Below are 57,671 nucleotides of genomic sequence, written 5' to 3' on the forward strand. Positions count from 1 at the left end.
GCCGAAGCGCGCAGACTCAGGCGGATCAGGGCCGCGTGTGTCTGAGCGCAGCGAGTTTCACGCGGACCCCGCCTGAGTCGAGCACTGCAGGGAAGCCCGAAGGGCCGGCGCAGCGGGGTCGCACAGCCCGCACCGCATACCGGGCGGCCCCAACAAAAGGGCAAACCCCCAATCCGCTACTTCAAAGCCACGATCCCCGGCGGCTTCCAGCTTCCACCGCCCGGTGGCAACACAGACGGCGGCGTTTCCTTGGGCCAATACAGCCGCATCACCAGATAGATCGGACCGTCCGGAGCAGGCAGCCAGTTGGATTCCAGCGCCTTGCCCGGCGAGTCCTTCTGCACATGGAGGGTCACCGAACCGTCTGGGTTGCGCTTCATGCCAGGCAGCATCGGCGAGTTGATGAGATACCGGTTGATCGGATTCTTGATCAGCAATTGAGTGTTGGCGTCATACATCGTCACTGACCAGAACGCATCGACCGGCGGCAACTGTCCGGCCGGGAACGTGATCGCGTAGCGGTGCTTGCTACCGTCGAGCGGCTCGCCCTTCTCATCGACGCGGGTGAATGGATAGACAGCTTCCACCGCATCGTTTCCATAGATGCCCCCCTTGGCAGCCGCAGCACGCTTCAGCCAATCGCCCTTGTAGAAGTTGCGATCGCCGAAGAGCGATCCGATGTTCCACCCGTTCACATCCTTTTGTCCGCTCGCCAGGAATTTGTCGATTTTCGCGTCGCCTTCCTTCATGCCGAGGCCGACAGCGGCCTTGTGCTCCAGCGACAGGTCCTTGAACTGGAAAGTCTTGCCCGGGCCGATGCCGATGCGCGCGATGCGTGCTCGCACGTCCTTGTCTTCCGCCGTGGTGGGAACGTATTGGAGCGCCGCGTCCAGGTACTCGAAGTAGTTCGCCTTGATGCCCTTCGTCGTCGCGGGAAGGAAGTTGATGGCCGCTGCAGGTGGAGGCGCGGTTTGCCCAAGGAAGGCGGACAGCGGCTGCACCTTGTAGCCCGCTTGGACCTTCACAACATTCGGCATGTCCTTCTGATCGAAAAGCTGCGTCCTGTATGCAGCCAGCGTGAAGGGTGTGGTCGAAGTAAATACCTTCTTGATGCCCGGCGGCGTGGCGCCCTTCCAGTCGGGTCCGACCACCATGTAGCTGCCGGGCCCAGAGCCGGTGGCCCGGCTGCCGATGTAGCCGTAGTTGTAGGTGTTGCCATCGTTGAGCATCACCGAGTAGTAGCGCCTCTTGTCAACCGCAGGCACGGTGAGAACCATCGGCTCGGCCCGCAGGTCCAGCCAGACCGTGGAGTAGGGTGTGTCGCTGTTCGGCGTGATGACCGCCGTGTCTTGATAGGTGAAGACGCGGGGTTCGTTCTTGATCTGGTTGAAGGGGGCCTTGAACTGCGGGCCGCCCTTGTCCACGGCGTACTCGTTCATCACCGCGTAGTTCATCACGATTGGCAGCCCGTAGATGAAGGCCTCCTCGGCAATGGCCTTGGTCTCAGCGAGGCTGGGGGCCGGGATGCCGGCGGCTGCATCGGCCTTTGCGCCTTGCGACACCGGATCGTTCTTGCTGGCGCAGCCCGCCAGCAAAAAGGCCGTCGCGACGGCACAAGTGAGAATTGACTCGAAACCGCTCTTCGCCATCACTGTCCTCCAAATTGTGTTGAGCCGTGCGCCACCGGTCAGGGACGGACGATCAGCTCATGATGAAGGGAAAGTCGGCGGCCAACAACTTCCCTAAAGGGCAGTAGACGACCGGGGAGGTCAATGCGGCTCAAGCCAAAGCCAAACCGCTACGCCCACGGCCAGCCACAGGACGACGACGAGGAGCGCGCCGGCCCGGCTGCTTGGTTTGGCGCCCTTCGTTTGCATCCACTCTTCTGCCTGGGTGCGACATTCCGCCAGGACTTCAGACGGTAGCAGTTTGATGGTCAGCCAGATCAGAACAGGGAGCAGCAGGACATCGTCGACATAGCCCAGCACAGGGATAAAGTCTGGAATCAGGTCGATGGGACTCAGCGCGTAGGCCACGACGAACATGCCCAATGCCTTCGCATACCAAGGCGTGCGAGGATTTTTGGCTGCGAACCAAAGCGTCACTGCGTCGCGTTTGATTCGCTTGGCCCAGCTCTTCAAGTTGCTGCCGATGCTCATGAGCGCAAGCATGCCAGCCCGTTGGCTACCATCCCGCGGCAAGTCAAGGAAACCACATGCCAACCATCCTGCAAGCACCAACCTGCATCTGGCCCGCCGCCGCGACATTAGGCGAAGGCACCCTCTGGTCCCAGAAAGAGCAAGCGCTCTATTGGGTAGACATTCTCGGACACCGCCTCTTTCGCTTGGACCCCGTCACGAATGCCCGCGCCATCTGGCAGTTCGACGAAGAGATCTCCGCCATCGCCGAACGCGCGACAGCACCCGGCTTGATCGTCACCTTGCGCAGAGGCTTCGCCTTCTTCGACCCCGCTGCGCCGGACGCAAAGCCCGAGTACCTCCATCAGCCCGAGCCCGAACTCGAGAACAACCGATTCAACGACGGCAAATGCGATTCGCAAGGCAGGTTCTGGGGTGGCACGATGGACTTCGCCTGCAAGGCGCCGACAGGCTCGCTCTACCGCTTCGATCCCGACGGAAATTGCACCAGGCATGACGAAGGCTTCGCCGTCACCAATGGTCCTACGTGGTCGGCCGACGGGAAAACGATGTACTTCAACGACACCGTCACCGCCCGCATCTACGCCTACGACTTCGAGCCGGCCAGCGGCACCCTCTCCAACAAACGCGAATGGCATCGCTTTGCTCGAGGTGACGGCTATCCGGACGGCATGACCACCGATGCCGCCGGCAGACTTTGGATCGCGCATTGGGGCGGTGCCTGTGTCACCTGCCATGACCCCTCAAATGCCGAGGAACTCTGCCGCATCGCACTGCCGACGAGCCACATCACCAACTGCGCATTCGGCGGACCTGATCTGGACATTCTCTTCATCACCAGCGCCACCAGCGAACTCACTCCTGCCCAGCGAGAAGCCGAGCCCGAGGCGGGCGGCCTCTTCTCCGTTCGCCTGGACGTCGCCGGATCGCCGACATTCGCGTTTCGGGGCTGAAGAAAAAACCCTCCATTCTTAAAACAAAGGCGTTAATTTTCAAGCCCCTTACACCAAAGGGCAGGTTGCCATGCACTTGGGCTGCGTGTTCAATGCACCTCGGTTCCAGCCGAATCACCCAAAACCTTAATAGCCACCGGCAGACAGTGGCCCTGGAGATGTGGAATGAGTGATCTGACCGACCTGAATCCGAACCCCGTGGACGAAACACCGATCGTCCGCTTGATTGATGACGACGCGTCCTTCCGGCGCGCCGTCCAGCGCCTCTTTCGCGCAGCCGGACACCGCGTCGCGGAATACAACTCGGTCGGCGCGATGCTGCTCGAAGGCATTGGCTCCGCGCCAGGGTGCCTGGTGCTCGACATCCACATGCCCGGCCCCACTGGCCTGGACCTCCAGGAAATGATCGCCACGCAGCCGGAGCCGCTGCCCGTGATTTTTGCGACGGCCGAGGCCACCGTGCACGAAACCCTGCGCGCCATGAAAGCCGGCGCGTCTGATTTTCTTTTCAAGCCGGTTGACGGCGAAGCGCTGCTGGCGGCAGTGAACAAGGCCATCGCCGAAGATGCCACCCGCCGCCGGGCCCGGCGTCGCCTCAACGATCTGCAGAATCGCTACTCCCGACTCAGCCCCCGTGAACGGCAAGTGCTCGACATGGTGGTCAATGGCGCCCTCAACAAGCAGATCGGCGCTGAACTCGGTGCGGCGGAGCGCACGGTCAAGGCCCACCGCGCGCACGTCATGGAAAAAATGGAAGTGACTTCGCTGGCCGATCTCGTGCGCGCCGCTGGTCAACTGGGCGCAACGGCCGGCGAGCTTGGCCGTGTCGGCGCCTGATACCGCGCCACACATCGCCGAACAGCCATCAGCCATCAGCCATCACCCACTACCCATCACAGCCATCGTGAACAAACCCTCTCGCGCAGGCATGGCCTGGATTCCCGATGGGGCCTTCCTCATGGGGTCGGACCACCACTACCCGGAAGAGGCTCCTGCGCACAAGGTCTCAGTCAAGGGCTTCTGGATCGACACCCACACCGTCACCAACGCCGAGTTCAAGCGCTTTGTCGAGGCCACGGGCCACGTCACGCTCGCCGAGCGCCCGGCGAACCCGGACGACTACCCCGGCGCCGACCCGGCGATGCTCGTACCCTCCTCCGTCGTCTTCCGCAAGACACCAGGGCCGGTCGACCTCCGCAATCCGCACAACTGGTGGACCTATCAGGCGGGCGCCAACTGGCGACATCCACGCGGACCCGGCAGTTCGCTGCAAGGCTTGTGGGCGCATCCGGTCGTGCACGTAGGGTTCGAGGACGCCGAGGCCTATGCCAAGTGGGCTGGCAAGGAGCTCCCCACCGAAGCCGAATGGGAGTACGCCGCCCGCGGCGGCCTCGAAGGCAAGGAATATTGCTGGGGCGACGAGCTCACGCCCGACGGCAAATCCATGGCCAACACCTGGCAAGGCGAATTCCCCTGGCAGAACCTGCTCGAAGACGGGTTCGAGGGCACGGCACCCGTCGGCTCGTTCCCGCCCAATGGCTATGGGCTCTACGAGATGGCCGGCAACGTCTGGGAATGGACCACCGATTGGTACCAGGAACACGGAAAGATCACGCATGCCTGCTGCACGCTGGAGAACCCGCGCGGCGGCAACAAGGACGACAGCTTCGATCCACGCACGCCGCAGGTGCGCATCCCTCGACGCGTGATGAAGGGAGGCTCGCACCTGTGCGCGCCGAACTACTGCCGCCGCTATCGGCCGGCCGCGCGCATGCCCCAGCCGATCGACACCTCGACAAGTCACCTCGGGTTTCGGTGCATCGTGCGCGGGGCGTAGATCTTGACGGCCGGCGTGGCTGCGTTCAGGGGATCAGCCGAACGGCCCCACATGAAAGATCATGCTCACGATCACGAAGCATCCCAGCGCCAGCAGCAGGACGGCCACCAGGAGCGTGAACGAATGCGGGAAGCCGCTTTCTCCATGAATAAGGCCCTGCGCCTTCAAGGCCGCACGCTCCCTGCGCAGTTGAAGCATGAAGCTGGAGTGATAGGTGATCCCGGAAATCAGCATCGCGATGCCGATGAGCACGAGCGCCTCGCCGAATTGCCGAGGAAACTCGCCGCTCTTCAACAGCTGCGACTCGTTGAGCTTCTGGAACACCTGGAAGACGGTGAATCCGAAGCCGATCAGGGACAGCGCGGTTCGAATGACCGACATCAGCGTTCGGTCCGCACTCATCCGGGTTCGCTGGAAGGACATCCCCGTGCGGCGCGAAGACAACTCGACGGAGATCTCCTCGGCAGTCATTCCCTTCTTGCGCTCGATGGAGTCTCCGGTCATTCGCAAAGGAGCACAAGATGCTCGTTGTTGGAGAGTCGAGAATCCTAAAGGCGCGTAGTCACAGCGTCAAATCCGCCCGCTCCGGCATTTGACATCGCAAACAAGATCAGGGCAGCCTCAATCACATGGACGAAGTGCTACACACTCTGGCGCGCGCGCTGTCGCAGTTCTTCGAAGCCGCGACGCTCGTTCTGCTCGCGCTCGGCGCGCTGCTGGCGCTGAAGAACCTGATTGCAGGTCTTCTCGCGCGCCGTCCGCCCGCCGATGTCGCGCTGGATGTGTGGCAGGGCCTCTCGCGCTGGATCATGGTGGGCCTGGAGTTTCTCCTCGCGGCGGACCTCGCTGCGACCGTGGTGTCGCCCAGTTGGGACGAACTCGGTCGCCTGGGCGCCATCGCAGCCATCCGGACCTTGCTCGGCTTTTTCCTGGGACGCGATCTCGAGTCAGCTCGAAGGATCGCCCGCGAGAACGCCGAATTGAACAAGACGCGATGACGTCCGCCAAGCCAACGCAGCACGCCCCATGATCAAAAACGGATTGCACACTTTCATTCGCTGCACCGCCATCGCAGGTGCTTGCCTTGTGCTGCCTCTGACGGCCCTCGCCGCGTCCGCCGCCGGCGGAAGCTACGCGCTCGATACCGCTCAACTCTTCACCGTGTTCTTCATTACGCTCGGGCCGCTCAAGCTGCTGGGGCCATTCGCGCGGTCCACGCGCAATCTGGGTACAAAGGCTTTGCGCGCACTGGCATTGAAGGCCGCGCTCATCGGCATCGTCGCGCTGACCGGGGGAGGCTTTGTCGGTCGCTGGCTCGCCGCGAACTGGATGGTGCCGCCCGGTGCGCTCCAACTTACCGGGGGCCTGATATTTTTTGTGGTCGCGCTCCAGGGCGTATTGGCACAGTATGAGGTGCAGGTTCACCCACCCGCCGATGCAGTGCCGGTCCAGCCCGACGCGATGAAGATCGCATTCCCGATGCTGGTGACGCCCTATGGCGTTGCCGCCGTGATCCTGCTGCTTTCGATGAGCGGTGATGCCGAGCGCACAGAGCTGACGATGGCGATGCTGGTGCTCGTGATGCTGCTGAACCTGCTCGGGATGATCTTCGTGCGCGAGATCATGCGGCCCGCGGTGGTGGGTGTTTTGCAGGTGCTTGCCGCGGTCCTCGGCGTCATGCAGGTGGCGCTTTCGATCACGATCATGCTGGGCGCCTTGCGCGTGCTCGGCCTGGTGGGAGCCGCTTCGTGAATGCGGCCGCCACAGGGCCGCAGCGCGGCGATCGGGCGCCTGGAACTCAGCGCGGCAATACGCGAGCGTTCTCGCCGCTGCCTTCAATGTAGACCTGCTGGCCCACGCGCAAGGACGGATTGATCGGCTGGCTCACGGACACCAGAACGCCGTTCCTGATCCGCACGACGATCTGCTGGCCTGGCTGCGGCCGGTCGTAGCGCTTCGCGACCTCCGAGCCCGCGAATGCGCCGCCGATGGCACCGGCGACCATCGCCACATCCCGACCTGTTCCTCCGCCGATGAGGCTGCCGAGGCCCACACCCGTGAGACCGCCAACCACCGCGCCCACGCCCGTGTGCTGCGGACTCTGCAGGTCCGTCGGCGTGATCTGTTCGATCACCCCCTGGCGCACCTCCATGGACCCCGGGGCCTGGGATCCGGGCGCCGCGCAGGCGGCCATCAACAGCGTCAGCACGACGGCGCCGATACGAGAGAAGAGTTTGGTCATCAGATTGCTCCTTGAGTGGATAGAGGCTTCGCACGAATACCGGCGACAAGGTAAGTCACACCCAGCGCCAGCGTCAACACCGCCACGAGCGAACGTCGGCCGTCGTCCGTGGAAAAACCAAGCACCAGCGCGATCCCGAAAAGCAAGGTGCATGCACTTGCAATGATCGCCGGCAGTGCGCCGATGCGAAGGCCGCCGGTCAGCCTCCGCCTGTTCATCGACACATAGATCAGCCCGACGATCCCGAGCGCGATGCATGCGACGACGATCGCGCCAAGGTAGACGACGGCGCCAAGCACTCGCGACTGGATGTTCGGAGCGAGGAAGGTCACCACGCCGATGGCGAGCCGCAAGGCACCGTCCGCCAACGCGAGCCCGGACAGCCATCGCGCCGCCGGATGCTTCGACAGCGCGAACCAGAGCACGAGGCCCAGCACGCCGTCGAGCAACGCGAAGTAGCCGTTGTGGCCGTACTGGCCGCCTGCCTGAGGGCCGGCCGGGGACATCGACATCAGGTACGCGGCGAAGAGCACGCTCACAGCGCCCCGCAGCAGCAAGACTGTTCGCAGGCTCATGAGTGGCTTTCTCGAAAGGTGTGCAAGGTATTCAGGCTAAAGGTATTCGTCATGGCGCGCTCGCCGGCTGCACGACCAGCGCTTCGCCCTGGAGCAGCGTCGCTTCCACCTGGTCGCCCACCTTGAGAGAGGCGAGAAGCTTCGGGTCGTTGACGTCGAACTTGCGGATTTCCCTCACGCCACGGAGCGTGAGCTTCCCGGCCTTTCGGTCGATGGCGGTCACGTTCGCAACGGCCTGGATCCTGTGCTTCACCACGACACCGGGCCGGTCGCCGGGTTGTGCCACGTGCACCTGGAGCCAATCGGTACGCTCGCGGATCCCACCGGTCGTCTTTCGAAGGCCGAGCAAGAGTGCCTCGCCTTGCTTCAGGGTCACGCGATCGCCGACTTTGAGTTGATCGAAGTTCTTCACGGCTTCGCTGGCGTGGATGACGGTGTCCGGGCCATCGGGGCGCGACAGCGTGATGTCGCGCGTTGCCGGATCGATGGCGAGGATGGTGGCCGTGCGAGCGCGCACACGCCCCGCAACCGCCTGCGCCTCGCCGGGCTCCCTTCCAATCACGACCTCTTCCTGGCCGGACGCCGGCACCGCCGGCTTGTCCTGCGACCATGCCGGAAGCGCCAGGGTCGTCGCCAACACAGTCACCACCGTCGTCGCTATCGCCATGCCGGAAATGCGCTTGTTCATGAAGAGGAGTCCGGGTGCATCGGAAAGAACCTAGCTGGGCGACCACGGGCTGACCAACTGCCAAGGCACCGCCTTGTCGCCCTTGTTCTTGTTCCTGCAAAAGATGTAGTCCCCGGCGTTCTGCAGCGATCCGGCCTTGTTTTCGATGCGTGCCATCCTGCACCCCGGGCGCCCCTTGGGGTCTTCCGCAGGCGTAACGCTGCCGCTGTTTTGCGTGCCGGGGCTCGCCCATGTCACGGTGGCGCCGTCCTTTCCGCTCTCGAGCGCGCCGTCGATGGTTTTCGTCATCAGGTCGATGTCGGCCTGCTTGAATCTCGTGATCGGTGTGTCACGGATGGCGTTGTAGCGCTGCAGCGGCTGCGCTCCGGCGACGGTCGTCGCCAGCAGGACCGCGGCAATCGCCAGAAGCCTCAATGTGTGGATACCTTGCATGGTGGTCCTCCTTGTCCTTATTTGAGAAAACGAATTTCACCCGGGTGAACCTCACCCGGCAGCGCGCGAACCCCTTCGAGGCATTGCAGGCTGGATGACGTTGTAGCTCGGCCCGGCAACAAAATCCATTGGGGCATAGCTCCGTCCGGCGGCCGTCGTGCTTCGCCGCAGCCACGCGCCTCATCTTGACGGGCGCCCGCGGAAGCTGGAAATAGACCGAAGGGGCAAGAGTCATTGCCCCTTGGGGCAATGCGCAGAGCGTCACGCATTCACAACAGACGCACGCACATCTCGCAATAGTTCGCTTGGGGGATGGCGTCTCCCGCAAGCCCCGCATTAGGATGAAGCGAGCATCGACACACATCACAGGCAATCAGGGAGGCCCGGGTGAAAACGCGTTTCGACATCGAGTCCATCGTCGCGGCGACGGCGGTCGCCATCATCGTTCCGATGACGGTGCACGCCCAGCCGATTTCCGCGCCCGTACCGGCAGAACAACAAGAAGCTGACTATCGAGTGATTGCCGCACGCTGCGGCACCCCGGCGTTCGAGAAAACCTTCTACAACCAGTCGAGGGCCGCGGTTGCTGCGGGGCTGGTCAACAGGAACCGCCCGCCAGCCGACGTGGAAAAGACAGTCACCGCCCTGCGGCGCAGCCCGTTCGTGCTGGTCGCGGTACAAGCGGACTGCCCGGCCCAGTTGAAGCAGCTGGCCGATCTTCAGAAAAGCCGCAGCGAAGTCATCAGGACTTCAAGAGCACGCAAGGCCGTGGGTAAGTAGATCGTGGATCGGTTCGGCCGCTACAGCTCGCCGTAGACGCTCGCGTCAGGCTCTGCCCGGTCATGCCGCTTGGATGCGCTGCGCAAGCTCAGCACCCAGAGCCGCGCGTGGCGTTGTTCGCGGCTTTCAAATCGCTCTGCAAAGCGCCGGATGGCGGGACGTTCGATCGCAGCGATGGTCATCCAGTCCGTACCGCCGAAAGACGGAGCTTCCCCGCTTCGATCGACGAGCGCCGGCCGCAACGCCATGACCCAGTCGGTGGGGAAGCGCGGATCGCGATCCAACGTTCGCAAGGCAATCTTCGCCGCCATGGGGCTGAGCGCCGAAATCTTCTGGAGATGGAATTCGAGGTCCATGACAACACCCTGCTTTTTTCAGACACAAGACGATACATGTGTATCTGAATCTTACGCAAGGGTGTTAGTCGGGGTTTTCACGCGCTATTGCGAACTCATTCGTTTGTATTCATTGCGCTTCATGGCGAGGTAATCGTCCCGTTCGACTTCGTGAAGCTGCCGGGCATAGCGCTCGGTGCTGTCGAACCAGAGGGCGAGCCGATCCTGCAATTGCGCCCGGGTCGGATGTTCCATGAAGGCATCGATCGCGAGGTAGTAGCGCATGGTGTTGCGCTCCACCACGCCGAGCACGCCGCCCACGTAGGCGTCCTTGCCGGTGGAGGTGAAGCCGACCTTGTCGCTGCCGATCGTCTTGAGATAGCCCTGCATGGCGATGCGCGCCGCGGTGCCGTAGCCATACGAGTAGCCGAGATGCATGAATGTCTTGCCGTCCGGCGTCGGCGTGGCCTCGAGCTCGATCCGGTAGTCGCGGGTCGACAGCGGCCCCTTGTCTGCGCCGAGGCCGACACTGAGATAGTCCGCTCCGACCGTGGCGGGTTGCCAGACGAAATCGATGCGCTGGGCCTCGGACAGGGGTTGGTCGAACTTGCGGCCGGCAAAGACCGTCACAGTTTTTATGTCGCTCTTCGAACTCACCGTGCAGCCCTTGGTGTTCAGGTGGAGCATGAGCACTTCGCACCAGACGCCCGGCTGGCTCAACTGAGTGCTCACCTCGCTGAAGGGGTGGTTCAGTACCGCAAAGATGTTGCCGCTCAACTGGCCTGAGGACTCTGCGGATTCGAGCACCAATGGCCGTCCGAAGACGTTCTGCGTGAGCTGGGATTGGACCGCGCCGTATTTCGCCTGGAGGGCTTCGGCGCTGCCGAGCTGTCTTTGGGCCAGCGCGACGGCCGGCAGGAAAAGAATGAAAAGCCAGAGCGCCAATCGGCGGAACATCGAGTGCTTCATGATGAATCGCATTCTTTCCGCGCGGCGGGAGCTCGGCTTGCAGGTGACCCTGCTGACGGAGCGGCAAGCTGCGCGCCGCGCAAAGCGCAGCTTGCCCGTCCCGTCGGGTTATACCGCCATGATCGACACGGCCTTGGTCACCAGGTAGCCTTCCATGGCTTCGGGTCCACCTTCCGAACCATAGCCCGAATCCTTCACGCCGCCAAAAGGCATTTCAGGCGTGGGCGCCGCCGGCTGGTTGATCCACAGCATGCCGAGTTCGAGCCGCTGCGACAACAGGTGCGCGTTCTTGATCGACCTTGTGAAGGCGTAGCCGGCCAGGCCGTAAGGCAGGCGGTTGGCTTCGGTGATCGCCTCTTCGATCGTGTCGAAGCCGCGGATGGCCGCGATGGGGCCGAAAGGCTCGTTGTTGAACACGTCCGACGTCAGCGAAACATCGGTCAGCACCGTGGGCGCGAAGAAGTTGCCCTCCGAGCCGACGCGCTCGCCGCCGGTTGCGACCTTGGCGCCGGTCGCGCGTGCGTCGTCGATCACCTTGGCCATCGCGGTCAGGCGACGGGCGTTGGCCAGCGGGCCGAGCGTGGTGCCTTCGGCGAGGCCGTCGCCCAGCTTCAGGCCCTCGGCGTGCTTGACCATCGCTTGAGCGAATTCATCGCGGATGCTGTTGTGCACCAGGAAGCGGGTCGGCGAGATGCAGACCTGCCCGGCGTTGCGGAACTTCGCGGCACCCGCGGACTTGACCGCCAGCACCACATCGGCGTCTTCGGCCACGATCACCGGCGCATGTCCGCCCAGTTCCATCGTGGCGCGCTTCATGTGCGCGCCAGCCAGCGCTGCAAGCTGCTTGCCCACCGGGGTCGAACCCGTGAAGGTCACCTTGCGGATGATCGGATGCGGAATGAGATAGCTCGAAATCTCCGCCGGATCGCCGAACACCAGCCCGACGGTGCCCTTGGGCACGCCGGCATCGACGAAAGCCTGCAGCAGCGCAGCGGGTGACGCAGGCGTTTCTTCAGGCGCCTTGACCAGGAACGAACAGCCACTGGCCAGTGCCGCGCCCAGCTTGCGAACGATCTGGTTGATCGGGAAATTCCAGGGCGTGAAGGCGGCGACCGGGCCGATCGGCTCCTTGATCACCAGCTGCTGTGCGGCGAGGTTGCGCGAGGGCACGATGCGGCCATAGACACGCCGGCCTTCGTCCGCGAACCACTCGATGATGTCGGCGCCGGCGAGCACTTCACCGCGGGCTTCGACGAAGGGCTTGCCCTGCTCTTGCGTGAGCACGCGGGCGATGTCGGCGGCGCGTTCGCGCACCAGCGCGGCTGCCTTGCGCATGGTGGCCGCCCGCTCGTTCGCCGGGATCTTGCGCCAGGCTTCGAAGCCGCGCTGCGCCGAGTCGAGCGCACGATCCAGGTCGGCGATGCCCGCATGGGCGACCTTGCCGATGGTCTTGCCGGTTGCAGGATTGACGACGTTCAGAGTCTTGCCGCTGGCGGCGTCGCACCACTCGTTGTCGATGAGCAGGCGCGTGTCGGGATAGCTGGAAGTGGTCATGCTGGGTCCTTGAATCCGTGAAAGAGGAAAGAGGGGTGTGTCGATTCGTGCAGGACGAATGCGACGAAGGCCGTGTGCCGGATGGGCATGGGCGCAGCACCGATCCTAGCGCCCTTTGAAGCCAGTCCGTGCGGCATGGGCACTGGGGGCGGCATCCTTCAAGGCTGCTTCTTGTCCTTGGCCTCGACCATCCCGACCGGCCGCGGCGTCATCGAATCCGCGATGTCGACCCAGCCGCCGCCCATCGCCTGGTAGACGTTCACCACCTGCGTGTAGCGGTCGGTCGTCAACGATGCGAGCGTGAGTTCGGCCGCAAAGAGTTCGGTGTCGGCAACGAGCACTTCAAGGTAGCCGATGAGGCCGCTTTCGAATTTGAGTCTCGAGAGCCGGGCGAACTCACGCAGTTGAACCACGCGCTCGCGCTGGAAGCCTACGCCTTCGATCGTCTTCTGCGTGCCGATGAGCGCGTCATTGGTGTCGCGGAAGGCATTGAGGATGGCGGACTGATAAACCAACTCAGCCTGCGTCTTCTGCGCTTCGGCCGATTGCACCTGCCCCTGGATGGCGCCGAAAGTGAAGATCGGACCGGCCACCCCCGCCGCCGCTTGCCACGCGGTCGCAGGGCCTGTGAGGAAGCTGCCGGCGGCGGTGCTGGTCGAGCCGAACGCGCCCGTCAGCGAAATGGTCGGGTAATAAAGCGCCCGCGCCGCGCCGATGCTGGCGTTCGCGGCCACGAGGTTTTGCTCGGCCGCAAGGATGTCCGGCCGGCGTTCGAGCAATGCCGATGGGAGGTCGGCCGGGATGAGCGGCGCCGCGAGTTCGTCGATGGTCTTGCCGCGCGGAATCGGACCCGGATCACGCCCGAGCAAGATCGAGATGCGGCCCTCGACCGCCGCGATCTGCTGTTCGATGACGGGGATCGACGCCAGCGCCTGCTGGTACTGCGAGCGCACCTGCGAGACTTCGGTCTTCGACACGATGCCGGACTTGAAGCGAAGATCGAAGATGCGCGCCGTTTCGCCAAAATTGCCGGCCGTCGCCATGGCGATCTCGCGCTGGCGGTCGAGGCCGCGCAGCGCGAAGTAGCTGGTCGCGACACCCGTCACGAGCGTGAGGACAACGCCGCGCTGTGCCTGCTCGCTGGCATAGACCTGCGCCTGGGCGGCTTCGCTCAGGCGCCGCACCCGCCCGAAGAGATCGACCTGCCAGGTGGCACCGAGCGCTGCCTGGTAGAGCGAGAAATAGGGATCGGCGGGCTCCGGTATCGGCGGCTGGCCCACGCGGCTTGCACGCGATCGGCTGGCGCCGCCACTGTAGGCAAGCTGCGGATAGGCTTGCGACTTGGCCGAACCAAGGGTGCCGATGAACTGGTCCACGCGCGCGGCGGCGACACGAACGTCGAGATTGCCCCGCAGCGCGGATTCGATCAACTCGTTGAGCACCGGATCGCCGAACTGCTCCCACCATTTGGTGTTGGCAACATCGGCGGCCTTCGGGTAGTCGATCCGCCATGCCGCGGGTGCCTGCACTTCAGGGCGAACGTAGTTGGGTCCGACGGTGCAGCCGGCGACGACAACGGAGAGGGCAGCCAGCGCTGCCAGCGCAAACGTCTTCATGGGGCTTTCCTCGCTCGAATGTTCAGCAGGGAGATCGATATCGTTTGAAGCATCAGGAGAGCATCCAGATGAAGAGCAGCGTGACCACGAGCAACGCGATGCACGCGATGGGCCAGCGCCGCAGGAAGCTGTCTGCGCGCTCGAAGCCCGCGCCGGTTGCGAAGCTCGCGCCCTTCAGGCCGCCCAGCGCAATGCCGATGTCGCCAGCAGGAATGCGCGGAAGAAGCTGCCTCGATCGGTCCAGCACGACAGCAAGCGCAGCGCCCACGAGCACCGGCCACAGCGCTGACCACAACGCAACGGGCGCGAGGGCCTTGGGCAGTTCGTCGACCGGAAACTGGAGGTACAGCACCCACGGCACCACGAGAGAAGCCAATGCCATCGCGAGCCATGCGCCAGTCAGCACCCATGGGGCGCGTGCGTCCGCGTCCGGCGCCGTGTTGCCGCTCAAGCAACGCAGGAAGTGGATCATGAGCAGCGTCGACGCAATCGACGACACCACCGCCACGCTGCCGGCCAGGCCATCGCCAAGCAGATCCTTGGCCGCGTGCTTGGCGAGCGAACCGCCCGTCAGCGGCAGACCACCCAGACCCAGCGCGATCACCGCGGCTGGAACCAACATGGGCCACAAGTGCCGCCGTCCCGTGAGACCGATCACGCCCACCGCGAGGAACAAGCCGCCCTTCACCAGCAGATGGTGCGCAGCGTAGAAGGCAGCGGCCATCGCCGTGCTGCCATCGCCCGCAGCCAGGCCCATGCCGATGACGGCCACGACAAAGCCCATCTGGCTGACGCTCGAATAGGCAAGCACTGTCTTGGGCCGCGACTGCGTGACGCCGATGAGCACGCCATACAGGGCGCCGATCAATCCGACCGTGGCGAGCGGATAGCCGAAGTCGGGCAGCGCGACATCCAGCGGCAGGAAACGCACCATCGCGATGACGCTCGCCTTGACCACCGCGCCGCTCATCACCGCGGCGGCCGGGATCGGCGCCACACCGTAAGCCAGCGGCATCCAGAAATGAATCGGCACGAGGCCCGCCTTCATGCCAAGCCCGATGAGCAGCAATGTCAGCGTGAGGTCGCGCGTGGGTGAAGTGGGCAGCGCCGCAACGGCATCGCTGATCAGCAGGCTGTCGCCGGGTGTCGAATTCGCCATCAGGATGAGGCCGGCCAGCAGGAAGGCTTCGGCCAGGAGTGCCAGCCCCAGGTAGAGCGCTCCCGCGCGCAACGCATCGGGTCCTTTGCCCTGAAGCACGAGTCCGCTGGCCCCAACGCTCAGCACCGCGAGCAGGAAATAGAAACTGATGAGATCCGCCGCCAGGAACACACCGACGCAGCCGGTCAGTGCCATCAGCCAGCAGACGATGAATCCGTCGGGCTCGGCCTTGCCGCGCAGAAAGCGCGCGGCATAAGCACCGGCCACGATCCACAGCAGCGCCGCGACCCCGAGCAACATGGCGCCGGGTGAATCGACAGCGAAGCTGAGCGAGAACGCCGCGTTGCCCATGACGAAGCTCGTTCCGTCGTTGTCGAACAGCGCGGCCAGCAGCGCCGGCACCGGCGCAAACACGAACAGGAGCGGCAGGCGGCGCCGCAGCGGCTTCCAGGCGCTCGCGATCAACAGCAGGAGCGGCACGCCCATCGCGAGCGGCACCATCACCTGCACGCCCAGCAGGATCGCGAGGAAGGTGACCGAGCCGATGATCATCGCGCCCCCACGGCGCCGATCGCGCCAATCGGCGACAGCCCGGGCCGGCCGATCTGCGCCACGTCGACCGGACACATCGCCGAGAGACCCAGCAGGAACGAGCAAAGGGCCACCACCAGCACGGCGACTTGCTGGTAGCGCGGCACCAGCTTCTTCGGCATCCAACCGGCGTCCGCGGGCGCCATCGCACGAACGACCACCATGAACACATACGCGCTTGTCAGAAGCCCGCCGACGAGCATGACAAGCACCCACCACCATTGCGCCGTCGCGATGGCCGCGGAAAGGAGCAGCCACTTGGCAAGGAAGCCACCGGACGGCGGAAGCCCGATCAACGATGCGCCACCGAGTGCGAAAGCGGTCAGCGTCATTGGCAATGCACGTCCGATGCCGCGGAGGTCCGCCACGCGGTCGTGGCCGAGAGTGGAATAGATCAACCCCGCCGCCAGGAACATCGCGGCCTTCGCCGTCGCATGGGAGATGGCCTGGAGCATGCCGCCGGACACGGCCGAAGCGCTGTCGATCTGCGCAGCCTCCAGCCCGGCGACGAGGGGAAACATCAGGAACAAGTAGCCGATCTGCGCGACTGTCGAATAGGCGATCAGCAGCTTCAGCCGGGCCTGGCGCAGCGCCACGACATTGCCGACCAGGATCGCCGCGGCACCCAGTGTCGCGAGCAGTTGCGTCGACGGCAGCGTCACGACACCGGCAAAGACGTCGAGCCACAGGCGAACCACCAGAAACCACGCGCCCTTGATCACCAGCGCGGAAAGCACGGCGCTGGCCGCGGCGGGCGCGCCGGCATGCGCGGGCGGCAACCACAGGTGCAGCGGGAAGAGCGCGGTCTTGGCGATCAGCCCGACTGTCATCAACGCGGCCGCGGCCCACGCGATGGGCTCGGGCTGGATGCGCGATGCCAGGAGCGCAATGTCCAGCGTGCCGTAGGCGCCGTAGAGCAGAAACGCGCCCAGCAGATAGAACATTGAACCCAGGAGTGCAAACAGCAAATAGCGCAGCGCCGCTTGCAAGGTCTCGCCGCGTCCGTCGAGGCTGACCAGCGGAACGCCCGCAAAGGTCAGCAGTTCAAGCGCGACATAGAGGGTGAACACATCGCCGCTGACGAAGACGAGATTGAGCGAGCCCCAGACGGCGAGCAGCAGCAACCAGAACATGAACGGCGCGCGTGCCTCCTTCGCGCCGGACGGCGTGCCGAAATCGCCGCGCGCGTAGATGCCGATGACGCCGATGACCACCGCCACAGCAACCAGCATCACCACCGAGAGGCCGTCGGCGCGCAGAGCGACGCCGAGCGGCGGGCTCCACCCGCCCAGCGGATACACCAGCGCACCGCCCGATTCCACCAGCGCATCGGCGATGGCGATCGCAATGCCCAGTCCGATGAGGAGCGTCGCCATCGTCACCCGTTGCGCATTGCGCCCGCCGAGCACGAGTCCGAGCAGCACGCCGACAAAGGGCACGAGCACTGCCAGCACGAGCAACAGGCCGGCGGGTGTGGTCGGGTCGATCGCGAGGGAAACCGGCACCTAGTGCGCTCCGGGTGCGTCCGGCCCGCCGGGCTCGGGAGTCTCGACGGTCAGCGTTGCCGAACCGGTCTCCTCGAACAGGCGCAGCAGCAAGGCCACGGCCAGCGCCGAAGCCGCGAAGGCCACGACGATCGCCGTGATGAGCAGGGCCTGCGGCACCGGATCGCCACCCATCCCCGCGCCTGCACCGCGGCGCGCGATCACCGCGCACACCAGGAAGATGCCATTGCCGATGAGGTTGAAGGACAGGATCTTGCGCAACGGCTGCGGACTCACGATCAATCCGTAGAGCCCGAGCCCGACGAGCACCGCGGCGCAAAGTCCGAAGAGCGTCGCCGCGCTCATTTCGGCTCCGCCCGTTGCGGTGCGCCCGCCAACAGCAAGCCCAGCGTGAGCGCGAGTGACGGCAGCAGCGCGAACTCGATCACGAGGATCCATGGCTTGGCATGGCCTTCTGGATAGCCGAGGAACGCACCGGCAGCGCCAACGCCCGCCAAGCCGATGAGGATGAACACCACCGGCCCCACGGACAGCCCGATCCGCAGCAATCTGCTACCCACCGGTGGCGCGTCGACCAGGCCGGCCATCATCACCAGCAACCACATTGCGGCGAGGATGGTCGCACCTTGGAACTTGCCGCCCGGGTTGTCTGCGCCGACCCACAGGATGTAGACCGCGATGACGATGCCGATCGGCGGCAGCACGCGCGCGAAGTACGCCAGGATGCCGTTCGGATCGGAGGCAGGCATCGGCCCGGGCCGGCCGCCCCATGCGCGGTCGGGCGCGAGCGACCACACGCCGACCAGCGCGAACAGCAGCACGACAGCTTCCAGCAGTGTGTCCATCGCGCGAAACGACAGCAGGACGGCAGTGATCGGGTTGCCCACACCAGTCGATGCGATGTTGTCCGCGACTTCCTGCGCGAGCGTGGGCGCCGGCTCGGGCAGCAGCAGCACGCAGGCGGCGATCGCGGCGGCTACTGCAATCGACACGATCGCGGCCACGACACGCGTCAGCACCCCAGGCTGTCGTGCGGCGGACTGTGCTTCGCTCGCGCGCAGACGTGCCGCGGCACCGACCAGTAGCGCGCCGGTCAGGCCCGCGCCGATCGCTGCCTCGGTCATCGCGACGTCGACCGCCGACAGCCGCAGCCACACCGAGGTCAGCAGCAATCCGTACGGAATGAAACCGGCGACCGCTGAAAACGTGTCGCGCACAAAGACGGTCCACGTCGCGAGTCCGAGAAAGAGCAGCACCAGCGCGATGTTCAATGTCAGGCTCATGGCGGCACCTGTCGCGATTTGGCCGTCCGCGGAGCGCCGCTTTGTTCGCTGCGTTGAATCGCTCGCGCGATCAGCTGCGACGAAACCGCCGACGCCAACAACACGAGGAACCAGATGAGGATCAGCTTGAATCCGAGCAGCGCACTGCCCACTTGCGGAAGCAAGCCCAGCACCACAAGGCCCAAGCCCAGGTTGTCGGCCTTGGTCAGCGCATGCAGGCGCGTGTATGAATCTGGAAAGCGCACCAGTCCGACCGTGCCGGCAAAGAAGAAGAAAGCGCCGACCGAAATGGCAACGACGGTGAAGATGTCGGCGACGATGCTCAAGGCTTGTCCCCCGCAGCGGCCCTTGCATCTGCGTGCGACTGCGCATCCGCATCCGCATCCGCATCCGCATCCGCGTCCACAAGCACGGACCCGGCCTTCACGAACGCGATCGCACTGAAGGCAGCCAGGATCGACAGCGTCAGCACCACGTTGACGACGTCCTCGATGTCGTGCAGCGCACCCAGCAACAGCAGCGCCGCGATGCCGCCTGTGCCGAAGAGTTGCGCCGCCATCATGCGGTCGGCATTGCCCGGGCCGCGAAGGACGCACACCAGCCCGGCCGCCACCATCAGGAAGACGAAGGTGCAAGCGCCGAGAAGGAAGTCATCCATGGCTCTCCCCCGTCACAAGGGCATCCGTGAGAAGTTCTTCTTCCTCGGCCATCTGCTGTGCGAGGGGCTGCGTGATGTCCAGGCAATGGAAGACGATCGCGAAATCCGATTCGCCGACAGGAACGGACCCCGGCATGAGGCTCATGATGGAAGCGAATTCGTTGCGCGCCAGACCGGGCGGGAAGCTTACCGGGCAATCCACGAAGCCGGGCTTCAGCGGCATGCGTGGGTGGAGTGCGCGGCGCGCCACGTCCACGCCCGCGACCACCGATTGCCAGAGAAAGTGCGGGATGAAGACAAGCAGCGAGCCAAAGCGCACGTGCCCCGCCTCGCGTGGCAGAAGCCGCACGCTCGTCCAGGTTGCTGCAATGGTGGCGACCAGTCCGATGGCGAGATCGCCCGGCTTCGCGCTTGGCATCAGCACCACCCACATCGCGAGGAACATCGCGCCGCGCTCCAATGCCGTACGCGCCAGTGTCGGCGTGCCGGCCTCAATGCGATCAGGTGAATCGGGCGTCACAGAACGGCTCCGGTGATCAGGCGGTCTCGACGATGGGGTCCGCGGGCTCGGCGGGCTCGTCCAGTGGCGTCGGCTTTTCCTTGCCGAATACAGCCACGTACACCGTCGGCAGGAACACCAGCGTCAGCAGCGTCGCCACCAGCAGGCCGCCCATGATGGCAAAGGCCATCGAGCCCCAGAACACAGTCGGCGCGATCGGGATGAGTCCCAGCACGGTCGAGATCGAAGTCAGCATCATCGGCCGCAATCGCGAGGTACCCGCGGCGACCACGGCGTCGTAGACGCTTTGCCCTTCGGAGCGGTAGGTCTCGATCTGCACGATGAGAATCACAGCGTTCTTCGCGATCATGCCGATCAGCGCCAGGATGCCGAGGATCGCGACGAAGCCCAGCGGGCGGTTGAAGATCAGCAGTGTGATGACCACCCCGATGAGCCCCAGCGGCATGATGCAGACCACCATCGCCAAGCGCCGGAAGCTCACCAGCAAGAGCATCATGCTCACGAGCATGAGCACGATCATCAAGGGCACCACGGCAAACACCGATGCGCTCGACGCGGCGCTTTCCTCGAAGAGCCCGCCGGTCTCCACCCTGTAGCCCCTCGGCAGCTTCGCATTGAATTCCTTGATCCGCGGCGCCAGCGCTTCGACCACAGTGTCGGGCAGCACGCCGTGCAGGACGTCCGCGCGCACGGTGAGCGTCGGCATACGGTCGCGCCGCCAGATAAGCGGCAGTTCCTGCTCTTCGGTGAAGGTGGCGAACTGGCTCAGGGGCACCATCCGGCCCGTGGGCGTCGGCACCTGCAGCGAACTCAAGGTTTGAAAGGACACCCGCTGTTCGTCCGTCGCGCGGGCCACCACGTTGACCAGGTAGATGTCGTCGCGCACCTGCGTCACGGCCGATCCGGTGATCGCTGCGTTAAGGATGCCCGACAACGTCGCGGTGCTGACACCGAGCTGCCGCGCCTCGTCCTGGTTGATGCGCACCTTGACTTGCCGCGCCGGCTCCATCCAGTCGAAGTTGACGTGCCGAACGCGCGAGTCGGACCCGAGGATCTCGGCGAATTCGAGCGCGTGCTTGCGCACCTCGTTCTGGTCGGGGCCGCTCACCCGGTATTGCAGGGGCCATCCCACCGGCGGACCGAGTTCGAGCGGCGACACGCGAGCGACCACGTCGGGAAACTGCTCCGCCAGCGCCTTCTCCAGCTTGTTCTGGAGCCTGTCGCGTGCGTCGATGTCCTTGGCGACCACCACGAACTGCGCGAAGAAGGGGTTGGCCAACTGGACGTTGAGCGTGAGGATGAAGCGGACGGCACCACGCCCGACGTAGGTGCTGAAGTGGTCGACGTCCGGATCGTCCTTGAGCAGCGCCTCGAAGCGTTCGGCTTGCGCCTCGGTCGCATGAATCGACGCGTTCTGCCGCAAGGTCATGTCGATGGTCAGCTCGGGGCGGTCCGATGCCGGAAAGAACTGCTGCGGCACCAGGCGAAGCAGAAAGATAGTGGCCACGAAAGCTGCCAGCGTGACGGCGATGGTGATCCACCTCGCGCGAATCGCGGCCTCCAGGAAGCGCCCGTAGAGCACCAGCACCTTGCCCGGCTTGGCCGGCGCAGTGTCCCGCTTGGGTGCCTTGAGGATCGCCTTGCCCACCAGCGGCGAGAAGATGACGGCGCCGAGCCACGACACCAGAAGCGCAATGGCGACCACCGCGAAGATCGAGAACGTGTATTCGCCCGCCGAACTCCGCGCAAAGCCGATCGGCACGAAGCTCGATATGGAGACCAGGGTGCCGACCAGCATCGGCGCGGCGAGAGTCTTGTACGCGAAGGTCGCGGCCTGGTCCTTGCTGTCGCCCGCGGCGAGCCGGTTGATCATCGCGTCCACCGTGGTCATGGCATCGTCCACCAGCAATGTCAGCGCAATGATCAGTGCCCCCAGCGAGACCCGGTGCAGGTCGATGTGCAGGAGATCCATGATTGCGAACACGACAGCCAGCGTCAGCGGAATCGACAGCGCGACCACCGCGCCGGGCCGCACGCCAAGGCTCACGAAGCTGCACACCAGGATGATGATGATCGCCTGCCACAACGACGCCATGAAATCGTTGATCGCGACGTCGACCGTCACGGCCTGGTCCGCAACCAGCGTCGGCTGGATGCCGTGCGGCAGGTTGGCCGTGATGTCGTCCATCTCGTGCTTGATGTTGCGTCCGAGGGCCAGGATGTCGCCGGCGTCTCGCATCGCGATGGCAAGGCCGATCGCGGGCTTGCCATCGACCCTGAACATCGGCTGCGGCGGATCGACGAAGCCGCGCCGCACGGTGGCGATGTCTCCCAGCCGGATCATGCGATTGCCGAGCACGAGATTGACGGCCTCGATGTCGCGCTCGGAGTCAAAGGAGCCGGTCACGCGCACGAAGACGCGCTCCTGCTCGGTCTGGATGGTGCCGGCCGGCCGGATGACGTTCTGCGCCTGCAGCGCGTTGACGATCGTCGGATAGTCGAGCCGCAGCCCGGCGAGCCGTTCGGTCGAGAACTCGATGTAGATCTGCTCGTCCTGCGCACCGAGCACTTCGATCTTGGAGACGTCCGGAACCTGGAGCAAACGCGATCGCGCCGCTTCGACGTAGTCGCGCAGTTCGCGGAACGTAAAGCCATCGGCCGTGAACGCATAGATGATCCCGAAGGTGCTGCCGAAGTCATCGTTGAAGAACGGGCCCACCACGCCCGAGGGCAGCGTCTGCCGCATGTCGCCGATGTTCCTGCGCACCTGGTACCAGACGTCGGGCACCTCGGCGGGCGGCGTCGACTGCTTCAGGTCGACGAAGATCGTCGTCTGGCCAGCGACCGTGTAGCTGCGGATGCGGTCGAGATGGTTGGTCTCCTGCAGCGTGCGTTCGAGCCGCTCGGTGACCTGCTTGAGAGTTTCATCGACGGAGGCACCCGGCCAACCGGCGGCCACGACCATCGTGCGAAACGTGAATGCCGGATCTTCGCCGCGGCCGAGGCGAAGGAACGACAGCGTTCCGGCGACGACAGCGATGATCATCAGGAACAGCACCAGCGAGCGCTTGGAAAGCGCCCACTCCGACAGGTTCGGGCCGATCACTGCGCAGCCTCGAGCATGCGGACCTGCTGCCCGGGCCGCAGTGCCTGCACGCCCGCGGTGACGACGAGGTCGCCCGGCGACAGGCCGGACGTGACCTGGACGCGCGCCGCGTCATAAGCGCGGACCTCGATCGGGCGCGCCGAGACGGTGCCGGTCTTCGAGTCCACCACCCACACCGAAGCGCTCTTGCCGGAACGGCTCAGGGCCGATGCCGGAATGTCGATCGCCGGTGCCGTGTCGAGCTTCATGCGCCCGGTGACCGTCGACCCCAAGCGCATGGCGGCAGGCGGGTTGACGAGCCGGACTCTCACGCTGAAGGTGCCGGTCACGGGATCGGCACGCGGAGAGACTTCGCGCACCTGGCCTGTCGCCGTGATGCTGGGGTCGCTGGTCAGCGACACCGTGATGGAGGGGTTCGAAGGCGCACTGTTCTTCACCGCCGCAGGCACGTCGAAGACCGCGTCGCGTGCGCCTTCCCGCGCCACCTGAACGACCATCCGGCCTGCTTGCACCGCTTCGCCGGGCTCCGGGCCCCGGGCTGTCACCACGCCCGCGACATCGGCATTGAGGCGTGTGTAGTTCACTCTGTTCTGCGCCAGCGTCACTTGCGATTGCGCCGTCTCCACTTGCGACTGCGTGACCTTGAACAACGCATCGGCCTGGTCGAAAGAGGCGCGCGACACCGCGTTCTCCTTGAGCAAATCGCGCAACCGCCCCTGTTGGGTACGGGCTTCGACGTTCTGCGCCTGCGCTGCCGCCAACTGCGAGCGCGCCGCCTGCAGGGCTGTTTCCTCGTTCAGCGGATCGAGGCGTGCCAGAAGCTGACCGGGCTTGACGAGATCACCGACCTCGACCTGGCGCTCAATGAGCCTTCCGTCGATGCGGAACGACTGGTTGATCTCGGTCTGCGCCTGGACGCTGCCCGTCAGGGTGACCGTGTCGCCTGCGACCCGTGTCTCTATCTTCATCACGCGCACTGGCCGGATCTCCGGGGCTGGCGCCTCCTCGGCGCGCTTGCACGCGGACAACAGGAGCAATGCGGTGAGTGAGAGGAACGTCGTCGTTCCAGGGATGCGACCAAGGTCTTGAAATGCGAATTTCGCTGGCACGAGGTGACGTCCTATGGATGCGGTTGGGCCCGACAACTGCAGGCGGACCTGCGAGTGCTTGAGTCAGCATCCGGGGCACTCGAATGTTTGTCAAGTCGACACAAGGCAGCTAGAAGCTCTTGCGCACGTTGATCCAGTATTCGGTCGAGCTGTAGTTGAAGCCGATCGAGTTGCTCTGGTCGCGGATCCAGAGAATCTCCGGCCGCAGCGACCAACTCGGCGCGAAGTCCCAGACCAGATAAGCGCCGACTTCGTACAGGTTGTCGCGGCGACGCAGGAGCACGGTGTTATCGAGCGTGTCCGGGTGAAAGTGCTCGATGTTGTCGGCATTGAACTGATCTCGCTCCCACCACAGGAATGTGCCCCAAGCGAGCTTGCTGCTGACGGTGAAGTCCAGCGCCACGGTCGCGCCGAAGACGTCCGAATCGCCGTCGGGCCGGCTCGTTGCGTAGTTGTGGCCTGCGTGCCCGGTCACCGACAGACTTCCGTCTCCCTCCATGAACGAGCGGACCCAGCCCGCCGAAACCAGCGCGGTGGTGCGGCTCAAGTCGCGCAAAGGACCTTCCGGGTAACGCCGGCGGCGGATGTCCGCCCCGACGTTGAACTGATTGTCCGGGTCGTAGCGCATGCGGTAGTTGGTGTAGATGGACACATCGTTGCGGTAGTCGCCATCGCCGCGATAGCTGGTGCGGCCCCTGAAGCCGGCGGCGAGATTGTTTTCGCCGAAGGACTTGCTGCCGGCCAGATTCCAGCGCAGGTCGGAGTCGTTCCTGCTGTTGGAGTTGTCGTAGTTGCGGTAGCGATAGTCCAGCGTGCCATCGATGGCATAGCCGTTGTCCAGCGCGTAGTTCACGCCGCCGCCCGCGCGTGCATTGAAGAAGGTGTCGCGCCGGTCGCCGCCGCCGAGCGCGTTGGTGCCCACGGTGTTGTTCACGCGGTATTGGCCGACGCCCGTCTCCGCATAGCCGAAGTGCGTCAGCGCCTGGTTCTGCTCGAGCGACTGCCGTGCCGCCTGGTCATAGATCTGCACTTGCGAGAGAACATCTTGCGGAACGTTGTCGAAACGCAGCACGGTCTCGAATTCGATCTTCGCTTCCGCGTAGCGCCCAAGCATTGAATAGGCGCGGCCCAGGCCAAGATGCGCCGCCGGAAAGTCGGGGCGTGTTGCCAGGCTGAGCTGGAAAAGCACCTTTGCCCTCTCACCCTGCTGCAAGCCGAGAGCGGCGCGGCCAAGCAGATAGGCGACATCGGCATCGGCCGCAGTGGCGGCTTCGAAGGGCGCGAGCAGGTCATAGGCCTCCTGGTACCTGGCCTCGCCCACGAGCTGCCGAGCGCCTGCAACGTCCGGATCGGYCGCGAACGCGGCGCTCGCGAACAGCACGGCGATGGAAGCCACCCATATCCGGCAGGCAAGGCGCCACGGTGGATGCGCGTTGCCGCGACCCTCGGCACGAAACTCGGTCATGGTCGAACGTCTCCTCCAGCGAACCTCTTCGCGGGTGGAGGGCATTTAACACGTCGTATACATCATGCGCAACGTGAACGATCGCAAGGCCGAAAGGCGCGAATGCTAGGGCTTGCCGTTGCGCGACAGCAGTACCGCGAAAGGCCGCGTCCCCGAAAACTCCGAGAAGATGATCGTCATCATGGCCGTGATCGGCACGGCAAGAAACGCACCGGGAACACCCCAGAGTGCCACCCAAACCGCGAGGCTGACCAGTATGGCAAAGGGGCTCAGATTGAGCGAGCTTCCCATGACGATCGGGTCGAGGAAGTTGCCGATCACGAACTGGATGACAGTGAGCCACAGTGCAATCGAAACGACGTCGCCCGTCGCGCCGAACTGCGCCATCGCCATGGCGCTCGGCAACAGGATGCTCAGGACCGAACCGATGTAAGGCACGAAGTTGAGCAGCACGATCGTGACGGCCCAGAACGGCGCGAACTCCAGTCCCTTGTACCGCATGACCACCCAGCTCAGCGCGCCCAGCAGCACGCCGAGGAAAGTCTTGAGCGCCAGATAAGCGCCGACCCGCGCGTTGATGTCCGAGATGACCTGCTTGATGCGCAGCGCATGCTGCGGACTGCGGGCGATCCCGGCGATCTTCGCGTCCAGATGGGTCCGCTCGACCAGCAGAAAACAGGCATAGAGCGCCACCACGCCCACGCTCGCGAAGAGCGAGGACACCGACGACAGCGCGGAGCCCACGACTCTTTGAAGGCTCACTTGGGCGAGGAAGTCCCGGCGCAGCGTGGTCCATGTGGGTTCCCCCTCGAAGCGCAGGAACACGGCCACCTTCTGGACGCCGGCGAGGAGCGACTCCTGATAGCGCGGTGCCTGGGCGATCACGCTGTCTTTGCTCGCGAGGATCGTGTAGACCACCATGCACAGGCCGAAAGTGATGATCAGCACCGACAGGAGTGAAACGGCCGTCTGCGGCAGCACGCGCCCCAGCAGGGGGATTCTGCTGATGAGCCTTGAAAGCCCAAGGACCACGTAGACGACGAAGACGCTGAACATGATCGGGACGAACACATCCCGGCCGATGTAGAACACCCAACCGATCATCAACGCAATGGCTGTGCCATACACGAACGTTTGGAACCGGTGGTTCATCTTGAATGCAACTCCGTGGAATGGATCGGAAACGACGGCGCGCCGATCTTATGCGGCCCGCGATCCATCCCGCCACCCCAACGCAAACGCGGCAAAGCTGCTTCTTTGCTTCTTGCTAGACCCAGATCTGCAGCACGTAGTCGAAAGGTGCCTGTCCGTTGAACAGGTCCACGCGCTGCAGTGCAATGCGCAGCGCACCGCCCGCATCGCGCACCAGCGTGTGCCGGTAGGTGCCGCCGAAGTGCCGGATGGTGTCGCGCCGCAACTCCATCATCTGGAAGCGCGAGCGCACCTGGATCGTCGCGCCGTCAACGGATTCGAGCGCGACATTGCCGACCACATGACTCGTCTCCCACATCGGCGCCTGCGACCACGCATTCGGGTGCGACACACGACCCTTGCGGATCTCCATCATCAGCTTGTCTTCGGCAAAGATCGATGGCGAGCCTTCCCAATCGGTTTGCTCCGGCGATGCAGGCATCCAGTAGACGCCGCGGTCGTCGAACAGGTCCATCCATGCCTGCCAGTGCTTGCCGTCCAGCAGTTCGGATTGCAGATACAGCAACTGCTCGACCTCCCGCTGCAGTTCAACGCTCGCACCCGCGGCGGTGAGGAGACCCGCGCGCGGCAAGGCGGCGTTGTTATTCGAAGGCATGCGCGGCGAATGATCCGGCGCGATCACTTGGGCGCCGGTGTGCGCTTCCCCTGCGGTCGCCTCGATCACGACCTCCTGTGCGAGAAGGTGCTCGAAGTCGGGGCCGGCGTTGGGAATGGCTGGGTCTCGTGTGCCCTGTGGGCGCTGTGTGCTCATGGCGTACTCCTGCGCTATGCGGCCAGCATATAGGCCGACCATGCACGAAACTGGCTGCGCATTACCGCTTCTGACGTACCGTGGTTGGAGTAGGTCACGCCGCCCTCCTCCCGGTCATCGCCGAAATAGCGATGAAAGCTGACCCAGTCACCGCCGTTCGATCCCAGTCCCCATTGGCCTTTCGTCCAGTTCTCGAGATCATCGGCATTGATCATCGTGGCGGGCGAATTCACGAGGTTGTAGTACCAGAGGCTGCGGCGGTAGATGGCTTCCGGCGCGCCCTTGAGGCGGAAGTGCCAGATCTCCGACAGCGTCTTGTCCGCCGAGATCGGCCGCAGGCATCGCAACTGCTGCAGCGGCGATTGCACCGACAGGTAGGGATAGATCAGCACATGATGAATGCTGCGGGAAAGGTATTCCTCGGTGCGTTGTTCACCATAGGCTTGCTTGAGCAGCGCCTCGTATTCGAGCGTGTCCGGGTCCTGGGGACGCAATCCCATGTAGGCCTTGAGAATGCCGTGCCCATGCGGGAAGTTGATGGTCTGCACCGAATTCCACTGGTCGAAGCTCGACGCGAAGGTCGACAGGTAGTGGTAGTAAAGCGGCGCGGAACCCCGCTCGGCCTTGAGGCGCTTCTCGACCCTGCCGGCGGCGATGCCGGTCGACTGGTGCGTGACGGATGGGTGCAGCGCATCGAGCTGGTTCTCCATGAAGAACTTCCAGTTCGATTGCTGGATCACGCGATGGCAGATCGGCACGACCTCCACCTCGCCCACGGGCGACCGGTCGCACATGTCGTCGAAGGCAATTCGTGCTTCGCCGAGAAAATCGACCAGCGATGGCCCTTCGCCGACCAGACTCGCAAAGACGAAGCCGCGGTAGCTGTCGACGCGGGCTGCGCGCTTCACGCTGCAATCGGGGTTGTCGCGGGTCATGCGCGTGCCCTCGTAGCCCTGCGCCAATGGAATGGCACGCACCTTGCCGTCAAGATGAAAACTCCACGCATGGTACGAACAGACAAAGCTGCTGCCGGTGTTGCCCTTGAGGTTGCCCACCAGTTGAACGCCGCGGTGAGGGCATCGGTTGTAGAGCACCTGCACCGAGCCGTCGGCCTGGCGGACCATGATCATCGGCTGACGGCCGATCGTCACGGCGTAGTAGTCGCCCGGATTCGGCACCTGCGACACATGGCCGCAGTAGACCCAGGTGCGTTCCCAGATCTTCTCCATTTCGGCATTGAAGATCTCCGGGTCGGTGTAGACGGTCTTGTGGACCCGGTCGGGTTCGACCAGCGAATTGAGGTTCATCATCGGCTTCCCTTCATTCTTGGGGCGAGGATCGCCGCACCATGACTTTGGCTTGCGCGCGGCTTCCTGGGCGCAGTTTGCTCCCCGCCGAGGGAAGGAAGGTCTCAGATTTACCCGCACGACCTGTTTGTCCAGTGGCCCCGAACCTGCGATGCTCGGCGATCATTCCGGCAATGTGGCGCAGACCCTTCTAGGAGCCTCCATGGCATCGGCATCGCTTGCACTGTTCGACTCCGTGACCGCCGCGCTGAGCTCGAGCTTGTCGACCCCGGCGGGCATCATCGCCGTCTGCTCGGCCGCTGTCGCGGGGGCGCTGGTGATCGTCAGTTCGTTCGTCAAGACGATGATCCCGCTGCGCTGCCTGGCGGTCGGCGGCAACCTCGGCTTCCTGATCTACGGCGCGCTGCATCCTTCGCTGATCATGGTGCTGCTGCACGGCACGCTGCTGCCCATCAACATCTATCGGACCGCGGAGATGGTGCGCCTGACGCGCCGTGTGCGAGCGGCGTCCGAGTCGAGCGACCTGTCCGGCGTGTGGCTTCGACCCTACATGCGCAAACAGCGCCTGAAGGCGCATGAGGTGCTGTTCCGCAAGGGCGACGCGGCGACTCACCTGTATTTTCTTGCCGAGGGCCGCATCGATTTCGTCGAGATCGGCGAGACGATGGAACCCGGCCGGTTGTTTGGCGAGATCGCGTTCTTTGCGCCGAACAAGCGCCGCACCCTCACCGCACGCTGCGCCACGGATTGCCTCGTGCTGCGGATCGACGAGACGACGTTCAGGCAGCTGTACTACCAGAACCCGGCGTTCGGCTTCGAGGTTGTGACGATGGTCGCCGGACGGCTGCTGGCCGATCGGCAGCGGCTGGAGGAACGGCTCGCCGCCACTCCTCCCGCTGCCTGATGCTTCAGCCCCAGTTCTCCAGCTGGTGGTGCCCGGTCGGCGACAGCTGACGCCTTTGGTGCGGTGCTTGCGGGACTTCATCGGGCGACGTACCGGGGAGTTGGAGCAGGCGTTGACTCTTCGAACAGTGCGCGTAAGCAAGAGCGCGTCCTTAGATGTCCAGCTAACTTGAATGGACAGCATGGTCTCCGGATTGGCCTCTGTCTCAAGGCGGGGAGACTGGCCGATCACGCCGCGACTCATAAACGTTCAGATTGACTCCACCACTTTGCCCCACTTAGAAGTCGAGTTAGGAGGCTCGCCCCGAGCCCCCCCGGCCAAATTGGCGAAGCGGAGACGCGTATGAATCAAGTGTTTTGTTCCATCTGGGATGAGGTCTCTCAAACGTGCGTCGCCGTCAGCGAGCGGACCACTGCCCGCGGCAAGTCCAAGAGCGCGCAACGCGCAGTGCGCTCGAGGCGGTCCATCGCAGTCGCCGCGATCGTGCTTTCGCCCATGTTCATATCTCAGGCGTTTGCGCAATGCAGTCTGTCGGCAACAGGTGGGACGATTGGTAGCCCTGTCAATTACGGATGCACTGTGACGGGCGCGGGCAGCACAGTCACCGTTCTGGGCTCGGGAATATACGAGGGATGGCTGAATTTCACCGGAATCGATTCCTCTTTGATCATCTATTCAGGAGGGCAATTCATCGCCTCCGATACTGTTCCGGGAAACGTGACCTTTAGTGTTATCACTGCCGGTGGATCCGGTTGGAGCCTTACCAATGAAGGGACGATTTCGGAGGCACTCGAAAACGGTTGGGACCTCGTCGGGATCCGCACGGCCGGGAACTACTCTCTCGTTAACAACGGTTCCATCATTACGACTTCGCTAACTGCTGGATCAAGCGCGATCGAAAGTGTCGCGGCCGGTACCAATGTTCAGCTTATGAACAACGGAAACATATCTGCCAATGCGAGCGCAGCCGTCAACCTCGCAGGCGGAGGCACATTCACCATCGATAACCGGCCCTCAGGCACGATCGCGTCATCCGTGGTGCCGGCCATCGAGGTGGGAGCCGGCGTTCTGAATCTCACGAATGAGGGCGCTATCCAGAACTTGTCCGGCGGCGCCGCGATCAACAGCAGCGGAGTCAACACGGTCCGCAACAGCGGCACGATCTCCGGAGGCGGAGGCGTCAGCGGGGCGGCGATCACCTTCGGCGGCAACGCGGACACGCTCATTCTGGAGCCTACCTCCGTGATCACAGGCTATGTCGATGCGGGCGCAGGTACAGACACGTTGGCGCTGGCAGGGGCTGGGAACGGCAGCTTCGATCTCGGCGCCGTGGGGCCGACACAGCAGTACCGCGCCATCGAGAACTTCGAGAAGCGGGAAGCGGGCACCTGGACACTCACTGGAAGCAGCAGTTCCCAAGCGCAGAACTGGCGGGTGTTGCAAGGAACACTGCAACTCGCAAGCGGCGCATCGTTGCAGCAGGGCAGCGCGATCGAGAGCGCGTCCGATGCCACAGGCCTCGTGACGATTCGGATCTCGGGCGCGCTGGTAGGCACCGGAGTAGGCGTCACCTTGTCGAGCCCGTTCAATGCAAACTCGCTGATTCTGGACTCAGGTGCAACCTTCGGAAGCCGCACGTTGCTCCAGACGGATGGGGCGACCTATCTGACAGGCCCTACACCGTTCCCCAACAACGTGGCGATCACGGGCGGGGTTCTTCTGGTGGGTGATGGCGGCGTCGGCACCGGCGGCTACATCAGTGGCAACGTTGCCAACGACGCCGTCCTGGGATTCGACCATAGCGACGACATCACCTATTCCGGAACTATCAGCGGCAGCGGGTTTGTCGCGCACCAGGGCACTGGCACATTGACGCTCGTCGGCAACAACACCTATACCGGTGGCACGACGATCTTGGCGGGCACCCTGCAACTGGGCACCGTCAGTGGCCTCACCGGCTCGATTGCGGGCGACGTCACGAATAACGGCACGCTGGCTTTGGGTCACGGAGGTCCCTGGACTCTCCCAGGGGCGATCAGCGGCACCGGGACCGTCACGCAGATCGGCTTCGGCACCACTACGCTGACGGGCGACAGCACCTACACGGGTGGCACGACGATCAACGCCGGTACCCTGCAGATGGGGAATGGGGGCGCCACCGGTAGCATCGTCGGGAATGTTACGGACAACGGCACGCTGTCGTTCAACCGCAGCGATGCCTCGACTTTTGCGGGCATGATCACGGGCACCGGCGCAGTCAACCAGATCGGCGCAGGGACGACGACGCTGACGGCCGACAACACCTACACCGGCGGCACGACGATCTCGGCGGGCACACTGCAGTTGGGCAATGGCGGCACCAGCGGCTCGATCGTTGGCGATGTGGTGGACAACGGCACGCTGGCATTTAACCGCAGCGATGCGCTGATCTTCGCGGGCACGATCAGCGGCATCGGCTCGCTCAGGCAGGCCGGCACCGGTACCACCACGCTCACCAGCGCGAGCTCGTCAGTAGGCAGCGTGAACGTCGCGGCCGGCACGCTCGATCTGGCGCAAGCCGGCGCCTTCGCGACCACGGGCGCCTACACGACGGCCGCGGGTGCGACCACGCAGATCGCCGCCGGTTCCAGTCTGTCCTTAGGTGGTGCATTCACGCAAGCGGCCACCAGCACGCTCGATGTCGCGCTCGGTAGCGCGCAGCCCGTCATCTCGGCGGCGACGGCTGATCTGGGCGGCACGCTCAACATCACCGGCTTCGGTGCGAGCGCGCCGACCTCGGCCAGTGCGCTGATCGGCACACAGACCAACGTGATTCACACGACCGGCGGCATCACGAACGACTTCGACACGGTCAGCCTCGGTGGGGCCGCAAGTCCGGTCGATTACCTTACGCTCGCCGGTGGCAAGTCGGCCAATGCGCTGGACTACAACGTGGGCTTTGGCCTGACCTGGCTGGCAGGCACCACGGCGGGCGACGGTGTGTTCACGCTCACGAGTCCGGCTGACACGTTCAACGTCGATGTGGTGCTCGCCAATCAAGCGGCGTCGGTGACCGGCTGGGACGGCACCACACTGACGAAGAACGGTGCAGGCACGCTCGTGCTGTCGGCGGCCAACACCTACACCGGGCAGACGCTGGTCAACGCCGGCACGTTGCAGACCGGCATTGCGAATGCGTTTGCCACCAGCAGCGCGGTGAATGTCGCCAGCGGCGCCGCGCTGGCTTTGAACAGTTTTGATCAGATCGCCAACAATCTCTCCGGCGCGGGTAGCGTGACGCTGGGCAGCGCGGTACTGACGGCGAACAACACCGCCGATACGACCTTCGGCGGGGCACTCAGCGGCACGGGCGGTTTGATCAAGAGCGGCATCGCCGCGCTGACGCTGACGGGCGACAGCGCCTACACCGGGGGCACGACGATCTCGGCGGGCACATTGCAACTGGGTGCCGGCGGCATCACCGGGAGCATCGTCGGCGATGTCACCAACAACGGCACGCTGTCGTTCAACCGCAGCGATGCCTTGACCTATGCGGGCGCGATCACCGGCACCGGCGCAGTCAACCAGATCGGCGCAGGGACCACCACACTGACCGCGGACAACACCTACGTCGGTGGCACGACGATGTCGGCCGGCACGCTGCAGTTGGGCAATGGCGGCACGACTGGCAGCATCACGGGCAACGTCGCCGACAACGGCACGCTGTCGTTCAACCGCAGCGATGCCTTGACCTTTGCGGGCGCGATCACAGGCACCGGCGCGGTCAACCAGGTCGGCGCAGGGACAACCACGCTGACGGCCGACAGCACCTACGCCGGTGGCACGACGATCTCGGCGGGCACCCTGCAGCTTGGCACCACCAGCGGGCTCACCGGTTCGATCGTGGGTGATGTCACCAACAATGGCACGCTGGCGCTCGGCCATGGGAATGCCTGGACCTTCGGGGGCGCGATCAGTGGCTCCGGCAATGTCAACCAGATCGGCGGCGGGACCACCACGCTGACAGCGGACAACACGTATACGGGCGGCACGACGATCTCGGCGGGCACATTGCAGTTGGGCAATGGCGGAACGACTGGCAGTATCACCAGCGATGTCACCGACAACGGCACGCTGTCTTTCAACCGCAGCGATACCTTGACCTTTGCGGGCACGATCACAGGCACCGGCGCAGTCAACCAGATCGGCGCAGGGACGACGACGCTGACGGGCGACAGCACCTACACGGGCGGCACGACGATCTCGGCAGGCACGCTGCAACTGGGTGCCGGTGGCATCACCGGGAGCATCGTCGGCGATGTCACCAACAATGGCACGCTGGCTTTCAACCGCTCCAACGCCATCACCTTTGCTGGCGCGATCGGCGGCGCCGGCGCCATCAACCAGATCGGCGCCGGAACCACGCAGCTGACGGGCGACAGCGGCACCTTCTCAGGCACGACCAATGTCACGAACGGCATGCTGCGGGTCGATGGCAACTTGGGTGGGACGACTAGCACGCTCAACGTATCGACGGGCGGCATCCTCGGCGGCCACGGCACGATCGGCGGCAACGTCGCGATTGCAGACGGAACCCTGGCGCCCGGCGCATCACCGGGAACGCTGACGATCGCAGGGAATCTGGCGCTGAGTGGCACCTCCGTCCTGAACTATGAATTCGGGCAGGCCGGTACGGTCGGCGGCGCGCTCAATGACCTGACAGTGGTCGGCGGAAACTTGACTCTCGATGGCACGCTCAACGTCACAACATCGGCCGGCGGCACGTTCGGCCCGGGCCTGTACCGCGTCATCAACTACGGCGGCACCTTGACCGACAACGGACTCGTCGTCGGCACGGCGCCCGCAACAGGCTCCTTCATCCAGACCTCAGTGGCCAATCAGGTCAATCTGATCAACACCAACGGGCTGACGCTGAGCTACTGGGACGGAGCCGCAGGGCCGAAGAACAACAACGTCGTTGATGGCGGCACGGGCATCTGGCAGGGCTCGGCAGGCAACGACAACTGGACGACGGCGGATGGTTCGGTCAACGCGCCGTTCTCCGACGGGTCCTTCGCGGTGTTCACGGCCACGCCCGGCACCGTCACGATCGACAACGGGCCGGGTGCAGTGACGGCGTCGGGAATGCAGTTCGCAAGCAGCGGCTACGTGCTGCAGGGCGACCCGATCGCGCTGGTGGAGACCGAGGCCACAGTGCCGGGCATCACAACCATCCGGGTGGGTGACGGAACGGGTGCGGGCGCGGCCTATGTCGCCACCATCAACTCGGTGTTGAGCGGTGCCGTGCAGATCGACAAGACGGACCTAGGCACGCTGGTGCTCTCCGGGACCAACACCTACACGGGAGGAACGACCATCTCGGGCGGAACGCTCTCGGTCGGCGCAGATGCAAACCTGGGCGCAGCCGCGGGCGGCGTGGCGCTGGATGGCGGCACGTTGGAAAGCAGTGCGAGTTTCACGTCGGCCCGCGCGGTCACGATCACTCCCAACAACGGCAGCATCCAGACCGATGCGGGGACGACGCTCACGCTGACCAACACGCTCTCCGGCGCCAGCGGCGCACTGACGAAAGAAGGCGATGGCACGCTGGTTCTGACCAGCAGCAACACCTATGGCGGCGGCACGACGATCTCTGCGGGCACTCTGCAGATTGGCACCACCACTGGTCTCACCGGATCGATCGCGGGCGATGTCGCCAACAACGGCACGCTGGCTTTGGGCCATGGGAGCGCCTGGACATTCGGGGGCGCGATCAGCGGCACCGGCAACGTCAACCAGATCGGCTTGGCCACAACGACGCTGACGGCCGACAACACCTACACCGGCGGCACGACGATCTCGGCGGGCACACTGCAGTTGGGCAATGGCGGCACCAGCGGCTCGATCGTTGGCGATGTGGTGGACAACGGCACGCTGGCATTTAACCGCAGCGATGCGCTGACCTTCGCGGGCACGATCACCGGCAGTGGTTCGCTCACGCAGGCCGGCACGGGAACGACCACGCTGACCGGCACCGGCTCGTCAGTAGGCAGCGTGAACGTCGCGGCCGGCACGCTCGATCTGGCGCACGCCGGCGCCTTCACGACCACGGGCGCCTACACGACGGCCGCGGGTGCGACCACGCAGATCGCCGCCGATTCCAGTCTGTCCGTAGGTGGTGCATTCACGCAGGCGGCCACCAGCACGCTCGATGTCGCGCTCGGTAGCGCGCAACCCGTCATCTCGGCGGCGACGGCTGATCTGGGCGGCACGCTCAACATCACCGGCTTCGGTGCGAGCGCGCCGACCTCGGCCAGTGCGCTGACAGGCACACAGACCAATGTGATTCACACGACCGGCGGCATCACCAACGACTTCGATTCAGTCACGCTGGGCGGAGCATCGAGCCCGGTTGATTACCTCACGCTCGCCGGTGGCAAATCGGCCAATGCGCTGGACTACAACGTGGGCTTCGGCTTGACCTGGCTGGCGGGTGCGACACAAGGCAACGGCGTGTTCACGCTGGCGAATCCCGCCGACTCCTTCAACGTCGACGTGGCGCTGGGCAATCAGGCAGCTTCCGCCACCGGCTGGGACGGCACGACACTCACCAAGAACGGAGCAGGCACGCTGATCTTGTCGGCGGCCAACACCTACTCCGGCCAGACGCTGGTCAACGCCGGCACGTTGCAGCCCGGCATTGCGAATGCGTTTGCCACCAGTAGCGCGGTGAATGTCGCCAGCGGCGCCACCCTGGATCTGAACAACTTCAATCAGACCGCCAATAGCCTGTCCGGCGCAGGCAACGTCACGCTGGGCAGCGCGGTACTGACGGCGAACAACACCGCCGATACGATCTTCGGCGGGGCACTCAGCGGCACGGGCGGTTTGATCAAGAGCGGCATCGCCGCGCTGACGCTGACGGGCGACAGCGCCTACACCGGTGGCACGACGATCTCGGCGGGCACATTGCAACTGGGTGCCGGCGGCACCACCGGGAGCATCGTCGGCGATGTCACCAACAACGGCACGCTGTCGTTCAACCGCTCGAACGCCTTGACCTTCGATGGCTCCATCAGCGGCGGGGGTGTCGTTCATCAGCAAGGCGCCGGCACGGTGCTGCTGACGGGCGATAGCAGTGCTTTCTCCGGCACGACGCTTGTCGACTACGGCACGCTGCGGGTGGATGGCACCTTGGGCTCCGCGACCAGCGGGTTGACCGTACAGTTGGGCGGCACGATCGCCGGGCACGGCACGATCGGCGGCAATGTGTTGGTCGACAACGGCGTGCTGGCACCCGGCGCATCGCCCGGAACGTTGACCATCGGCGGCGAGCTCTTTTTGACCAGCACCGCGGTACTCAACTACGAGTTCGGCGAGGCCAATGCCGTCGGTGGCGCGCTCGATGACCTGACCGTCGTGGGCGGCGACCTGACGCTGGACGGCACGCTCAACGTCACCGCGCCGACCGGCGGCACATTCGGACCCGGCCTCTATCGGGTCATAAGCTATGGCGGCACGCTGACCAACAACGGCCTCGAACTCGGCACGCTGCCAGCCGGCAGCGACGCCTTCGTCCAGACGGGGTTTGTCGGCCAGGTCAATCTGGTCAATATGGCGGGCCTCACGCTGAACTACTGGGACGGCACCGGGCCGAAGTTCGATGGCGTCATCAACGGTGGCAACGGCGTGTGGCAGGCGGCAGCCGGCAACGACAACTGGACCGAAGCCACGGGAACCCTCAACGCACCCTATGCCGATGGCGCCTTCGCCATCTTCGCCGGGACGCCGGGAACGGTGACGGTCGACAACAGTCTTGGAGCGGTCAGCTCGTCGGGCATGCAGTTCGCCACCAGCGGCTACGTGGTCGAAGGCGATCCCATCACGCTGCTCGCCGGGGCCAACACGATTCGCGTCGGTGACGGCACGGGCGCGGGAGCCGGATATGTCGCCACCATCGGCTCCGCATTGACCGGCACAGGCGGTGTCGACAAGACCGATCTCGGCACGTTGGTCCTTGCCGGAGCGAACAGCTATACGGGCGGCACGACGATCTCCCAGGGCACGCTGCAGCTGGGCAATGGAGGCACGACGGGTTCGATCGTAGGCGACGTGGTGGACAACGGAACGCTGGCCTTCAATCGCTCCGACGCGGTGACTTTCGGCGGCGTGATCAGCGGCAGTGGTTCGGTCCACCAAATGGGAACGGGCACGACGATCCTCACCGCGGCCAACGCCTACAGCGGCGGGACGACGATCTCCGCGGGCACGCTGCAGTTGGGTGACGGCGTGGCGACGGGCTCCATCGTGGGCGATGTCGTCGACAACGGTGCACTGGCGTTCAACAACCCCGGAGACACCATGTTCGCCGGCGCGATCAGCGGCACCGGACAGGTGATCAAGTCCGGCGCGGCGGCATTGACGCTCACCGCCGACAACACCTACACAGGCACCACCACCATCTCGGCAGGCACGCTGCAACTGGGTACGGGCGGCACCACAGGTTCGATCGTGGGTGACGTCACCAACAACGGCGCGTTGATATTCAATCGTTCCAACAATGTCACGTTCAGCGGGGCCATCGGCGGCACCGGCAGCGTCAGCCAGATCGGCGGCGGAACCACCGCGTTGACGGGCGCCAACACCTACGCGGGAGGAACGACCATCTCGGGCGGCACGCTCTCGGTCGGCGCAGATGCCAACCTAGGTGCGGCCGCGGGTGGCGTGGCGCTGGATGGCGGCACGTTGGAAACCAGTGCGAGTTTCACGTCGGGCCGCGCGGTCACGATCACTCCCAACAACGGCAGCATCCAGACCGATGCGGGGACGACGCTCACGCTGACCAACACGCTCTCCGGTGCCAGCGGCGCACTGACGAAAGAAGGCGATGGCACGCTGGTTCTGACCAGCAGCAACACCTATGGCGGCGGCACGACGATCTCGGCGGGCACACTGCAGATTGGCACCACCACTGGTCTCACCGGTTCGATCGTGGGCGATGTCGCCAACAACGGCACGCTGGCGCTCGGACACGGGAACGCCTGGACCTTCACCGGCGCGATCAGCGGCACCGGCAACGTCAACCAGATCGGCTTGGCCACAACGACGCTGACGGCCGACAACACCTACACCGGCGGCACGACGATCTCGGCGGGCGCACTGCAGCTGGGCAATGGCGGCACCAGCGGTTCAATCGTTGGCGATGTGGTGGACAACGGCACGCTGGCATTTAACCGCAGCGATGCGCTGACCTTTGCGGGCACGATCACCGGCACCGGCTCGCTCAGGCAGGCCGGCACCGGTACGACCACGCTCACCGCGGACAACACCTATGCGGGCGGCACGACCATCTCGGCGGGCACGCTGCAACTGGGTGCCGGCGGCACCACCGGAAGCATCGTCGGCAACGTCACCAACAACGGCACGTTGGCGTTCAACCGCTCGAATGCGATGACCTACGCGGGCACCATCAGCGGCGGAGCCGTGGTGCAAGCGGGTGCCGGAACGACAACGCTCACGGGTACGGGCTCCTCGGTGTCCAGCGTCGATGTCAACGCCGGCACGCTCGACCTCGCTCAGGCGGGCGCCTTCAACGCGAACGCCTTTACGACCGCATCCGGCGCCACCACGCACATCGCCGCAGAATCGACATTGACTGTCGCAGGCGCATTCACGCAGGCTTCCGGAAGCACGCTCGCCGTCGATCTCGGCAGCACCCAACCCATCGTCTCGGCGGCCACGGCCAACCTCGGCGGCACGCTCGACATCACCGGCTTCGGCGCCGCTGTGCCGAACACCGCGAGCGCCCTGACGAGCACGCATTTCAACGTGATCCACACGTCGGGCGGCATCACCAATGACTTCTCGACGGTTGAACTGGGCGGGGCCGGCGGCGATCTCGACTTTCTCACATTGGCCGGCAGCAAGTCGGTCGATTCGCTGGACTACAACGTAGGCTTCGGCCTGGCTTGGATGGCGGGTGCGACGCAAAGCCATGGCGTGTTCACGCTCGTGAGCGCGACGGAAACCTTCGACGTCGATGTGCCATTGGGCAACCAGACGCCTTCCAGTTCCGGGTGGGATGGCACGAGCCTCACCAAGAACGGCGCGGGCACGCTGGTGCTGTCGGCGGCCAATACCTACACAGGGGCGACGACGATCAACGGGGGCACTCTGCGAGCCGGCATAGCGGATGCCTTTGCAACCAGCAGCGCCGTGAACGTCGCGGCCGGCGCTACGCTGGCGCTGAATGGGTTCAACCAGCTCGCGCACAACCTCGGTGGTGCTGGCAGCGTCACGCTCGGGAGCGCTGCGCTGACCGTGCAAAGCGACAGCAACACGACGTTCGGAGGCGTGATCAGCGGTGCAGGCAGCGTGACCAAGGAGGGTGCCGCCGCACTGGTGCTCGCCGGCGACAGCACCTACACCGGCGGCACCACGATCAATGCCGGCACATTGCAGATCGGCGATGGTGGCACCGCCGGCGGCATCCTTGGCAACATCACCAACAATGCGGCGCTTGTCATCAACCGTTCGGACAGCGTCCAACTGCCCGGACCCATCAGCGGCAGCGGTTCGTTGACCAAGCTTGGCGCTGGCGTCGCCTCATTGGCTGGCGCGAACACCTACAGCGGTGCGACCAACGTCAACGTGGGCACGCTCAAGGCCGGTGTTGCCAATGCCTTCAGCGCTGCATCGGCTCATACCGTGTCGAGCGGCGCGACACTCGATACCGGCGGCTTCAACCAGACTGTTGCGGCGCTGGACAACGCGGGTACTGTGAGTTTGCTGAGCACCACGCCAGGCAGCACGCTCGCGGTCGCCGGCGCCTATGTCGGCCGGGGCGGCACGCTGCGCCTGGGCACCCGGCTGGGTGACAGCGCAAGTCTCAGCGATCGGTTCGTGCTCGACGGCCCCGGCGCGAGCGCCAGCGGCACCACCCATCTGGAGATCACCAATGTGGCCGGCCTGGGTGCGCTCACCAGCGGCAGCGGCATCGAGGTCGTCAGCGCGCGCAATGGCGCCACTACCACGGCGCAGACCACCAAGGATGCCTTTGTGCTGGCCGGCGGCGCGACTATCGCCGGAGTCGCCAAAGGCAACACCACGCTGCAAGCGCCTCACATCGATGCGGGGGCCTACGAGTACCGCCTTTACGCCGCGGATGCCGGCGGCTCTGGCGAGAACTGGTATCTGCGGTCGACTTCCACGATCGTCCCGACGCCACCCCCGGGGCCTAATCCGGTCATCATTCCTCCGCCGGTCGAGGTACCCACCTACCGAGCCGAGGTGCCCATGGTTGCCGGTCTCCCCGCACAGTTCCGCCAGGGCGATCTGGCCATGCTCGGCAATCTGCACAGGCGGATCGGCGACGAGAACATTACACAGCCGCAGACTGCGTCGGATGCTTCGTCGGCAACGCCGCGCGATCGGCGCGCATGGGGGCGCGCCATCTATACCGATCTCGACATCCAGCAGGAAGGCACCGTCAACCCTCAAAGCAGCGGGTATCTTGGCGGCCTGCAGGCCGGCACCGACCTGTGGTCGGACAGCGCCTGGCGCGCGGGCGTGTATGTGGGCTATCTCGAAGGCGGCTCCGACACCAGCGGCAATGCACGCGCAACGTTTGGCCACGTTGGCCGCAACGACCTGCAGTCTCGCTACCTCGGCGGCTATGCGACGTGGACGCGCGAGGACGGGCTCTATGCCGATACGGTGCTGCAGGGCGGAAGCCACCGGTACACCCTGCGTCCCGACTTCAACCCGAGCGTCTCGGGCAAGGCCAGCAGCCTGACGGCCTCGGTTGAAGCTGGCAAGCCCTTCAAGCTTTCCGACAGCTGGAGCATCGAACCGCAAGCGCAGTTGGTTTATCAGAGGAGCAGCTTCGACGATGTGCAGCTTAGCGACGCAACCGTGCGGCAGGACACCGATGCCGGATGGATCGGCCGGCTCGGCGTTCGCATCAAGGGCGACGTGGCGACATCCGCAGGACGGCTTCAGCCCTACGGCCGCGCCAACTTGTACTACGGCGGATCGGGCACGGATATCGCACGCTTCATCTCGCCCGGCGCGGTGACCGACATTTCGAGCCGGACCGGCTATACGTCTGCCGAGCTGGCTGCCGGCATGACGTTGGCACTGAACGACAAGACCAGTCTTTACGGGGAACTGGGGCGCGTGTTCAGTGTCTCCGGAGATGCGCGAGTGCGTTCCTCCATTCAAGGCAGCGTGGGGCTTCGACTCTCCTGGAAATAAGGCCGCTGGCGATCGCCGATTGGAGCCCAGGGCATTGTCATGTTAGGGATGGACGTAAGCGCCGTCGATCAGCATGGTGGCGAACTCGACATCCATCTTCAGAAGCGCCGCGACAAGGGGCATCGGTCCATACGATGGGGCCTTGGCGTTCCAGCTGTCCGAGCCAGTCGAAGGTTTCCGACTCCAGGATGAGGTCGGCTCCTCGCCGAAACTGACTGTCGTGGTCGATGGGGAGTTTTGCGTAGGCGGTGCTATTGATCGAGATATTCCGATCGATCAAGCCACCGATACGTTCGCCGTCGACATGCCGAGACGATGGGGTTGAGGCGTGATATGGGCGCCGAGAAGGCCGAGAACACGATCAGCGGTGGCGCGCCCTATCCCGCGGAACGAGGCAACATCTCCTCGAGATGCGACTCCACGCAGCGCGTCCAGTGTATGAATGCCGCAAGCGCTCATCGAGTCCACCGACGCACCCAGCCAGGGCCGCAATTCGACGATCGGCGTCTCGGGCGCCGTGGGAATGTGAAGTTCCTTCGTCGAGACCAGACCGTAGCGCCAGAGCTCGAACGGAGGCGCCGAACTGGCGAATGGACGATCGGTCGCCATCAACAAGTCGTAGACCTCGCGTGCCTCGCGTTTTCCGAAACGCTCGCACAACAGAGGCAGGGTGAGCCGTCGCAATTGACCGACCGTCTCCTGATCATTGGCCAACGCCCTAGTCAACGTGCAAGGTCGCAGGCCCAGCGCGGACACAGGGGCGGAATCCGCAAGGCCACGCAGCGCGAGCGTGCGCGCCTCGGACGGCAGCGCAAGCACCGCTTTGCTTTGTTCATGCGCGCGTTCTTCAATGTTCGGATTCGGTAGAAAGTCGAGTCCCACGCGCGCAAGTATTGCGCGCAATCGACCGACCGTCTTTGCACCGATCCCCTCTTCTCTCAGAAGCTCCTGCTCGCTGATCTCCGACAGATCCTCGATGCAGAAGATGCTGAGCTCCCTCAGCGCTTCGCGGGCGCTCGCACGCACGGGAATCTCGTCGATCGGCGTATCCGGTTCGAGCCGGATGGGCGTGTTCAGCAGTTGGGAACCTTTGGGTCGCCAATTGAAGGAGGGATACGCGAACGGCAAGCCCGCAGGAACGACACGCTCTCGAAGTGCGATCGCGTGTTGCCGCTTCGCTTCAACGATGGCAAGCCGAAGGGCGCCGAGACATGCCAGCAATTCTTCGTCAGGAAGTTGCGCCAGGTCGTCAATGGATTGGATGGTTCGAGCGGACATAGCCTGGAATTGGGCCGTTAATCGCCTGCCGCTGCTATCCGAATAGTTCGCCACCTCTATCCGAAAAGTGGGCATCCGGGACAGAGTGACGGTGCGACCGCATGCGGGCGCCAGGTCGCGGTGCATCGAGGTCGATATTCCCTCTGCCATCTCAACAGCCCGCGTCCGCTGCCTGCGCGCACTACCGTGGATCCGCGTGCGCATGTCCTACCTTTTTGGGGGAAGGGCACCTTATCGCAAATAAACGACGACCTCTCGTTTCAATGCTGAGAAACCCTATAGTGCTGACGAGGCTCTCGCCGATACTCGCATTTGTTAGGCGATGGTTCTCGCTCTGACTATTTGCTCGAGGGGGCACGGCTGGTCATGTTGTTCAAGGAAGCATTGCGGCCGGACGGTTCGATCTTGGCCAGGGGCCTGGACTGGAATGCCGCATGTGAATTACACGAGGACCTCTACGGGCCGCACTCAATGCATGTCTCGGCGCCCAGTCGTTTTCGGATGATGTACAGCGGCCACGTCTTGAGTGGTATGTCCACGACCGTCGGTTACTCCGATATGAGCGGCGTCGAGCTGCGGATCGATACGGACCGGAAGCAGCAATCCGCTAGCTACAGCTTCAGTCTGCCGCTTTCAGGCGAGCAGGAATTGCGATCTTTACAGGGCCGTGTGCGCTCCGACTCGAATCGTGGCATTGCCGTGTCGCCCGAGCAGCCATCCGAGTTCAGCCTTGCGGGAAATTGCCGCAACATTGTGGTCGGCATCCCGCGCTCAGCCTTAGAGCAGACTTTGAGCGATGTCCTCGGCAGGCCCGTCGATGGCCTGCTGGTGTTTTCCGAAAGCATGGATGCCGTGGAGGGGGCGACAGCTGCTTGGTGGCGCATGGTCAAGCACTACCTCACCGAGATCGATCGCGCGCGGGAACTCTACGGGTGCGGCTATTTCCGACGATCGATCGAGGAGACCCTGATCAAAGGCCTTCTGATCTCACAGCCGAGCAACTATTCGGGGCAGATCCAACAAGCGCTCGGCGCCAAGATCCCCGCATTTATCGCGCGTGCCAGAAGTTTCATCGAAGCAAACTACCGTGAGGCGATCCACCTCGAAGACATCGAGGCGGCTTCGGGCGTTTCGCGGCTCAAGCTCTTTGAGAGCTTTCGCAAGCACACGGGCTTCACGCCGGCTGCCTACCTCAAGGATTACAGGCTGCGCCAAGCACGTGCTCAGTTGCAGCAGGACCGATCAGACCAAAACGTGTCGTCCATTGCGCTGGGTGTGGGCTTCAATCATCTCGGTCGCTTTGCCATTGACTACAAGCTCGCCTTCTCGGAAACGCCGTCCGAAACCATCCAACGGAATGCTCGGTCCTCGTGAACTGCCCGGCTATCCCCACCACGCGCGAGGCCTGATCCGTTCGCTGGGCCACAAGACACGCAACAGGCTGATGAGCGCGAAGATGGCCAGCGTAACGCCGGTTACCCAAAGCCATTGCTCGTGGTCGGCAATGAATTCAGAGAATTTGGCGCTGCAGCTCGCCAGTCCCGCGACAAGCATCGCGAACAGCACCACGAGCATGCAGTCCAGCGTGAAGATGTCCCAGGCCAAGTCCTCGGGGAACTTCAGCCACAGGTGTTTTGCAGTCTGCACTGGGTTGCGCATGACAGCGGCCTTTGTGGGGTCACGCCACACCAGCAAGCTGGACGGCGGGCACCGAGAACTCGCGTCCGACACCGATACGCGCATAGAGGTAGTTGTTGCGAGCCCTGTCGCTGAGCGAGTCCATGGTCACCTGCCCGTCGGCATCGCACGGGAACGCATATCCGCGCCCCTCGTTGAAGAGCGAGCGAATGCGCAGTTCGTAGAGAGTGCTCGGGCGCAGAGTCACCTGAGACGAGTTCATGATGTGCTCCTTTCCTCTCATGTGGACTCATGCGTCCGAGCGAAGCAAGGTTGGATTTGCGGTGGGCGCGCAGGCGTTCGGATAGCTCCTGTCGCCACGGAAACCCGAGCGCATGGGATGCGACGATGCGCGTGCCACCTATTGAACGAAGGATGGTGTTCATGCTGCTCTCTTCCAAAAGGCAGGTTGCCGAAATCTGCGATTCATGACGAGGGTTGACGAGGGATCGAATAGCGTCGGTCGAGACGTTTGTCGCGATCCGGTTCTTGTTGCTCGCGGTCATTGGACCGTCAATCGCCTGCCGCTGCTATCCGATTAGTTCGCCACCCTTGTCCAAAAAATAGCGTCCCAGGGCGGTGGTGTCAGGCGACACGACAAACTGACCCCCCAGATGGTCAGTTTTCGGTTTACCCAATCCGGCCAGCGGTGCTGCATTCAAGTTACGCCCCTCCTATCACGCATCACGGGGCGGGCGGCGGCTTCAGGTACGGCATCGAATCAACAGCCACGCCGCCGCGGCGCACTTCGAAATGGAGCTTGGTCACGTTCGTGCGCTGCGACACCGCTGTCGCTGACGCAGGCGCAGTTCGATGCGCTGGTGGTGGGACTGCCTTGGAAGCGCCTGCCAGAGATGAGTGTGATCGCACGGCTATAGGCTCGCAGCGGCGAGCGCGCGTTGACAGCGCAACTCCCAATGACGCGAAGCAGGCGAGGGTTGCATGATGGGTGTCCATGCAGGACCTGCGCGACCGAGGCGGTCACGGCGCTCGCCCAACAGATGCTGCGGCACATCCAGCGCCAGGCGCAGGACTTCCGCCTGAAGGACGCAAGCTCGAGAAGCTCACGTTCGAACTGGCACGTCACAAGGCCTGGAAGTTAGGTGCGAAGTCCGAGGCGATGAGCACTGAGCAGCGCCGGCTGTTCGAGGAGACACTGGCCGAGGACGAAGCCGCCCTGCAAGCATTGCTGGATCAGGCGAAGGGCACGTCGGCGGAAGACGACGCCGCTGACACTGACACTGAACGACAAGACCAGTTTTTACGGGGAACTGGGGCGCGTGTTCAGCGTCTCCGGAGATGCGCGAGTGCGTTCCTCCATTCAAGGCAGCGTGGGCCTTCGACTCTCCTGGAAGTAAGACCAGGAGCGTCCTGTCGCAGAAATGGGTTTGGCAGCGTGCAGCGCCAACTTTCGCGAGGCAATCGGCGTCTCATCGGTTACGCTGATAGTCGCACTGCCGACGGATGGGTGAGATGGACAAGGCCTTGAACTGTCCGAGCGCCGATGAGAGACATCAACCTGTGGCGGAGAGTGTGAGATTCGAACTCACGGACGCTTTCACGTCGGCAGTTTTCAAGACTGCTGGTTTAAACCACTCACCCAACTCTCCTGGGATGCCTTCTGTGCAAAGAAGACAGCCGGCGATTTTAGCGGTTGTCTTCCCGCGTTTCGGCCGTCGGCGCCCAACCTCGCATGACCAAATCAACAATCCCTTCAGCCCAGGCGCGGCGCTCCTCAGGCCCGGCCAGAGGCTTCGAGATGAAGAAGCGCACGCCGCCAAACGCCAAGGTCGACAACTGCACCGCGGCCAATTCAGGTGACGGCACATGCAGCGTTCCGGCCCGATGTGCTTCGGCAAGGTATTCGACGACAGGCGCGAGCACGTAGCTGTTCTCCGCATAGAGCGACTTCGCCAGTTCCGGAAAGCGCACGGCCTCGGCAATCACCAGGCGCAACAGCGCCAGGGTCTTCGGCTCGGTCGCGCTCAGGTACATGCGCTCGATCAGGTCGAGCAGGACTTGCCTCTCGTCGGCGCCCCGGCGCACCAAGGTGGCCTGCATGTTTTCGCGGGCACTGCTCACGGCGCGGTGAACCACTTCCCTGAACAAGGCTTCCTTGTTGTCGAACTGGCGGTAGATCGTGATCTTGGCGACGCCCGCCTCGCGAGCAATGGCCTCGATGCTGGTGGCCGCATAGCCCTTTTCGAGGAAGGATTCCAACGCGGCGGCAAGGAAGGATTCGCGCAGCGCGACGGCCTGTTCGGGGCTGGGCCGTCCGCGGGATCGGCGCTTGACTTCGGGAGATTCGAGGTTTTCCATGGCGGTATCTCTCCTCAGGAATCTGGCAGGAAGATCGTCTGAAGATCGCTCAGGAAGTCGAAGCCGCGCGTTGTCGGCCACACGCGCGCCAAGTCGCGCTCGATCAATCCCTTGCGCTCGGCTTCTTCCAGTCCGCGCTGGATGGCCGTCACAGCCAAGCCGGTCCGTTCCGCGAACTGCGCGAGCGTAAAGCCGTCCTTCAAGCGCAAGGCATTGAGCATGAATTCAAAAGGAAGGGCACCGATGCCAACATCCTCACTCTGCGCAACGGCATGGGCGGCGAGTGCGTTGTCCATGTACAGACGCGGCTCCCGGAACCGCACTTGCCGCACGACACGATGCGCAAAGCTCAGCTTGCTGTGGGCACCAGCGCCGATACCCAGATAGTCGCCGAACTGCCAATAGTTCAGATTGTGCGCGCACTGGTGGCCGTTGCGTGCATAGGCCGAGATTTCGTAGCGTTCGAGCCCCACCTCGGCCGTGCGCTCGCAAATGCGGTCGAGCATGGCGTAGGCGGCGTCGTCTTCCGGTACCACCGGAGGAAACTTGGCGAAATAGGTGTTCGGCTCAATGGTCAGGTGATAGACCGACAGGTGCGGCGGCGCCAGCGAAAGCGCCTGATCGAGGTCCGCGTCGAGGTCCTCGGGCGTCTGGCCCGGCAGCGCATACATCAGGTCGAGGTTGAAGGTCTCGAAACTGGCGGCGGCCTCCTCCACTGCCGCAATGGCCTGTGCGCGATCGTGCACACGGCCGAGCGCCTTCAGATGCTCGTCGTTGAAGGACTGCACGCCAACCGACAGGCGCGTGACACCGGCTGCCCGGTAGGCACGGAACCGGTCGCGCTCGAAGGTGCCCGGGTTGGCCTCCAGCGTGATCTCGCAATCGGGTGTCAGCTTGAGTCGAGCGCGCAAGTCCCCAATCAGCCGGTCGATGGATGCCGGAGAAAACAGGCTCGGCGTGCCGCCCCCGATGAAGATCGTGTGAACCGTCCGGCCCCAGATCAGCGGCAGCGCCGCGTCCAAATCGGCAACCAGGGCGTCCAGATAGCGTTGCTCGGGCAATTCGCCGGACGCATTCCGCCACTCATGGGAATTGAAGTCGCAGTAAGGGCACTTGCGCAAGCACCACGGAAGATGAACGTACAGCGACAACGGCGGCAGAGCCGACAACTGCAGCGGCCCCGGCCGCATCAGGTGCAGGGCGTCGTTGGCGTCCGCCGCGCCCGCGGCACTCTCGTCGCCGCTGGAGATCGGAATGATGGCGCTCACGACCAGCGCTCGCGCATCAGGGCCAGCATGGCGCGCGCAGCTTGTCCACGATGGCTGTTGGCGTTCTTCACTTCGGGCGACAGTTGCGCAAAGGTCTTGCCGAACTGAGGCAGGAACATCACCGGGTCGAATCCGAAGCCGTTGTCGCCGACGGGTTCGCTGGCGATCAAGCCGGCGACGCGCCCGACCGCAATCAGCGGTTCAGGGTCGTCGGCGTTGCGCAGCGCCACGAGGGTGCTGACCAGGGCGGCGCGGCGATCGGTCTTGGACGCCAATTGCTCCAGCAGCGCACGCACATTGTTCGCATCGCCTTTTTCGTAGCCGAACTGCGTCGCGTAGTAAGCAGTGTCGACGCCAGGGAGGCCGCCGAAAGCCTGAACGCACAGGCCCGCGTCGTCGGCGATGGCAGGCAGCCCCGTGTGCGCCGACGCATGGCGCGCCTTGGCAAGCGCGTTTTCGACAAAGGTGCGGAATGGCTCCTCGGCCTCGCCGACGCCAAGTTCCGACTGTCGCACCAAGGTGACGTCGAGTGGCGCAAGAAGAGCCTGCAACTCGGCGAGCTTGCCGGCATTGTTGGACGCGAGAACCAGCTTCATCGTCGGTGCTTCAGCTCGAGAGCGCCTTCGTCTGCAGCGCGGTCAGTTCGGAGATGCCTTTTTCGGCCAGCGCCAGGAGCGCGTTCATTTCGCCGCGCGAGAAGGCGGCGCCTTCGGCGGTGCCCTGCACTTCGACGAAATGGCCGGCGCCGGTCATCACGACGTTCATGTCCGTGTCGCAGGCCGAATCCTCGATGTATTCGAGGTCGAGCAGCGGTGTGTTTTGCACGATACCCACCGAGATGGCGGCGACTTGCCCGCGAATCGGCGATGCGGGGATCTTGCCGTCCCCCAGCAGCTTGTTGACGGCGTCCTGGGCAGCAACGAAGGCGCCGGTGATCGCGGCCGTCCGCGTGCCGCCGTCCGCCTGCAGCACGTCGCAGTCGAGGTGGATGGTGCGTTCGCCGAGCGCAGCCAGATCGAAGACGGCGCGCATCGAGCGGCCGATGAGACGCTGGATCTCCTGCGTCCGCCCGCTCTGCTTGCCACGAGCGGCTTCGCGGTCGCTGCGCGTGTGCGTCGCGCGCGGGAGCATGCCGTACTCGGCCGTGACCCAGCCTTCGCCGCTGCCGCGCTTGTGCGGGGGCACCTTTTCCTCAACGGAGGCCGTGCAGAGGACGCGCGTCTGGCCGAATTCGATCAGGACCGATCCCTCGGCATGGATGGTGAAGCCACGGGTGATGCGCACGGGGCGCAACTGATCAGCGGCACGGCCGCCGCTTCGTACGAAAACAGTCATTTTTGATGAACGGAAAAGAAAAAAGAGGGAACAGACTCAGCCCTTGCGCGCGGCGGAGCGGCGGATCGCCTCGTTGATTTCAGCAATCGATCGTTCGATCGCGTCTTCGTCGAGATCGTCGAGTTCGCTGTCCGACGGCATACCCGCCTGGATGGTCGACGCGAACACGCCATCGCTGATGCTGTCGGTGGAAACACCCCGTTTCTGACCCGGCGCGTCGGGGGTTTCCCATTCGAGCGCGATCAGGGTCACGTTGTCGCTGTGGCTGCCGCCGTTGCGCAGTGCCATTTCGGCGAGGTCGGGGGCGGCGTCGGAAACCGGTCTGCCCGAAGACAGCGTGTGAACGATCAGGCTGTCGTCCAAAACGCCCCAGACGCCATCGGAACACAGCATGATCCGGTCACCGCGCAACAGTTGAAGCGGCTCCGAAATGTCGAACAAGGGCGGCGTCGGCGAACCCAGGCAGGTCAGGAGCAGATTGCGATTGACCGGCTCGGGGCCGGCATTGGCACGCGGACGTTCGGCGTGCGAGTGGTCGCGGGTGCGCATGAGGAGTTCGCCGTCGCGCACAACATACAGACGCGAATCGCCGCAGTGAATCCAGGTGGCGGTCGTGCCCTGGATCACCGCCGCCACGACGGTTGTACGAGGTGTGTCGAGCATGCCCTTGTTGCCGGCATACCGCATGATCTGCTGGTGAGCCGCCATCACGGACGACGTCAGGAATGCCTTCACGTCCTTCACGATCGGCCGCGCTTCACGTTGATACAGCGCCGCTATGGTCTGCAGGGCCAATTGCGCCGCGACTTCGCCTTCCGGATGTCCGCCCATGCCGTCTGCCAAAACGAACAATCCTGATTCACGGGTGTAGCAGTAGCCCATGCGGTCTTCATTCTTGAGACGACCGCCCTTGCGGCTGACCTGAAAGACAGAAAATTTCATGCGGGGCGGGTGGTCGGTGCTGCCGCTTTGGGCAACCCCTTCTTTTCAAATGAACGCATGTTGTCTATGGAAAGTCTTACTTTTTCACCGACCGTGAGCTTGGTATAGCGGCGCTCCCCCTCCCGGCTCAACTCCTTCTGCAGGGCGAAAACGGACTGCGGACGCGAAAGCGGATCGAGCGACATGCACCACTCGACCACCTCGATAAGGTTGTCCGAGTAGATGCCGCGCAGCCGGGACAGCGAAAGGCCGAGGCGATCTTTTTCGATGCGCTGCGGCGCGTCGTTCGGCGGATACCCCTGCATGCACGCGTAGATGCACGCGCCGATGGCGTAGATGTCCGTCCAGGGCCCCATGGATGAGTCGCGGCGGTACATCTCAGGCGCCGCGAATCCGGGCGTGTACATCGGCCGGATGAAATTGCCTTCCTTGGACAGCACTTCGCGCGCCGCGCCGAAATCGATCATCACCGCCCGGTCGTCGTCGGTCACGAAGATGTTGGCCGGCTTGATGTCCAGATGCAGCATCTTGTGCTGATGAACGATGCGCAAGCCACGGAGGATTTCGTCGAACAACGAACGAATCGTGGATTCGCGGAAGACCTTTTGCTTTTTGAGGTCGCGCGCGGTGACGATGAAGTCCTGCAGGGTCGCACCCTCCAGATAATTCATGACCATGTAGACCGTCTCGTTCTCGCGGAAGAAATTGAGAACGCTCACGACCGAGGCATGCGAGATCTGCGCGAGCGAACGACCTTCTTCGAAGAAGCTCTTCAGTCCAAGGCGGTAAAGTGAAAGCTTTTCGGGCGGGACTTGCGGCGCCAGCTCGCCAGTGCCTCGAGTCGCTAGGGACGACGGAAGATATTCCTTGATGGCAACCTGCTGGCCACTATGGTCGACGGCGAGGTAGACAACACCAAAACCACCCGCCGAAAGCCGGCGCACGACGCGATAACCGCCAATGACCGTGTCTGGCAGCAAGGGCGAAGGTTTGACCTTTGACATAATCCGGGAGTTTCGCCCGAAGGCGATGGTGCGGCAAGCGAACGCCGTGCCGACGTCACGGTGCAAACAACAGATTCACAGCGAGGCGCAATGCCAGTTTACAGCATGACCGGCTATGCCAGCGGGCAAAACAGCCCTGCAGGCGGCCACCCAGAAGCCGAGGCGCGCCCTCCCGCCGGAGCTCGTCTCGGGGTCGAGATCCGCTCCGTCAACAGCCGTTTTCTCGACCTGACTTTCAAGTTGCCCGAGGAACTGCGCCAGCACGAACCGGCGCTGCGCGAGGTCATTACCAAGCAGCTCAAGCGCGGCAAGGTCGAAGTCCGTGCTGCAATTGAATCGACGGCAGCCGCAGGGGTGGGCGAGCCCTCGGCAAAGTTGCTGCAACGCCTCAATGGCGTGCAGGACCAGATCAAGTCGTGGCTGCCCAGCGCTCGGGATCTCAGCGTCGCGGATGTACTGCGGCTCGCCTCGGGCGACAGCGCGATAAGGGGCGACTGGGGTCCGGAGATCACCGCATTGACAGAGAAGACGTTGAAGGCCCTGATGTCTGCCAGGGAGCGCGAAGGCTCCCGTCTCGCCCGCATGCTGCAAGATCATCTTGAGCAATTGCGCGGGCTCGCGATGCAGGCGTTGCCGTTGGTGCCCATGCTCGTGGAGCAGCAGCGCACACGCTTCCTCGAGCGCTGGCAGGAAGCCATGGGTCTGAGCGGCGGCGCCACGCCCCCAGATGCGGCACAGGATCGTGCATTGACCGAGGCCACTGCTTTCGCGATCCGCATCGACGTCGCGGAAGAACTGACCCGGTTGAACTCCCATCTCGACGAGATCGAGCGCCTTGTCAAGAAAGGCGGAGAAATCGGCAAGCGGCTCGACTTTCTGATTCAGGAATTGCATCGCGAAGCCAATACGCTGGGCTCGAAATCCGCGACCCTCGAACTCACGCGCATCGGCGTGGACATGAAAGTCCTCATCGAGCAAATGCGCGAGCAGGTCCAGAACATCGAATAGAGAACCAGCGAATGGACTACCCCGGCAACATCTTCGTGGTCGCTGCGCCGAGCGGCGCGGGCAAATCGAGTCTGGTCAAGGCGTTGATGGAACTCGATTCGGCTGTGCAACCTTCGGTCTCACACACGACCCGTCCCCCGAGGGGTCAGGAAAAGCACGGCCGGGAATACTTTTTCGCGTCCCACTCAGAGTTTGACGCCATGGTGGCCGCTGAAGCTTTCGTCGAATGGGCGCACGTTCATGGCCAGCGCTACGGCACGTCTAAAAAAGCCATCGAAGAGCGTATTGCGCAAGGCGCAGACGTCATTCTCGAGATCGATTTCCAGGGAGCGCTGCAGATCCGGAAGACATTCTCGAACGCCGTGATGATCTTCATTCTTCCCCCTAGCTGGGAGGAGCTGCGCTCCCGGCTCGAGCGGCGCGGGGAGGACAGCGCCTCGGTCATCGAGCTGCGATTGAAAAACGCAGCAGAAGAAATGGCCAGGGCCAGCGAATTTGATTTCGTTATAATTAACGAGGTTTTTGAGCGCGCACTTTTCGATCTGAAAGCGATCGTCCACGCTCAGCGGCTTCGCTATTCTGCACAGCGCCGCATACGTGCAAGCACCTTTGCCGCACTGAACATTCCCTGATCCGCCAACCGTCAGCCCACCGCCGAAAGACCCTCATGGCCCGCATCACCGTCGAAGATTGCCTGCAACAAATCCCGAATCGTTTTCAACTCGTGCTGGCCGCGACCTACCGCGCCCGCATGCTGAGCCAGGGACACGCCCCGAAGATTGAAAGCAAGAACAAACCAGGCGTGACCGCGCTTCGTGAAATCGCCGAAGGCAAGATCGGTCTGGAAATGCTCAAAAAGGTCCCCGGCTGACCTGATGCAGACAAGCAACAAGGAAGCACCGCATGCGGTGCTTTTTTTATGCCTGAATGCGTCGACCCGGCTGCCACGCTAAAGTGGCAGTTATGAGTGCGGTCGTCAAGCCCCAATCCGAGGCTCCTCGAAGCCCCCAGCCGAGTCCGGCGGCGCTGAATGCGGCCGCCGCGAGCTTCGCCGCGCTGACCGACCGGCTTGACTATCTTGGCGCCGAGGACATCGACCAAGTTCGCCGCGCCTATCGCTTCGCCGACGAAGCGCATCTGGGCCAGCTGCGCAACAGCGGCGAGCCCTACATTACGCATCCGATTGCAGTCGCTGCCCAATGCGCAGAATGGAAGCTCGACGCGCAGGCCTTGATGGCGGCTCTGCTGCATGACGCGATCGAAGACTGCGGGGTGACCAAGTCAGAACTGATTGAACGCTTCGGAGCCCCTGTTGCGGAGCTGGTCGACGGTCTCACCAAGCTCGACAAACTCCGCTTCAATACGCGCGAAGAAAACCAGGCGGAGTCATTCCGCAAGATGCTTCTTGCCATGGCGCGGGATGTGCGGGTCATCCTGGTCAAGCTCGCTGACCGGACGCACAACATGCGTACGCTGGACGACGCGCCGCGCGAAAAATGGGCGCGCATCTCGCGCGAAACGCTCGAAATCTACGCACCTATCGCGCATCGGTTGGGCCTCAACCAAACCTACAGGGAGCTGCAGGACTTGTCCTTTCGGCACCTGCGTCCATGGCGCTACGCCATTCTTGCCAAAGCGGTCGCGAAGGCCCGAGGACGACGTCGAGACCTTATCCAGAAGGTTCAGCAGGAAGTAGAGACAGCCTTTGCCAACGCGTCGATGAGCGTACGCATCGCAGGGCGCGAAAAAACCCTTTATTCGATTTACCGGAAGATGGACGAAAAGCACCTGAGCTTCGCCCAGGTCACCGATATTTATGGTTTCCGGCTGATCGTGCCCAGCGTGATTTCCTGCTACACGGGGCTTGGCATCCTGCACCAGATGTACAAGCCGCTGCCCGGCAAATTCAAGGACCACATCGCGATCGCCAAGCTCAACGGCTATCAGTCGCTCCACACCACCCTGGTGGGGCCAGCCGGCGTGAACGTCGAATTCCAATTGCGGACCGAAGCCATGCACGTGGTCGCCGAATCGGGCGTCGCGGCGCATTGGCTCTACAAGGCCGCGGAGCCAACGGCGCCGACCAGCGAGCGGCTGGGTGCCAAGTGGCTCCAGTCGCTGCTCGACATCCAGGATGAGACGCGCGACGCGGCCGAATTCTGGGATCACGTCAAGGTCGATCTCTTTCCTGATGCGGTCTATGTCTTCACGCCGAAGAGTCAGATCATGGCGCTCCCGCGTGGCGCGACCGTGGTGGACTTTGCCTATGCGATTCACAGCAACATCGGCGACCACACCTCGGCCGCGCGCATCAACGGCGATCAGGTTCCGCTTCGCACCGAACTCAAGAACGGAGACGTCGTGGAGATCATCACGGCGCCCGTTTCGACGCCCAATCCTGCGTGGCTGGGTTTCGTGCGGACCGGGCGGGCCCGCTCCAAGATTCGTCACTATCTCAAGACGCTCGCGCATGCAGAGTCCGAAGGGTTGGGCGAAAAGCTGCTGGCGCAGGCTCTGCGCGCCGAAGGTCTCGGGAATCTGCCGGTCGACGACGCCGAGCATCAACAACTGTGGGAAAAGCTCCTGCGGTTCACCGGCAACCGAACGCGGGCCGAATTGCTGACCGACATCGGACTGGGCAAGCGCATCGCAAGCATTGTGGCAAAGCGGTTGATGGCGCTGATGGCCGAACGTGGCGAAAAGCCCGATGCGCTGATGCTGAGTCGTGAGCGATTCGCGGCGCATGATGCCGTTTCGCAAGGCGCTGTCACGCTGGACGGCAGCGAAAACTCATCCGTGCGCTTCGCACTTTGCTGTCGCCCTATTCCGGGCGACCCGATCGTGGGCTATCTCGGGCACGGCGAAGGCCTGGTCGTGCACACGGAGGAATGCGGTGTCGGCCAGCGTCTGCGCTACAAGGACAGCGAACGATTCTTCGCGGTCGAATGGGCAGATGATCCGGTCCGGGCTTTTGAAACGGGAGTGGTCATTACCGTTCGCAACGACAAGGGCGTATTGGCGCGGGTCGCCGCTACGCTCGCGGATACCGAGGCCGACATCACGCACGTGGAGATGGCGGATGAGACTCCGCAGGACTCCACCGATTTGCGCTTCGTGATCGCGGTGCGCGACCGCACGCACCTCGACGTCGTATTGCGCGCTGTTCGGCGGACCTCCTCAGTCCTTGCCGCTACCCGGACGGTGCCGGTCCCCTGAATCTCAGCGGCTCAATGGGGTCCGTCCGAAGGCGGCGGATAGCTCACCGACAGCACTTCGATCTCATGCACGCCGCCCGGCGTGGCGAGTTTGACGACATCTCCCTCTCTGGTTTTGAGGAGCGCGCGCGCGATCGGCGAAATCCAGCTGACTTGTGACTGAGCGCTATCGGCTTCATCGATGCCAAGAATCGTGACCGAACGTTCGTCGCCGTTCTCGTCCGCATACAGCACGGTCGAACCGAAGAACACCTGGTCGCTGCCGTGATGCACTGACGGATCGGTGACTTCGGCGACCTCGAGCCGTTTGGTGAGAAAACGAATCCTGCGGTCGATCTCGCGCAGGCGCTTCTTGCCGTAAAGGTAGTCGCCGTTCTCCGAGCGATCTCCATTCTTCGCGGCCCAATGGACCGCTTCGACCACCTTCGGACGCTCCGTGTCCATCAAATCGAGCAATTCGGATCGCAGCCGCGCGTAACCAGCCGGCGTGATGTAGTTCTTGCCGCCGGCCGGAAGCGGAGGCAGAGCGCTGCCTTCTCCGCTTTCATCGTCGTCGGCGTCGTTTTCTTTCGTGAATGCCTTGCTCATTGCTCCAGCCTTCGACCCACAGGAAAATCGGGCGCCGGTTGTATCACACCGGGCGATCGTCGGTCGCTGGAAATTGCCCTTGCCAGAGGGCCGCAGGGTCAGCCAGACTGCTGCTCGGGCGCGGACGCGTCTGAGGTGTCCGAGACTGGCAGGGACTGCTCGACTTGCCGAGAGATGTCCGGAACAACCAATCTCTTCCCTTGCTCTCCAAGAGCAATGCCCTTGACGAGATGGCGCGGCAAATGATGTGTTCGCTTCAGGCGAGAAAGTGCCTCGCTGCGAGCAGGCTCGGAGACTGGCAGGAACATTTGCAATGAGCTCATCTTGTTGTCCCCAAAGAAGGCCAGGAAGGAAACGTGGGACCCTCCATCTGATGGATAGAGGGTAGTCACTCCAAGCAGCGCTGGCTTCGCCGTCAACGATTATGGCCGCGGGTAAAAGGCTTGGCGCTTTCGGCCCTGAGCGCGGTAGTGTCAACGGCATAGTCGGCCGGGAGCGCCACTTACATCAGGTGACGTAGTTCTGGACACAAGCGGCCGGAGACGCTCACAATGAACGCTCTCCTCTGGACTCCAAGGTCCTTTCGCCCGCTTCGGCGGGCTTTTTCATGCGCCGGGAAGAACCTGCGAATACGGCCGCACCAAAGAAAAAGGGTTAGCTCGCGTCAACGAGCTAACCCTTTATTGAGATGGTGCGGCTGGCAGGAATTGAACCCACGACCCCTTGGTTCGTAGCCAAGTACTCTATCCAACTGAGCTACAGCCGCACAGCTTGCAAGTATAGCATTCAAAACTGGACACTTTTTCTCGATCCAGAGCTTCACGCAAGGCAAAGAAAAAAACGGGGTGGTAGGCCGTGCTGGGCTTGAACCAGCGACCAACGGATTATGAGTCCGCTGCTCTAACCAACTGAGCTAACGGCCCACGCGATCCGGATTCTAGTGGGACACAGGCGCGCACTCCTGCTTCCTTTACTTCGCTACTTCCGATGGCTCAAAGCGTTCGTGACGAGCTTCGACGTGATGTCGACGATCTGGATCATCCGGTCGTACGGCATTCGAGTCGGGCCGATGACGCCCAAGGTCCCCACTACT

The 57,671-nt window shown here is 63.8% G+C and carries 48 protein-coding genes, 3 tRNA genes and 1 pseudogene (1 of these 52 running past the window's edge); 14 read left to right on the forward strand and 38 right to left on the reverse strand.

Features of this window, described 5'->3' with window-relative positions:
* Positions 1-176: 176 nt before the first annotated feature.
* Complete coding sequence (locus AC1DSF_RS00005; protein WP_478182156.1) at positions 177-1,649, reverse strand: DUF1254 domain-containing protein; 1,473 nt, start codon at positions 1,647-1,649, stop codon at positions 177-179.
* Positions 1,650-1,769: 120 nt separating this feature from the next.
* Positions 1,770-2,159 carry a YkvA family protein gene (locus tag AC1DSF_RS00010; protein ID WP_478128876.1) on the reverse strand — a complete coding sequence of 130 codons (390 nt, stop codon included), beginning with the start codon at positions 2,157-2,159 and terminating at the stop codon, positions 1,770-1,772.
* Between the two features lie 56 nt (positions 2,160-2,215).
* On the opposite strand from AC1DSF_RS00010, the gene AC1DSF_RS00015 reads away from it, so the two are divergent.
* The 3 genes from AC1DSF_RS00015 to AC1DSF_RS00025 all read left to right on the forward strand — a co-directional run bounded on the left by AC1DSF_RS00015 (position 2,216) and on the right by AC1DSF_RS00025 (position 4,949).
* Positions 2,216-3,112, forward strand: a complete 897-nt coding sequence (locus AC1DSF_RS00015; protein ID WP_478145220.1) for an SMP-30/gluconolactonase/LRE family protein — start codon at positions 2,216-2,218, stop codon at positions 3,110-3,112.
* A 165-nt stretch (positions 3,113-3,277) separates the two neighbouring features.
* Positions 3,278-3,949: a response regulator transcription factor gene (locus tag AC1DSF_RS00020; RefSeq protein WP_478128874.1), complete on the forward strand. Its 672-nt coding sequence runs from the start codon at positions 3,278-3,280 to the stop codon at positions 3,947-3,949.
* Between the two features lie 67 nt (positions 3,950-4,016).
* Positions 4,017-4,949 carry a formylglycine-generating enzyme family protein gene (locus AC1DSF_RS00025; protein ID WP_478128873.1) on the forward strand — a complete coding sequence of 311 codons (933 nt, stop codon included), beginning with the start codon at positions 4,017-4,019 and terminating at the stop codon, positions 4,947-4,949.
* Positions 4,950-4,982: 33 nt separating this feature from the next.
* On the opposite strand, the gene AC1DSF_RS00030 is transcribed toward AC1DSF_RS00025, so the two are convergent.
* Positions 4,983-5,453, reverse strand: coding sequence for a YidH family protein (locus tag AC1DSF_RS00030; protein ID WP_478128872.1), 471 nt, complete (start codon positions 5,451-5,453; stop codon positions 4,983-4,985).
* Between the two features lie 125 nt (positions 5,454-5,578).
* Between AC1DSF_RS00030 and AC1DSF_RS00035 the strand changes: the two genes are divergently transcribed.
* Positions 5,579-5,947, forward strand: coding sequence for a DUF1622 domain-containing protein (locus AC1DSF_RS00035; RefSeq protein ID WP_478128871.1), 369 nt, complete (start codon positions 5,579-5,581; stop codon positions 5,945-5,947).
* 28 nt (positions 5,948-5,975) lie between these two features.
* A complete protein-coding gene (locus AC1DSF_RS00040) occupies positions 5,976-6,701 on the forward strand; it encodes a MarC family protein (protein ID WP_478128870.1) in 726 nt (241 codons plus the stop codon).
* A gap of 46 nt (positions 6,702-6,747) precedes the next feature.
* On the opposite strand, the gene AC1DSF_RS00045 is transcribed toward AC1DSF_RS00040, so the two are convergent.
* Genes AC1DSF_RS00045 through AC1DSF_RS00060 form a run of 4 tightly spaced genes read right to left on the reverse strand, consistent with a single transcriptional unit; the run spans position 6,748 to position 8,886 of the window.
* On the reverse strand, positions 6,748-7,191 hold the full coding sequence (locus tag AC1DSF_RS00045; protein ID WP_478128869.1) for a glycine zipper 2TM domain-containing protein: 444 nt from the start codon (positions 7,189-7,191) through the stop codon (positions 6,748-6,750).
* Positions 7,191-7,766, reverse strand: a complete 576-nt coding sequence (locus tag AC1DSF_RS00050) for a hypothetical protein (protein ID WP_478128868.1) — start codon at positions 7,764-7,766, stop codon at positions 7,191-7,193. The genes AC1DSF_RS00045 and AC1DSF_RS00050 overlap by 1 nt, the downstream gene beginning before the upstream one ends.
* Before the next feature lie 49 nt (positions 7,767-7,815).
* The gene (locus AC1DSF_RS00055) at positions 7,816-8,454 is read right to left on the reverse strand and encodes a hypothetical protein (RefSeq protein ID WP_478145218.1); all 639 of its coding nucleotides are present in this window, start codon (positions 8,452-8,454) and stop codon (positions 7,816-7,818) included.
* 30 nt (positions 8,455-8,484) lie between these two features.
* The gene (locus tag AC1DSF_RS00060) at positions 8,485-8,886 is read right to left on the reverse strand and encodes a hypothetical protein (RefSeq protein ID WP_478145217.1); all 402 of its coding nucleotides are present in this window, start codon (positions 8,884-8,886) and stop codon (positions 8,485-8,487) included.
* A gap of 387 nt (positions 8,887-9,273) precedes the next feature.
* Between AC1DSF_RS00060 and AC1DSF_RS00065 the strand changes: the two genes are divergently transcribed.
* Positions 9,274-9,666, forward strand: a complete 393-nt coding sequence (locus tag AC1DSF_RS00065; protein WP_478145216.1) for a hypothetical protein — start codon at positions 9,274-9,276, stop codon at positions 9,664-9,666.
* Positions 9,667-9,686: 20 nt separating this feature from the next.
* On the opposite strand, the gene AC1DSF_RS00070 is transcribed toward AC1DSF_RS00065, so the two are convergent.
* The 17 genes from AC1DSF_RS00070 to AC1DSF_RS00150 form a co-directional block, all read right to left on the reverse strand.
* The gene (locus tag AC1DSF_RS00070; RefSeq protein WP_478128864.1) at positions 9,687-10,022 is read right to left on the reverse strand and encodes a hypothetical protein; all 336 of its coding nucleotides are present in this window, start codon (positions 10,020-10,022) and stop codon (positions 9,687-9,689) included.
* Between the two features lie 84 nt (positions 10,023-10,106).
* Entirely contained in the window at positions 10,107-10,970 is an 864-nt protein-coding gene (locus AC1DSF_RS00075; protein WP_478128863.1) for a hypothetical protein, read from the reverse strand.
* Between the two features lie 108 nt (positions 10,971-11,078).
* Entirely contained in the window at positions 11,079-12,524 is a 1,446-nt protein-coding gene (locus AC1DSF_RS00080; RefSeq protein ID WP_478128862.1) for an NAD-dependent succinate-semialdehyde dehydrogenase, read from the reverse strand.
* A gap of 158 nt (positions 12,525-12,682) precedes the next feature.
* The gene (locus tag AC1DSF_RS00085) at positions 12,683-14,140 is read right to left on the reverse strand and encodes an efflux transporter outer membrane subunit (protein WP_478128861.1); all 1,458 of its coding nucleotides are present in this window, start codon (positions 14,138-14,140) and stop codon (positions 12,683-12,685) included.
* Between the two features lie 52 nt (positions 14,141-14,192).
* A complete protein-coding gene (locus AC1DSF_RS00090) occupies positions 14,193-15,851 on the reverse strand; it encodes a proton-conducting transporter transmembrane domain-containing protein (protein ID WP_478128860.1) in 1,659 nt (552 codons plus the stop codon).
* Positions 15,848-17,395, reverse strand: a complete 1,548-nt coding sequence (locus AC1DSF_RS00095) for a complex I subunit 5 family protein (RefSeq protein ID WP_478128859.1) — start codon at positions 17,393-17,395, stop codon at positions 15,848-15,850. The genes AC1DSF_RS00090 and AC1DSF_RS00095 overlap by 4 nt, the downstream gene beginning before the upstream one ends.
* Complete coding sequence (locus tag AC1DSF_RS00100; RefSeq protein ID WP_478128858.1) at positions 17,396-17,740, reverse strand: NADH-quinone oxidoreductase subunit K; 345 nt, start codon at positions 17,738-17,740, stop codon at positions 17,396-17,398. It lies immediately after the preceding gene.
* Entirely contained in the window at positions 17,737-18,678 is a 942-nt protein-coding gene (locus tag AC1DSF_RS00105; protein WP_478128857.1) for a hydrogenase subunit MbhD domain-containing protein, read from the reverse strand. The genes AC1DSF_RS00100 and AC1DSF_RS00105 overlap by 4 nt, the downstream gene beginning before the upstream one ends.
* Positions 18,675-19,004: a monovalent cation/H(+) antiporter subunit G gene (gene mnhG / locus AC1DSF_RS00110; protein ID WP_478128856.1), complete on the reverse strand. Its 330-nt coding sequence runs from the start codon at positions 19,002-19,004 to the stop codon at positions 18,675-18,677. Before mnhG ends, AC1DSF_RS00105 begins: the two co-directional genes overlap by 4 nt.
* Positions 19,001-19,336, reverse strand: a complete 336-nt coding sequence (locus tag AC1DSF_RS00115) for an MrpF/PhaF family protein (RefSeq protein WP_478182157.1) — start codon at positions 19,334-19,336, stop codon at positions 19,001-19,003. The genes mnhG and AC1DSF_RS00115 overlap by 4 nt, the downstream gene beginning before the upstream one ends.
* Positions 19,329-19,856: a Na+/H+ antiporter subunit E gene (locus AC1DSF_RS00120; RefSeq protein ID WP_478182158.1), complete on the reverse strand. Its 528-nt coding sequence runs from the start codon at positions 19,854-19,856 to the stop codon at positions 19,329-19,331. Before AC1DSF_RS00120 ends, AC1DSF_RS00115 begins: the two co-directional genes overlap by 8 nt.
* 16 nt (positions 19,857-19,872) lie before the next feature.
* Positions 19,873-22,962 carry an efflux RND transporter permease subunit gene (locus AC1DSF_RS00125; protein WP_478182159.1) on the reverse strand — a complete coding sequence of 1,030 codons (3,090 nt, stop codon included), beginning with the start codon at positions 22,960-22,962 and terminating at the stop codon, positions 19,873-19,875.
* Positions 22,959-24,071: an efflux RND transporter periplasmic adaptor subunit gene (locus AC1DSF_RS00130; RefSeq protein ID WP_478128852.1), complete on the reverse strand. Its 1,113-nt coding sequence runs from the start codon at positions 24,069-24,071 to the stop codon at positions 22,959-22,961. The genes AC1DSF_RS00125 and AC1DSF_RS00130 overlap by 4 nt, the downstream gene beginning before the upstream one ends.
* Positions 24,072-24,180: 109 nt before the next feature.
* Positions 24,181-25,536 (reverse strand): tetratricopeptide repeat protein, encoded by a 1,356-nt coding sequence (locus AC1DSF_RS00135; RefSeq protein ID WP_478182160.1) that lies wholly within the window; start codon positions 25,534-25,536, stop codon positions 24,181-24,183.
* A 105-nt stretch (positions 25,537-25,641) separates the two neighbouring features.
* Entirely contained in the window at positions 25,642-26,688 is a 1,047-nt protein-coding gene (locus AC1DSF_RS00140) for an AI-2E family transporter (RefSeq protein WP_478128850.1), read from the reverse strand.
* A 115-nt stretch (positions 26,689-26,803) separates the two neighbouring features.
* The gene (locus tag AC1DSF_RS00145; RefSeq protein ID WP_478182161.1) at positions 26,804-27,499 is read right to left on the reverse strand and encodes an aromatic-ring-hydroxylating dioxygenase subunit beta; all 696 of its coding nucleotides are present in this window, start codon (positions 27,497-27,499) and stop codon (positions 26,804-26,806) included.
* Positions 27,500-27,513: 14 nt separating this feature from the next.
* Positions 27,514-28,809 (reverse strand): aromatic ring-hydroxylating oxygenase subunit alpha, encoded by a 1,296-nt coding sequence (locus AC1DSF_RS00150; RefSeq protein WP_478128848.1) that lies wholly within the window; start codon positions 28,807-28,809, stop codon positions 27,514-27,516.
* A gap of 49 nt (positions 28,810-28,858) precedes the next feature.
* On the opposite strand from AC1DSF_RS00150, the gene AC1DSF_RS00155 reads away from it, so the two are divergent.
* From AC1DSF_RS00155 to AC1DSF_RS00165, 3 genes and pseudogenes are all read left to right on the forward strand, one after another.
* Complete coding sequence (locus tag AC1DSF_RS00155) at positions 28,859-29,710, forward strand: Crp/Fnr family transcriptional regulator (protein ID WP_478182162.1); 852 nt, start codon at positions 28,859-28,861, stop codon at positions 29,708-29,710.
* 342 nt (positions 29,711-30,052) lie between these two features.
* Positions 30,053-30,181: pseudogene (locus AC1DSF_RS00160) on the forward strand (ESPR-type extended signal peptide-containing protein); the annotation flags it as partial.
* A gap of 459 nt (positions 30,182-30,640) precedes the next feature.
* The gene (locus AC1DSF_RS00165; RefSeq protein WP_478182319.1) at positions 30,641-41,944 is read left to right on the forward strand and encodes an autotransporter-associated beta strand repeat-containing protein; all 11,304 of its coding nucleotides are present in this window, start codon (positions 30,641-30,643) and stop codon (positions 41,942-41,944) included.
* Between the two features lie 276 nt (positions 41,945-42,220).
* On the opposite strand, the gene AC1DSF_RS00170 is transcribed toward AC1DSF_RS00165, so the two are convergent.
* Positions 42,221-43,426, reverse strand: coding sequence for a helix-hairpin-helix domain-containing protein (locus AC1DSF_RS00170; RefSeq protein ID WP_478182163.1), 1,206 nt, complete (start codon positions 43,424-43,426; stop codon positions 42,221-42,223).
* 162 nt (positions 43,427-43,588) lie between these two features.
* Between AC1DSF_RS00170 and AC1DSF_RS00175 the strand changes: the two genes are divergently transcribed.
* Positions 43,589-44,596, forward strand: a complete 1,008-nt coding sequence (locus tag AC1DSF_RS00175; protein ID WP_478124712.1) for an AraC family transcriptional regulator — start codon at positions 43,589-43,591, stop codon at positions 44,594-44,596.
* Positions 44,597-44,605: 9 nt separating this feature from the next.
* On the opposite strand, the gene AC1DSF_RS00180 is transcribed toward AC1DSF_RS00175, so the two are convergent.
* The 9 genes from AC1DSF_RS00180 to AC1DSF_RS00220 all read right to left on the reverse strand — a co-directional run bounded on the left by AC1DSF_RS00180 (position 44,606) and on the right by AC1DSF_RS00220 (position 51,767).
* Positions 44,606-44,881, reverse strand: a complete 276-nt coding sequence (locus AC1DSF_RS00180; RefSeq protein ID WP_478124713.1) for a hypothetical protein — start codon at positions 44,879-44,881, stop codon at positions 44,606-44,608.
* 19 nt (positions 44,882-44,900) lie between these two features.
* Entirely contained in the window at positions 44,901-45,122 is a 222-nt protein-coding gene (locus AC1DSF_RS00185) for a hypothetical protein (RefSeq protein ID WP_478124714.1), read from the reverse strand.
* 1,299 nt (positions 45,123-46,421) lie between these two features.
* A tRNA-Ser gene (locus AC1DSF_RS00190) sits at positions 46,422-46,509 on the reverse strand.
* 37 nt (positions 46,510-46,546) lie between these two features.
* A complete protein-coding gene (locus AC1DSF_RS00195; protein ID WP_478124715.1) occupies positions 46,547-47,218 on the reverse strand; it encodes a TetR/AcrR family transcriptional regulator in 672 nt (223 codons plus the stop codon).
* A 14-nt stretch (positions 47,219-47,232) separates the two neighbouring features.
* On the reverse strand, positions 47,233-48,486 hold the full coding sequence (gene hemW, locus AC1DSF_RS00200) for a radical SAM family heme chaperone HemW (protein ID WP_478124716.1): 1,254 nt from the start codon (positions 48,484-48,486) through the stop codon (positions 47,233-47,235).
* Positions 48,483-49,082 carry an RdgB/HAM1 family non-canonical purine NTP pyrophosphatase gene (rdgB, locus tag AC1DSF_RS00205; protein ID WP_478124717.1) on the reverse strand — a complete coding sequence of 200 codons (600 nt, stop codon included), beginning with the start codon at positions 49,080-49,082 and terminating at the stop codon, positions 48,483-48,485. Before rdgB ends, hemW begins: the two co-directional genes overlap by 4 nt.
* Before the next feature lie 10 nt (positions 49,083-49,092).
* Entirely contained in the window at positions 49,093-49,821 is a 729-nt protein-coding gene (gene rph / locus AC1DSF_RS00210; RefSeq protein ID WP_478182164.1) for a ribonuclease PH, read from the reverse strand.
* A 36-nt stretch (positions 49,822-49,857) separates the two neighbouring features.
* Positions 49,858-50,763: a PP2C family protein-serine/threonine phosphatase gene (locus AC1DSF_RS00215; RefSeq protein ID WP_478124719.1), complete on the reverse strand. Its 906-nt coding sequence runs from the start codon at positions 50,761-50,763 to the stop codon at positions 49,858-49,860.
* Positions 50,760-51,767 (reverse strand): serine/threonine protein kinase, encoded by a 1,008-nt coding sequence (locus AC1DSF_RS00220; protein WP_028249365.1) that lies wholly within the window; start codon positions 51,765-51,767, stop codon positions 50,760-50,762. The genes AC1DSF_RS00215 and AC1DSF_RS00220 overlap by 4 nt, the downstream gene beginning before the upstream one ends.
* 90 nt (positions 51,768-51,857) lie before the next feature.
* On the opposite strand from AC1DSF_RS00220, the gene AC1DSF_RS00225 reads away from it, so the two are divergent.
* The 4 genes from AC1DSF_RS00225 to AC1DSF_RS00240 all read left to right on the forward strand — a co-directional run bounded on the left by AC1DSF_RS00225 (position 51,858) and on the right by AC1DSF_RS00240 (position 55,991).
* The gene (locus tag AC1DSF_RS00225; protein ID WP_478124720.1) at positions 51,858-52,775 is read left to right on the forward strand and encodes a YicC/YloC family endoribonuclease; all 918 of its coding nucleotides are present in this window, start codon (positions 51,858-51,860) and stop codon (positions 52,773-52,775) included.
* A gap of 11 nt (positions 52,776-52,786) precedes the next feature.
* The gene (gene gmk, locus AC1DSF_RS00230) at positions 52,787-53,407 is read left to right on the forward strand and encodes a guanylate kinase (RefSeq protein ID WP_478124721.1); all 621 of its coding nucleotides are present in this window, start codon (positions 52,787-52,789) and stop codon (positions 53,405-53,407) included.
* 35 nt (positions 53,408-53,442) lie between these two features.
* A complete protein-coding gene (rpoZ, locus tag AC1DSF_RS00235; protein ID WP_093162973.1) occupies positions 53,443-53,646 on the forward strand; it encodes a DNA-directed RNA polymerase subunit omega in 204 nt (67 codons plus the stop codon).
* 92 nt (positions 53,647-53,738) lie between these two features.
* The gene (locus tag AC1DSF_RS00240; protein WP_478124722.1) at positions 53,739-55,991 is read left to right on the forward strand and encodes a RelA/SpoT family protein; all 2,253 of its coding nucleotides are present in this window, start codon (positions 53,739-53,741) and stop codon (positions 55,989-55,991) included.
* A gap of 11 nt (positions 55,992-56,002) precedes the next feature.
* On the opposite strand, the gene greB is transcribed toward AC1DSF_RS00240, so the two are convergent.
* The 4 genes from greB to hrcA all read right to left on the reverse strand — a co-directional run.
* Entirely contained in the window at positions 56,003-56,578 is a 576-nt protein-coding gene (gene greB / locus AC1DSF_RS00245) for a transcription elongation factor GreB (RefSeq protein WP_478124723.1), read from the reverse strand.
* A gap of 689 nt (positions 56,579-57,267) precedes the next feature.
* A tRNA-Arg gene (locus tag AC1DSF_RS00250) sits at positions 57,268-57,344 on the reverse strand.
* Positions 57,345-57,424: 80 nt separating this feature from the next.
* Positions 57,425-57,501, reverse strand: a tRNA-Ile gene (locus tag AC1DSF_RS00255).
* Positions 57,502-57,556: 55 nt separating this feature from the next.
* On the reverse strand, positions 57,557-57,671 hold the final stretch of the coding sequence (gene hrcA / locus AC1DSF_RS00260; protein WP_478124724.1) for a heat-inducible transcriptional repressor HrcA. 890 nt of this gene lie beyond the right edge of the window; the window shows 115 of its 1,005 coding nt (coding positions 891-1,005); the start codon falls outside the window, past its right edge; its stop codon occupies positions 57,557-57,559.

The sequence above is a fragment of the Variovorax sp. 01N429 genome, from assembly GCF_056399425.1.

Coding starts and splice junctions, on each gene's coding strand:
- AC1DSF_RS00075 (WP_478128863.1), bottom strand. CDS start 10,970: ATGAAGCACTCGATGTTCCGCCGATTGGCGCTCTGGCTTTTCATTCTT.
- AC1DSF_RS00170 (WP_478182163.1), bottom strand. CDS start 43,426: ATGCGCACGCGGATCCACGGTAGTGCGCGCAGGCAGCGGACGCGGGCT.
- AC1DSF_RS00150 (WP_478128848.1), bottom strand. CDS start 28,809: ATGATGAACCTCAATTCGCTGGTCGAACCCGACCGGGTCCACAAGACC.
- AC1DSF_RS00185 (WP_478124714.1), bottom strand. CDS start 45,122: ATGAACTCGTCTCAGGTGACTCTGCGCCCGAGCACTCTCTACGAACTG.
- AC1DSF_RS00085 (WP_478128861.1), bottom strand. CDS start 14,140: ATGAAGACGTTTGCGCTGGCAGCGCTGGCTGCCCTCTCCGTTGTCGTC.
- AC1DSF_RS00105 (WP_478128857.1), bottom strand. CDS start 18,678: ATGAGCCTGACATTGAACATCGCGCTGGTGCTGCTCTTTCTCGGACTC.
- AC1DSF_RS00040 (WP_478128870.1), top strand. CDS start 5,976: ATGATCAAAAACGGATTGCACACTTTCATTCGCTGCACCGCCATCGCA.
- AC1DSF_RS00100 (WP_478128858.1), bottom strand. CDS start 17,740: ATGAGCGCGGCGACGCTCTTCGGACTTTGCGCCGCGGTGCTCGTCGGG.
- AC1DSF_RS00080 (WP_478128862.1), bottom strand. CDS start 12,524: ATGACCACTTCCAGCTATCCCGACACGCGCCTGCTCATCGACAACGAG.
- AC1DSF_RS00165 (WP_478182319.1), top strand. CDS start 30,641: ATGAACAACGGAAACATATCTGCCAATGCGAGCGCAGCCGTCAACCTC.
- AC1DSF_RS00055 (WP_478145218.1), bottom strand. CDS start 8,454: ATGAACAAGCGCATTTCCGGCATGGCGATAGCGACGACGGTGGTGACT.
- AC1DSF_RS00175 (WP_478124712.1), top strand. CDS start 43,589: ATGTTGTTCAAGGAAGCATTGCGGCCGGACGGTTCGATCTTGGCCAGG.
- greB (WP_478124723.1), bottom strand. CDS start 56,578: ATGAGCAAGGCATTCACGAAAGAAAACGACGCCGACGACGATGAAAGC.
- AC1DSF_RS00090 (WP_478128860.1), bottom strand. CDS start 15,851: ATGATCATCGGCTCGGTCACCTTCCTCGCGATCCTGCTGGGCGTGCAG.
- AC1DSF_RS00215 (WP_478124719.1), bottom strand. CDS start 50,763: ATGAAATTTTCTGTCTTTCAGGTCAGCCGCAAGGGCGGTCGTCTCAAG.
- AC1DSF_RS00035 (WP_478128871.1), top strand. CDS start 5,579: ATGGACGAAGTGCTACACACTCTGGCGCGCGCGCTGTCGCAGTTCTTC.
- AC1DSF_RS00050 (WP_478128868.1), bottom strand. CDS start 7,766: ATGAGCCTGCGAACAGTCTTGCTGCTGCGGGGCGCTGTGAGCGTGCTC.
- rpoZ (WP_093162973.1), top strand. CDS start 53,443: ATGGCCCGCATCACCGTCGAAGATTGCCTGCAACAAATCCCGAATCGT.
- AC1DSF_RS00010 (WP_478128876.1), bottom strand. CDS start 2,159: ATGAGCATCGGCAGCAACTTGAAGAGCTGGGCCAAGCGAATCAAACGC.
- AC1DSF_RS00225 (WP_478124720.1), top strand. CDS start 51,858: ATGCCAGTTTACAGCATGACCGGCTATGCCAGCGGGCAAAACAGCCCT.
- AC1DSF_RS00115 (WP_478182157.1), bottom strand. CDS start 19,336: ATGGATGACTTCCTTCTCGGCGCTTGCACCTTCGTCTTCCTGATGGTG.
- rdgB (WP_478124717.1), bottom strand. CDS start 49,082: ATGAAGCTGGTTCTCGCGTCCAACAATGCCGGCAAGCTCGCCGAGTTG.
- AC1DSF_RS00240 (WP_478124722.1), top strand. CDS start 53,739: ATGAGTGCGGTCGTCAAGCCCCAATCCGAGGCTCCTCGAAGCCCCCAG.
- AC1DSF_RS00060 (WP_478145217.1), bottom strand. CDS start 8,886: ATGCAAGGTATCCACACATTGAGGCTTCTGGCGATTGCCGCGGTCCTG.
- AC1DSF_RS00045 (WP_478128869.1), bottom strand. CDS start 7,191: ATGACCAAACTCTTCTCTCGTATCGGCGCCGTCGTGCTGACGCTGTTG.
- AC1DSF_RS00015 (WP_478145220.1), top strand. CDS start 2,216: ATGCCAACCATCCTGCAAGCACCAACCTGCATCTGGCCCGCCGCCGCG.
- AC1DSF_RS00070 (WP_478128864.1), bottom strand. CDS start 10,022: ATGGACCTCGAATTCCATCTCCAGAAGATTTCGGCGCTCAGCCCCATG.
- rph (WP_478182164.1), bottom strand. CDS start 49,821: ATGACTGTTTTCGTACGAAGCGGCGGCCGTGCCGCTGATCAGTTGCGC.
- AC1DSF_RS00140 (WP_478128850.1), bottom strand. CDS start 26,688: ATGAACCACCGGTTCCAAACGTTCGTGTATGGCACAGCCATTGCGTTG.
- AC1DSF_RS00005 (WP_478182156.1), bottom strand. CDS start 1,649: ATGGCGAAGAGCGGTTTCGAGTCAATTCTCACTTGTGCCGTCGCGACG.
- AC1DSF_RS00020 (WP_478128874.1), top strand. CDS start 3,278: ATGAGTGATCTGACCGACCTGAATCCGAACCCCGTGGACGAAACACCG.
- AC1DSF_RS00145 (WP_478182161.1), bottom strand. CDS start 27,499: ATGAGCACACAGCGCCCACAGGGCACACGAGACCCAGCCATTCCCAAC.
- AC1DSF_RS00030 (WP_478128872.1), bottom strand. CDS start 5,453: ATGACCGGAGACTCCATCGAGCGCAAGAAGGGAATGACTGCCGAGGAG.
- AC1DSF_RS00180 (WP_478124713.1), bottom strand. CDS start 44,881: ATGCGCAACCCAGTGCAGACTGCAAAACACCTGTGGCTGAAGTTCCCC.
- AC1DSF_RS00195 (WP_478124715.1), bottom strand. CDS start 47,218: ATGGAAAACCTCGAATCTCCCGAAGTCAAGCGCCGATCCCGCGGACGG.
- gmk (WP_478124721.1), top strand. CDS start 52,787: ATGGACTACCCCGGCAACATCTTCGTGGTCGCTGCGCCGAGCGGCGCG.
- AC1DSF_RS00220 (WP_028249365.1), bottom strand. CDS start 51,767: ATGTCAAAGGTCAAACCTTCGCCCTTGCTGCCAGACACGGTCATTGGC.